Origin of the sequence: Pseudomonas cedrina subsp. cedrina, from assembly GCF_001983175.1 — a bacterium.
In the GTDB taxonomy this organism is placed as follows: domain Bacteria; phylum Pseudomonadota; class Gammaproteobacteria; order Pseudomonadales; family Pseudomonadaceae; genus Aquipseudomonas; species Aquipseudomonas cedrina.
Genome location: NZ_MNPW01000009.1, coordinates 229,736 through 287,406, shown reverse-complemented (window position 1 = coordinate 287,406; position 57,671 = coordinate 229,736). Strand labels below are relative to the sequence as shown.

The window sequence follows — 57,671 nt, the reverse complement described above, 5'->3', positions numbered from 1 at the left end:
GCGACCTGGTGGCGCTCGCCATGCGCGAATCCACGTTGGCGCCCGGCAAGCGCATGCGCCCTATCCTGCTGATCCTGATTGCCGACGGGCTTGGGCATAGAAGCAACTGCGCCCTGGACCTGGGTTGCGCGGTCGAGCTGATCCACGCCGCGTCGTTGGTGCTCGACGACATGCCGTGCATGGACAACGCGTCACTCAGGCGCGGCCGGCCAACCGTGCATTTGAAATTCGGCGAAGACGTGGCGATCCTCACCGCAGTCGCGTTGCTGAGCCGCGCGTTTGGTGTGATTGCGTCCATCAGCGAATTGGCGCCCTCGATCAGGACCCAACTCGTCGAGTTGGCCGCCAACGCGGTGGGCATGAAGGGGCTGGTCAGTGGACAGTTTCAGGACCTGCGCGACGGCCAGCGATCCCGAAGCCCCGAACAGATCGCCTTGACCAATAATCTCAAAACCGGGGTCTTGTTCGGCGCCATCGTGGACATGGCCTGGCTGATCAGCAACAGCGACGAACGCGTACGCGCGGTCTTGCAGAACTTTGCCCTCGAGTTGGGGCAGGCTTTCCAGATGTATGACGATCTGTGTGACAACTGCCCGGACAGCGGCAAGGACCAGGGCAAGGATGTGGGCAAGTCCACCTTCGTTTCCATCTACGGCGTGGACAAGGTCAGGGAGCAACTCTATACGCACCTGGCCAACGCCGAGCGCAACCTGCGCCAGGTCTTCGACGATGCCGACATGATTGCCGGCTTCATGGCGATGGTCTTCAAAAAAGCAACGATCACGCGCTGATCAAGGCTGTGGTCGCTGCGCAATGGCTTGCTTGAGCGCAGTGCCGTCGGTGAACCGTTGCTCCTGCACGACGGCGCCGCCCTTGAGCGTCAGCCATTGAACCGAATCACGGTCGCCCTTGTACTCACTGGCGACCCGGCCATCACGGTCCAGCAGGATCCGGTATTTGGCAGAACGCATCGCCGGCACGGCCACCATCTTGACCAGGGAAGGCATCTTTTCGATATCTGCGACATAAATCATGTGGCGCGCTTCGAGATAGCCGGCGGGTGAGTCTTCGATGGCGGCGTTCACCAGTTTCGCCGCCGACATGCTACGGGCCACCAGCAGCACCTGGGCATCGTCGTCGAGGGTATAGGCTTTGTCATTCTGGTCGAGCAACGTCCACTTTTTGACCGGCACAATCGCGTCGTCCGCCAACGCGCTGAAGCACTGAAGCAATAGGGCCACGAGAACAAGACGTCGCATCGTAGAAAACCTCGTTAACGAAAGGGATCCTTATACTAAGTCAGTGGTGCTCAATTCGTCTGGTCATTATCGCGATGGGCGTTGCGGCCTTTGTGCAAATGACGAAAGGAACTCCGGCACTTGGGTCAATTCTGCATTGGCGTTAACAGGCCAAGCCTCAAAAGGTGCTGCGCGCCGGTTTGTTGTAGAAGCTGAGCAAGACGTCGTAGCGATGGGTGACGAGGGCAAAGTCGTCACTCAGTTGCTGTGGCGTCGCATGCTCGTGCCAGTGCTTCTGCAGGGCCTGCAACGCTTGCAGGTACGCGTCCGCCGACGGCGCGATGGTGTGCCAGAGGTAGTTGGCAAACTCGTCCCGTGGCTTGCCGGGGTGAAGACGCACGTAGTCCTTACCCTGCATGCTCGCCAGTTGCACCGCATCGATCAACGGCGCGAGGGTCTCGGGAGTCAGGGTTGCGAGGTACGCCCCTTGCTCCAGCTCATCCACCGCCGCGCGTGCGGCAACCATATAGTTAAGCAAGTGCCAGTGAATATCCTGGCCAAAGCGCGCCTGCAGCAGCGTCAGTTGTGCAGGGCGCAGACGCACGTCCTCACGCGCCAGGCGCTTGCGCAGTTCGGTGGAGGCAGACATATAAGCATCGCCCTTGAGGACCATGGCTTGTGCTGCCTGGCCCTGCGGTGGTTGAAAGCGCGACTGGCCCAGCCGCTGGTAGAAGTCAAACGAGTTGGTCAGCGGCGTGACGTCCTGCAAGGCCAGCACGTATCGCCCGGCCGCATTGATCAACGGGCTATCGGGTTCCAGGCGTTCCAGCTTGCCGGTGATGCGTTGGGCGCAGATATCGTTTTGCAGCTCACGGCCCTGGGCTTCGTCGTGGTCGCCGAACTCCTTGAGGACCCGGTCCATCTGCACAAGGGACTCGTAGGTCTGCTCGTCGAAGATGGAGGGCCTGTACCACTGTTGATGGGTGTAGCCGTAATAGAACAGGCGCCAGTCCCGATCGACGCGGTTCATGCAGTCGATGATCGGCGCCAGGGCGCTGGCCTTGGCGGTTTCGGAGCCGTCACGCTTGTCGAGCCACAGTTGCACTTGCGCCACCTGCTTGCTGGCGCCGGCCAGGCCCAGCAAGGCCAGGCCCAATGTCAGGGCGATGGGGATCAACCATTTCGGATTCATCGCCTGGCCTCCTGGCCGTACCATTGCGCCTCGGTGGCAGGGGCTTGGCATTCCTGTGCGGTGGCCGGCAGGCGGCTGCACAGGCGCTCGGTCCATTGCTGCAGCCCCTGGTTGCGGTTGACCTGGTACTGGCTGTCGAGCATTTTCAATCCGCCGTACAGCACCACACACGCGGCGATGCCCAGGGCAATCATTGAGGTTGGCCATTGGACGTTACCGGCTACCCACGGGGTGTGGGTTTTCAGGGTGCGCCGCTTGAACAGGCCAATGGCCGCCAGCACCAGCAGCAGCGCCACACTGGCCGCCGGGCCGATTTTATAGCCGACTGCTGCCATCATCGCAGCACCTGGCAGCAGGTCGCGCAGCGGCAGCAGCGGCAAGCGCGTCGGGCTCAGCCACCGCGGAAGCAAGCTGCTCAAGCGCTCATCCAGCACACGGTATTGGTGGGCCAACGGGCGCCACACATGCCACCCCACGAAGCCACCTAGCACAATGGGTATCGACCACAACAGGCCGATGCCGAGGGTTCGCAGCAGGTTGCCAGCCAGGGATTCGGCGTGTACCAGAGCGCCAACCATGCAGCCCAGCACAGTCGCCAGCACCAGTGGCCAACTGTCGAATGCACGTTCCCAACCTTGCCAGAAGTAAGGCGTACCGCCTGGCATCGAGGCCGCCACTGTTGGGTGGTCGGCATAAATATCGGCACTGAGCCGTTGGCAGGCTGCCCAGTCGTCCTCGTTCAAACGCTGGGCGAAGGCACGGCGTTGGCCCAGGGTCATGGGAGCCAGCAGCAGGCGCGCGGCGCGTTGCTGCGGAGTGCCGGGAGGTTCGGCCGCCAGCTCGCGTTGTCGGGCGATAAACTGCGGGCTTTGCTGGCGCCGCAACAGCAAGGGCCAATCGCCGGACGGGCAGGTATGGTCGCTGCCGCCATGCCAGCCCTGGCCGGCGCACACCACGTCAAACACCGTCGGTGACCAATAGCGGCTTTCCAGCAGCAGCTTGGCCAACCAGCTGTTGAACCACTGCGTATGGGGGTTCTTGTCGATCCAGGGCTGACGCCTGCGCGCCTCATAGGCTGCCAGGAACCCGGCTTCGTCCTGTTGTTCCAGGGCCAGGCGCAAGGGTTTTTGCAGCGCGGCCTTGCTCTGCGTTTCCAGGGCCTCAATCAGCACGTGAGGCAGGTCCAAGCGTTGCCAGGCGCTCAGCCACTGGAAGGTTTCGAAGGCCCATTGACGGTCATCGAGGTCGACCTCGTGGGTATCAACGATGCGTTGCAGCAGCGTAACTTCAAACATCAGCCCGGCGCCGCTTGCCAGCGCCTGCTGATACTGCTGTTGCAGGGTCTGCGCAACAACGACAGGGGGTGCATGCTCCACAGTCGTCAGCGGATCATCCTCCCGCTGCCATTCGCACCAGTTCAACGCTTCTTCGTAGGCTTCACGCAGGCGTTGAAACCCCTCGGGGTCGTCATCCGGGCGGGTTTTCTTCAGCAGGGTGGCGTATTGGCGTTTGATTGTGCGGGCGTCGGCATCAGGGGACAGGCCGAGGACATTCCAGCAACTCATGTGCGGTGCAACTCCATGAACAACGGCATCGCCCTCCTGGCGGGCGACGCAATGGAGCGCACATTACCTGTTTGCCGCGACGCTGTCCCCGGTACAGTGCTGGCTGCAGCGACTTTCATGGGATCACCTCTGAATCCTGGGATTAGAGACGGTTGCAGGTTTCTCTTTTTGTTGCGATCTGGCTCCACGACCTGGATTCGAACCAGAGGCCCAGTGATTCACAGTCATTTGCTAGCTGTCAGGCTCACAAGGACATGACGAATGTGGCGCACGGATAGCATATTTAAAACAACGGTGATCAGATTACTACTCTCTCAATAATGGTCATTTTCCCGACGGTACTGTCACGCCTAAGTTCTTGGCGATACGCGCAGAGTCTTCTCGACACCCGTGGGCGAAAGCCGCTCTTAGAAACCCCGCCTTGATTTCCCTGGGCTGTTCGTCCAAGCCTGTCATGGCCAATGTGTAATAGCCCTCTGCGCGAAAATCCTCGGCGCTCAATGCTTGAGGACGCGCATTGTCTACAACCCAGGCAATAGCATCTTCACCCGGCTGCAACGCTGTTTTGTGCTTGGGGAAGCAATACGGGAACGACGTCAGCAAGGGGTACTCCGCCACGTACGGATCCTGGCCCTCGAGAGCCAATTTGAGTATCTCCAACCGCCTGCCGTACTCCGCTGTCGACGGGTAGAAGTCCAGGCACTTGGCATATTCCAGAGCACCCGCCATAAGCCCAAGCTCGGCGGCCTGACCATAAAGGTCACACACCGCCTTATTACCTTTGCCAATCGTTTTTACCGCCAGCATCTTGGCCTTCTGGTACATCGCGACGGCATGCCCGGCAGCAACGGCATTGTCCAGGTGTGCATACATTCGAGTACTGAGTGCGGATAGCTCATTGATGAGTGCCCGCCCTTTCGCTCGATCTGCATCTGTCTCGGCCGGCAAGTCCTGAAGTTGTGCATAACCGCGTTGCATTTGCTCCATGGCCTGGTTAGCCGATTCATACTCGGCAATCGCATCGGGTGTCGGTGCAGCAGCGAATGAAAGCGTTGAAATCAAGCAAAGCCCGACGATGGGCAGGTGGTGGAGGGTCATGCGAAGCACCTTGTGAGCGAGCGGGAGAACGCTGTAGGAATTGGGGTCAGGCCCTGGGGAATCCCCCTGCCGGGGGTCGCACGGTAGACGGTTTTTCAACTGAATCGGCCCTGTTTGGACGGCCAACTGTACGGAGGTCTCGCTATGACTGCGCTAGAGCGCCGGTAGGCGGTCTAACGCACAATTGCGGTCTATTTTCGGCTCATCGGCCATGGGAACGCGGGCGCCCGAATCGACATTGAATATGTCAATGTAACAACGGCTCAGCGAGCCCGGAATGTCGACAATCCCTCCTTTGATTACGTAACGTGCGCCCGGCGAAAATTCGCTGACAAAGGCTACGCTGCACGAACGATTGGCGTTGGCCACGCCACGCATCACCAAATGCAGCGGCTTTGCGGCTTCAATCGGAAAAAAACCCTCCGGCGTCGATACATTCTTATAAACGGAAACCAGCTGCCTCCCCGCCCCCGGCTCAATCGCCACGGTCCTGCCGTATTTGCAGCCGATGGCAGGTGCCTCGACCAGAGAGACACCGTTTCGATGATTCTCCATCGACACCAATTCGCTACGGATAAGTGCTTGAGGCGCCCCCGCAGGCACAAGGTATTTCGGCACTGGGGTGCAGCCTGCAAGCAGCAGAACTGAATACAGGTAAAGAGGCTTCATAATTTCCTTATTAATGTCGGTAGCAGCCGGAATTAACCAGCGGATGAATCAGAATAGTCAAGCCAGAAGCGAGAAGAATAGGTATGCGCTTTGATCCCCCTCGGAAAATCCAAGGCAAAAAAAAGCCCGCATCGCTGCAGGCTTCTCTTTGTCTTGCTATCTGGCTCCACGACCTGGACTCGAACCAGGGACCCAATGATTAACAGTCATTTGCTCTACCAACTGAGCTATCGCGGAATGCGCCGTATGTTACTGATTGAAAAGGAGAAGTCAAGCATTCTCTGGCCCTGGCCGCGATTAAACCGGAGGGTCGGTTGAAATCGCCTGTTCCTTGGCCAGCTCCAGCCAGGCCAGGGCGGCAGGCGGCAGGTGGGCGCTGGCGCGCCAGGCCAGGGCGATGTGCCAGTCGGTGTGGGGTTCGTCCAAGGGGATCAGGGCGATGCCAGCGTGTTGATGCTTGTGAGCCAGCATGCGTGGCAGGAACGCGACGCCCAGGCCGGCGGCGACCAGGTCGACGATAAAGTCGATCTGCCCGCTGCGCGCGGTGACTTTGGGCGTGACGCCTTTGCGCTCGCAGGCGGCGAGGATCTTGGCGTTCAGGGCAAAGCCGGCTTCAAACAGGATGAAGGCTGAATCCGCCAGGTCGGTGAAGTCGATGCGCGCGCGTCCGGCCAGGGGATGATCGATGGGCAGTACGGCCATCAGCGGTTCATTGCGCACGGGTTGGTAGTCGAAGGCTTCGTCTGTCGGCAACAGCAGCGCCGCCAGGTCGACCTCCCCTGCTTCCAGGCATTCACGCAGTTTCTTGCTGCCGTATTCGGTGAGTTCGATGTCGATGTCCGGGTAACGGCTGCGGTAGGTGGCAAACATCGCTGCGAACAGCACGCCGCAGCCCACCGGCGGCAGGCCGATGCGCAGTACGCCGCGCTTGAGGCCGCGCAAGTCGTTGATCTCGGCGACCAGGTCGTTATGCTCGGCGAGCAGCACCAGGGCGCGACGGTAGGCGATCTCGCCGGCGGCGGTGAGTTCGTTGCGGTGGCCAAGGCGATTGAGCAATGGCGTGCCCAGTTCGTCTTCGAGGGTCTTGACCGCCTTGCTCACCGTGGATTGGGTCAAGGCCACCACCTCGGCGGCCTGGGAGAAGCCACCCTGGCGCACCACTTCGACAAAGGCTCGTAAGGTTCTCAGGTTCATCAGTATTCCTTTAACGACTAGCCGCCAGCGATAAAAGTTGTTTTTATCATGCCAGATTTTTACCTATGCTGATCCGCCCTGCCTTGTGGAGACCTTTTTCATGATCATCTCGTCCGCCTCCGACTACCGCGCAGCGGCCAAGCGCAAGCTGCCGCGCTTTCTGTTCGACTACATCGACGGCGGCGCCTATGCCGAACACACGATGCGGGCGAACAGTTCGGATTTGGCCGAGATCAGCCTGCGCCAGCGCATCCTGCGCAACGTGGACAGCCTGAGCCTGAAGACCACGGTGTTCGGCCAGACGCTGGACATGCCGGTAATCCTCAGCCCCGTGGGCCTGACCGGCATGTACGCGCGGCGCGGCGAAGTGCAGGCGGCGAAGGCGGCGGCGAATAAAGGCATCCCGTTCTGCTTGTCGACGGTGTCGGTGTGCCCGATTGAAGAGGTGGCTTCACAAAGCCCGCAAGCCATCTGGTTCCAGCTGTACGTGCTCAAGGACCGCGGTTTCATGCGCAACGCGCTGGAGCGAGCCCAGGCGGCGGGCATAACGACATTGGTGTTTACGGTGGATATGCCCACGCCCGGCGCGCGCTACCGCGACGCTCACTCGGGCATGTCGGGGCCGTTCGCGGCGAAGCGGCGCATGTTGCAGGCCGTCACCAAGCCACAATGGGCGTTTGATGTGGGCTTGATGGGCCGTCCCCACGACCTGGGCAATATTTCCAGGTATCTGGGCAAGCCCACTCACCTGGAAGACTACATCGGCTGGCTGGCGAACAATTTCGATCCGTCGATCAGCTGGAAAGATCTGGAGTGGATCCGCGAATTCTGGAAAGGCCCGATGATCATTAAGGGCATCCTCGACCCCCAGGACGCCAGGGACGCCGTGAGTTTCGGCGCCGATGGCATCGTGGTGTCCAACCATGGCGGCCGCCAGCTGGACGGCGTGCTGTCCACCGCCAAAGCGCTGCCCCCGATTGCCGATGCGGTGGGCGACGACCTCACGGTGCTGGTGGACTCCGGCATCCGTTCCGGGCTGGACGTGGTGCGCATGCTCGCCCTGGGTGCCAAGGCATGCCTGCTGGGCCGCGCCACCGCCTATGCACTGGCCGCCGATGGCCAGCACGGCGTGGAAAACCTGCTGGACATCTTCGCCAAGGAAATGCGCGTGGCCATGACCCTGACCGGCGTCACCTCCATCGCGCAGATCGACCGCTCCACCCTGGTTTACCCCTGACCTTGTAGTGAGCGGGCTCGCCCCGCGCTGGGCTGCGAAGCCGCCCCAAACCAGGCGACCGGGTTCTACCTGGAACTCGGCGGTGTATTTATTGGGGCCGCTTCGCAGCCCAGCGCGGGGCGAGCCCGCTCACTACAGATGTGCCGGCAAGAATTTGTAGATATGCGTACTTTTATGAGTGGGGGCAATCAGGCCCTTACTTGCCAAATAACTGGCGTCATAGTTCGGTTGCTGTTTTTCCTGCGATAAAGCAGCTGATTGATTTATAAGGCGTTTAATTTAATTAAAACGTTTGGCATGAATCTCGCTCTAACCCTTTTCAAGCAGGTCAAGCGATGACAAGACGTGCGGCGGTGCCCAGGGGTTATAACCCATTGCAAAGCGGTCTAGACTGTAACCAATGTTTTACGGAACTGAAGGAACAGTAAGACGCCTGGCACTCGCCACTCTCATCGAGCCTGTAAGACAGCTAAGTGCGTAGAGGCCGATCGCTTATGAAAACACCTACCCAGACCAACGCAATTGACTTTGACAGTGCCAAATTGCAACGCCTGGGATTTGGTCAGCCATCCCTCCTGCCGCGCCGCCCCACCACGGTCACTCAACTGCGCCAGCAACTGGGCCTGCAGTTGCAAACCAGCCTGGAGCCGGAGCGCATCCTCGCGGTGTTCTTCCGTGAGATCCAGCGCCTGGTGCCCCTGGACGCCCTGCAATACCGCCATCAGGCCAGCGACCTGCGCCTGGAGCTGGGCCATCGCGGCCACCATGCAGTGAACTACAGCCTGAGCCATGAAGGCGAGCACCTGGGCGAGTTGATCTTCCGTCGCAACCAGCGTTTGTCGGAAGAAGAACTCGGCCAGCTTGAATCGCTGCTGGCCACCCTGCTCTACCCGATGCGCAACGCCCTGCTTTACCGCGCCGCCACCCGCAGCGCCCTGCGCGACCCGTTGACCGAGACCGGCAACCGCATTGCCATGGACCAGACACTGCAACGGGAAATCGACATGGCGCGCCGGCATCTGAACCCGCTGTCCTTGCTGATGCTGGACATCGATCACTTCAAGACCATCAACGACACCCACGGCCACGGCGCCGGCGATAGCGTGCTACGCGCCGTTGCCGGGGCGATCAAGGGCCAGTTGCGCAACGTGGACATGGTGTTTCGGTTTGGCGGGGAGGAGTTCCTGGTATTGCTGTCCAACACCGGCCGGGACGCGGCGGCGATGATCGGTGAGCGCCTGCGCCAGGCGACACAGGCCCAGGATTATTGGGCGGATGGAACGCGGATCGAATTGACGGTGAGCCTGGGCTGCTCGACCTTGCTGGCCGCTGAGTCCGCCGAAAGCCTGCTGCGCCGCGCCGACAGCGCCTTGTACGTGGCCAAGCGCGCAGGCCGCAACCGCTTGGCGATGGCGGGGTAGAAACCCCGCCATCGTTTTGCGTCACGCTTCGCTGGCGACCCGAGCCTGGCGCTCACGCACAACCGCGGGCGCCTTTTCTTTCTCCAGGCGCATGCAGCTTTCCAGGAACAGGTACATGTAGTCGTAGCTCTTGCACACGGCCTGGCGCAGTTCTACCTGCAATGCCCGGGTCGGGTTCGTCCCTGCCAGGGTGCAGATGATTTCCAGCGCCTCCCATGGATGGGCGTCATCATACTGGGCGTGCATTTTCAGCCACTTCATCGCACGCTTGCGTTCTTCCTCAGGGAAGGCCGCCGCGTAGACGCCGGTGGAACACACCACGGCGGACCATTCCCCCGTCGCCCCTTCGATTGCATAGTTGGTCGCGGCAATCGCCACGATCAGCGAATCGGCGGAACTTGTGTGCCAGCACCAATGGCTCAGTGCGTGCAACTCCGGCGGCACGTCCTGGGCCTGCAACTCTTCCAGGCTCACACCGTGGGCACGGGCCCAATGCACCCAATAATCGGCGTGGTTGAGTTCCACGCGGATATTGCGCATCAGCCAGCGGCGCGCCATGTCTTCACCGGGATGGCGGGCAAATTTGGTCTTGGTGAGGTTCTGTGCCATGTACAAGGCAAACTGTTCCACCACAGGCCAGCCACCGATCAGGTAGTGGCGCATGGTCTTGGCGCTGAGCGTGTTATCGCGCATGCGCTGGTACAGTTCGTGCTCAACAACTCGACGCTTGCTCTCGCTACAGTCCTGGATCAATTGCTGAGCCCAGGCGGGGTAACTGGAGGCTTCCATAAGCGGGCCGGTTCTGTTGAAGGTGTCGATCACTGTTAAGGCTCCTTTTTAAGTGTGATTGTACAGACCAGCAAATGTTTCAGCGGAACGTGCCGGGCGCCTTGAATAACAGAGGCTGTGGCCGCACAGGTCGACACTGCAAGCTATCAAAGGTAAACAATTGCGGTCGTTCGATCAGGTAGCCCTGAGCGTAATCCACACCGATTTCGAGCAGGGCCTGCTCGATCTGCGGTGTCTCGACAAATTCTGCAATTGTGCGCTTACCCATGACGTGGCCGATGTGGTTGATCACTTCGACCATCGCGCGGTTAATCGGGTCGTCCAGCATATCCTTTACGAAACTTCCATCGATCTTCAGGAAGTCTACAGGTAAATGTTTGAGATAGGCGAATGAGGACATTCCGGCACAAAAGTCATCCAGCGAAAAATGACAGCCTAAGGCCTTGAGTTCATTGATAAAGCGAATCGCGCTGCCCAGATTGGCGATCGCGGCGGTTTCGGTAATTTCAAAACAGATCATGTTGGGCGGAATGCTGTAGGTCTTAAACTTTTCGTGCAAAAACCCGAGGAAGTCATCATCACCAATGGTGATACCGGATAGATTGATCGCGCACATGGCCATGGGTCGACCCGGCCGCTCCTGCAGGCAACGGGCGATGATCTGGAACACATTCTCCACCACCCAACGGTCCAGCGACGTCATCAAGCCGTAGCGCTCGGCGGCCGGGATAAAGCTGTCGGGCAAGATGATGCGGCCGGCTTCGTCATGCAGGCGCAGCAGGATCTCGATATGCCCATCGCCCCCGTCGACGTGCCCCAGGGGCGAGATTTCCTGGGCGTACAGGCAGAACCGATTCTCTTCCAGGGCCATGTGCAAACGCTGCACCCAGGCCATTTCGCCAAAGCGCACGGACAGTTCCGAGTCGTCGGCGTGGTACACCTGCACCCGGTTGCGGCCTTTTTCCTTGGCCATGTAGCACGCCATGTCGGCGGCGCGCAGGGAGGTTTCCAGCGTGGTCGGAGTCTGGCCCAGGTGCACCAGGCCGATGCTGACGGTGGTCATGAATGGCCGGCCCTTCCACACAAAGTGCAGGCTTTGCACGGTGTGGCGCAGGCTCTCGGCGATTTTCTCCGCCACCGCGGCCGGGCAATTCTCCAGCAGGATGCCGAATTCATCGCCGCCCAGCCGCGCCAGGGTGTCGCCTTCGCGCAGGTCCGACTGCAGCAGTGCGCAGATATGTCGCAACAGTTCGTCACCCGCCGCGTGGCCACAGGTGTCGTTGACCAATTTGAACTGGTCGAGGTCGAGGAACATCAATGCATGCCGCCCGCCCTGCTGCTGCGCGGCGGGATGCAGCACCTGTTCCAGGCGGAACTCGAATTCACGGCGGTTGGCCAGGCCGGTCAGGGCGTCGTGAGTCGCCTGCCAGGACAAGTTGGCGATGTACTGCCGCTCCTGGGTCATGTCATGCAACACCAGCACCGCGCCGGTAACCTTGCCGGCGCTGCGGATCGGCGCGCCCACCAGCGTTACCGACACCGTACTGCCATCCAGGCGCTGGATGGTTTTGGAGTGCTCGCTGCCGCCACTGAGCCGGCCCTTGACGATATGGTCGATCAGGGTAAACCCGTCGGGCTGGGCATTGTCGTCCAGCAGGTTGAACAGCGCGGCCAACGGCAGCCCTTGGGCCTGGGCGGACTTCCAGTGCGTCAACGCCTCGGCCGCCGGGTTCATGTAGGCGATGGCGCCGTCGACGTCGGTGGTGATCACCCCGTCGCCAATCGACTCCAGGGTGATCTGCGCGCGTTCCTTCTCTTGTTGCAGGGCGTCGGCAAAGGCGTGGCGCTGGGTCAGCAGCTTATGCGTGCGCAACAGCGCCAGCACAATCAGGCCCAGGGCCGTGGCCAGGTTGGTGATCAGCAGCAACCGCAGGATCATCCGCGAGCCTTCGCCCAGGGCATCGCTGAACGCCTTGGCCGCCGGGGTTACGCCTTCATTGATCGCGATGATATGCGCCTTCCACTGCCGCACATCGTTGGCGCTGACCTGGTCGCGGCGGATCGCGCCGTGCATCTCGCGGGCCAGATCATCGAGCTGCACCAGATAGCCGTCGCCCACGGTCCACAGCTCGATGGCCTTTTCCAGGTAGCTGAAATGGCGAAAATTGAGGTACAGCCAGATCACGCTGGAGACGTCATCCGGGTGGTTGCCACCCTTGAGAATGCCCAGGCGAGCAGCCGCAAGATCCGGCGTGGGACGATCGAGCGCGACGCGCAGCTCATGGCCGCCCTGGGGCACCGCGATAGCCTGCAGGTATTTGAGATAGGTGGCTTCATCGCGGTTATCGGCGTAAAGCGTCAGGTAATAGATGGCGTCTTTCTGGCCTTTGGACCACAGGCTCTCGCCGGCCACATAGCCACGCACCGCCGAGAGCATGAAGAGACTGACACAGCCCAACAATGCCTGGAACAGCACCACTGCGATGAAAGGCCATACGATGCCCAACAGCCTTGGCGTTCCGAGAGTCCGCTTTTGCTTCATGAAGTCCCTTACACATGCACTGCTGGATACGCACGCGAAAATCCGCTTCCGATAGCTGAGCCCAGGCTAAATCAACGTACTTGTTGCAAGTGCCCGTAGAGCTTGGCGTACAAGCCGCCATCGGCAATCAATTGCTGATGATCTCCATCCTCAGCAATGTGACCACCGTCGAACACTAAAACTCGATCGGCCTGCTTAACCGCCGACAGGCGGTGAGCGATGATCAGTGTAGTACGCCCGCTGAGGAAGCGCGCGAGCGCCTGGTGCAGGTTGTACTCAGTGGCGGCGTCGAGGGCGGACGTCGCTTCGTCAAGGATGACCACTTTCGGTTCGGCCAGCACCATGCGCGCAATCGCCAGGCGTTGACGCTGCCCTCCGGAGAACCGCACCCCGGAACGCCCCACCACACTGTCCAGGCCCATCGGCAATGCCTTGACGGTAGCATCGAGCTGGGCGATTTCCAGTGCCTGCCAGCACGCCTGGTCAGTGCGCTCGCGGCCCATGGTCAGGTTGGCGCGCACGGTATCGTTGAACAGCGCAGGGTGTTGCAGCACCACGGCAACGTTTTCGCGGATGGTCTCCAGGCCGATTGCCTGCTGGGTGGCACCGCCAAAGCGGATACTGCCGGCCTGCGGCGTATAGAGCCCGAGCAACAGCTGCACCAGGGTGCTTTTGCCGCCGCCGCTGGCGCCGACAATCGCCACCTTCTCACCGGGTGCGATGGCCAGGTTCAACTGGTTCAGTACCAGATCTTCGCCATAGCCAAAATTGAGCCCGCGCACTTCGATGCCGACGGTCTCACGCCCGGTAAACGGGTCTTCGCCGCCGGCGTACTGCGGCTCGTCGGCGCGGGCCAGCAGTTCGTTGATCCGCGTCAGCGCTCCGCCCGCCGCGTAATAGGCGTATTGCAGGTTCAACAGTTGCTCCACCGGGCCGATCATGAACCACAGGTAGCTGAACACCGCGAGCATCTGGCCGATGGACAGGTCGGAAAACAGCACCGTGAGCATCGCCGCCGCGCGGAAGATGTCGATACCGAACTGGAACAGCAGGCCACTGGCGCGGCTGGATGCGTCGGTTTTCCACTGGGAATGGATGGCGAAATCACGCACTTCCTGGGCGCGCTGGCCCAGGCGCCCGAGGAAAAACCCCTGGCGGTTGCCGGCGCGCACTTCCTGAATGGCATCCAGGGTTTCGGTCAGGGCCTGGGTGAAGCGCGAGGTGCTGTCGTTTTCCAGTTTCTTCAGGTGTTTGACGCGCTTGCCCAACTGCACCGTGGCATAGATCACCAGCGGGTTGAACAGCAGGATCAGCAAGGCCAGTTGCCAGTGCATCCACACCAGGATCGCCGAGGTGCCCACCAGCGTGAGCATGGCCACCAGGAAGCGACTGAGGGTTTCGCCGACGAATCTGTCCAAGGTGTCCAGGTCGGTCACCAGGTGCGTGGTCACCGTGCCACTGCCCAGGCTTTCGTATTCGCCCAGGGAAATACGCTTGAGCCGCTCGATCAGGCGCACGCGGATGCGGTACACGATGTCCTTGGCCAGCCGCGCAAACAGCCGCGCCTGCACCACGTTGAACACCAACGCGCCGCAACGCAGGCACAGGGTCACCAGCAACATCAGGCCGATGTAACCGGCCGCCTTCTGCCAGCCCAGCGGCAGCGCGTGGTTCATCACCTTGAGGGCTGCATCGCCATGGCCCAGCAGCACCTCGTCCACCAGCAACGGCAGGAGCAGCGGGATGGGCACGCTGCACAGGGTCGCCAGCACGGCGACGCCGTTGGCGACCCACAGGGATTTTTTGTGACGCAGGGCCAGGCGGCGAATTTCCGCCCAGGTCAGTCGGTCGGTGCGCTTGGGCTGGTCATGCACAGGTGGCTCGCTCCAGCCATCGGCCCAGCAAAGGCGACAGCTCGGACAACGGCTGGTAACCATTGGTCAGCAAGGCCAACTGGCCATTGCGCTCGCCGAGCAGCGTCGGGAAACCGGCGATCCCCAGATCCTGCACCCAGGTGAAATCGGCAGCGGTGGCGGCATGCTGCTCGGCGCGGTCGAAGGCGCCGGCAAACTCGATACGCGGGATACCCGCCTGCTCGGCCAGCTCCACCAGCACACTGGCGAGGGTCACGTCGCGGCCCTCGACGTAGAACGCGCGCTGGATCAGCCCCAGCAGTGTCCATGCACAATCCGGCGCCAGACTGCGTGCCGTGACGATGGCGCGGCACGCCGGTTCCGTGTCGTACACAAAGCCGTCAGGCAGAGCGCCTTCGCGCTTGAACGGCTGGCCGGTCGCATCGGTGACCGCCTGCCAGTGCTCCAGGATGTAGCGCCGAGTGGTCGGTTCCAGCGCCGCACCGCTGCCGGTGCGCAAGCCGCCCACCACCAGGTGCAATGGCACTCCGGCCGCCTGGGCCTGCTCCACCAACGCCGCGGCCACCGGGGCAAAACCCCAGCACCAGGAACACATCGGGTCCATCACATAGAGCAGGCGCGCGGACATGGCTCAGACCTCGGAAGGGGTTTGCTTATAGTTGAAGCCGATCGGGTGCGGCATATTGCGGGCCTTGGCCAGCTCGATCTGCTTTTGCCGGTCGATCGCACTGCGCCGGGTTTTCTCCGGTAGCTTATCCCAGCAATGCGGGCAGCTGATGCCAGCCACATAGTGCTCGGATGCGCGGTCTTCCACGCTGACCGGTGTACGGCAGGCATGGCATTGATCGTAGTCGCCTTCGCTCAAGTCGTGGCGCACCGTGACGCGGTTGTCGAACACAAAGCAGTCGCCCTGCCATTTGGTCTCTTCCTGTGGCACCTCTTCCAGGTACTTCAGGATGCCGCCCTTGAGGTGGTAGACCTCATCGAAGCCTTCGCTGAGCATGTAGCTCGAAGCCTTCTCGCAGCGAATGCCGCCGGTGCAGAACATCGCGACCTTCTTATGCCTGGCCGGGTCGAAATTGGCTTTGATGTAGTCGGGAAATTCGCGAAAGCTGGTGGTCTTGGGGTCGATCGCGCCTTCGAAGGTGCCGATGGACACCTCGTAGTCGTTGCGAGTATCGATCAACAGCACTTCGGGGTCGCTGATCAGCGCGTTCCAGTCCTTGGGCTCGACGTAGGTGCCGACCTTTTTGTTCGGGTCGACGCCTTCGACGCCCAGGGTCACGATCTCTTTCTTGAGCTTGACCTTGGTGCGGTAGAACGGCTGGTCGTCGCAGTAGGATTCCTTGTGGTCGATGTCGACCATGCGCGGGTCTTTCTTCAGCCAGGCCATCAGGCCGTCGATGCCCTCGCGGCTGCCGGAAACAGTGCCGTTGATGCCTTCTTCGGCGATCAGCAAGGTGCCTTTGACCCCGTTGTCGACCATCGCCTGCAGCAATGGCTCGCGCAGGGCGACGTAATCTTCGAGGGTGACGAACTTATACAGTGCCGCCACCACAATCGGTTGAGTCATGGGTGTTCTCTCCAGGTGGCTACCCTCGTAAAGGGTGAACCGGATGCAAAAAAAACGCGCCGTCTGAGCGGCGCGCTGCGGATTCTAACAAATGCCCGGTGCCAGAGACACCCGTGCCTTGAGTCAGTGCCCGCCGGCGCAGGTCGGCGAGGCCGGGGCTGCGTCGATTTTCGCCCATTCTTCAGGCGTGTAGGTATGCAGCGCCAGCGCGTGGAACTCGCCCATCAGGTCACCCAGGGTGGCGTAGACCTTCTGGTGGCGCTTGACGCGGTTGAGCCCCTCGAACTGCGGGCTGACCAGCACGGCCTTGAAGTGGGTCTGCAACCCACGGCTGTGCATATGGCTTTCGTCCAGCACGCTCAAGTGGCCGGTGCCCAGGGCGGCAAGCGCCGTTTCGATACGCTGTTGCATGGTCATTGCTGCTTACTTCTTCTTGGCCGGTGCGGCGGCTTTAGGCGACAGCTCGTTGGTCATGTCTTCCAACAGCTTGTTCACCACCGGCACGGCGCTTTCCAGCTTGGCCTGGGTCATCTGGGCCGATTGCTGGGTCAGTTGCGGCATTTTTTCCAGGACTTTCTTGCCCAGTGGCGACTGGTAGAAGGCAACCAGGTCCTTGAGTTCCGATTCGCTGAAGTTGGTGGTGTAGAGCTTGACCATGTCCGGCTTCAACTTCGGCCAGCCGATGGCCTGGTCCAGGGCGGCGTTGGCCTTGGCCTGGTAGCTGTCCAGCACGGACTGCTTGGCGGCAGGCGCCTTGGTCTGTTCGAAACGCTGGGCAAACATTTGCTGCACTTGCATGTACACCGGGGTGCCCAGCTTGTCGGCATGGGCCAGGGTAAGGAAGGCTTCGGCACTGGCGTTGTGGCTGGCGGTATCGGCAAAAACCTGGCCGCTGGCGCAAACCAGAGCAACCGCGGTACAGATGGCACGAAGACGAGTCATCGAGTTTCCTTTTCTAGCAGGCGAGGTAAGACCCCAAGGGCGCCCATTCTGCGCCTAAAAAACGCCATGGCTCAACCCCACCCCTTGTCGGCCCTGGTTTTGTGGAGGATGAATCCGATGAAAAGTCTTTTTTGGAACCCGATGGGTCGATCAGGGCCTAAACTGCGCAAACTGACCTGAAGGAGTGTGCCCGATGAGCCGTATCGAAACCGACAGCCTGGGAGAAGTCCAAGTCCCGGATGATGCTTACTGGGGCGCCCAGACCCAACGTTCGCTGGTGAATTTTGCCATCGGCGAGCAGCGCATGCCGCTGCCGGTGCTGCACGCGTTGGCCTTGATCAAGAAGGCCGCGGCACGGGTCAACGACCGCAATGGCGACCTGCCCGCCGACATCGCCCGCCTGATCGAACAGGCCGCCGACGAAGTGCTGGCCGGGCAGCATGACGACCAGTTCCCGTTGGTGGTGTGGCAGACCGGCAGCGGTACCCAGAGCAACATGAACGCCAACGAAGTGATCGCCGGCCGTGCCAACGAACTGGCGGGCAACCCGCGCGGCGGCAAGAGCCCGGTGCACCCCAACGATCACGTCAACCGTTCCCAGAGCTCCAATGACTGCTTCCCTACCGCCATGAGCATCGCCGCCGTGCAGGCGGTGCACGAGCGCTTGTTGCCGTCCATCGCGACATTGTCCGGTGGCTTGGCCGAACTGGCGGCGCGGCATATGAACCTGGTGAAAACCGGCCGCACCCATATGATGGACGCCACCCCAATTACCTTTGGCCAGGAACTTTCGGCGTTTATCGCCCAACTCGATTACGCCGAACGCGCGATCCGCAGCGCGCTGCCCGCCGTGTGCGAGCTGGCCCAGGGCGGCACCGCCGTCGGCACCGGGCTCAACGCGCCCCATGGCTTTGGCGAAGCGATCGCCTCGGAGCTGGCGGCGCTGTCGGGCTTGCCGTTCGTCACGGCGCCGAACAAGTTCGCCGCCCTCTCCGGCCACGAGCCGCTGGTCACCCTTCACGGCGCGCTGAAAACCCTGGCCGTGGCCCTGATGAAAATCGCCAACGACCTGCGCCTGCTGGGCTCGGGCCCGCGCACCGGGTTGGCCGAGGTTAAATTGCCGGCCAACGAACCGGGCAGTTCGATCATGCCGGGCAAGGTCAACCCTACCCAGTGCGAAGCACTGTCGATGCTGGCATGCCAGGTGCTGGGCAATGACGTGACCATCGGCATGGCCGCCAGCCAAGGGCACTTGCAGTTGAACGTGTACAAGCCGGTGATCATCCACAACCTGCTGGAATCGATCCGCCTGCTGGCCGATGGCTGCAACAACTTCCAGGAGCATTGCATTGCCGGTCTCGAACCTGACGCCGAGCAAATGGCCGCACACCTGGAACGGGGCCTGATGCTGGTGACGGCGCTCAACCCGCATATCGGCTATGACAAATCCGCCGAGATCGCCAAGAAAGCCTACGCCGAAGGCCTCACGCTGCGCGAAGCCGCCTTGCAACTGGGCTACCTGACTGACGCAGAGTTCGACCAGTGGGTTCGCCCGCAAGACATGCTCGGCGCCTAGGACGCCATGCGTAGACGCCGGGCCTTGAGCCCGGCGAGCAACGACGGTGCCAACGCGACCATCGCCGATCCCAGCACCACGATCAGCGCCCCGAAGTACCCCAGGGCGTTGATCTCTTCGGCTTGTACATAGGCGGGCCAGAGCCACGCTGCCAAGGCCACCGCGACAAACGTCACCAGCGGCGTAAGCGCCAACGTCGCACTGACACGCGAGGCTTCCCAGTGGGCGAGCGCTTCGGCGAAGGCGCCATAGGCCACCAGGGTATTCATGCAGCACGCCAGCAGCAGCCAGCCTTGCAGCGGGCTCAAGTCCAGGGCCTCCAGGGGATGGGCCCAAGGCGTGAGCAATACCGCGCAGGACAGGTAGATCACCATCATCACTTGCAGCGAATTCCACACCGTCAGCAATTGTTTCTGGCCCAGGGCGTAGAACACCCAGATCGACGTGGCCAACAAAACGGTGAGCACGCCGGCGGTATAGGTGCCCAGTGAGGTGAGCAATTCCAGCAGGCGTTGGTTGAAGAACAGGCCGAACCCGACCATCAGCACCAGCAACCCCAGCACCTGCCCCCGGCTGAAACGCTCCTTGAACACAAACACACTGGCCACCATCAGAAAGATCGGCCCCATCTGCACCACCAGTTGTGCGGTGCCGGGGCTGAGCATTTTCAGGCCCACCAGGTACAACACATAATTGCCCACCAGGCCGCACACGGCCATGCCCACCAGCCAACCGCCCTTGGGGCCCAGTACCTTGCGGCTGGGCAGGCGCCGGGTGAGCGCCAGGTAGACGAACAGGCATCCCCCGGCCACCGTCAGGCGAAACCAGGTGACGGTGATCGGGTCCATCACTTGCAGGACCTGCTTGAGCTTGATCGGCAGAATGCCCCAGAGCAGCGCGGTCAGCAGGGTCAGGAGAAAACCATAGACCCAACGGCCGGAAGAGATGTGCATGAATGCCCCAAGTGCCAGAGGAAGTGGAACCGGCATTCTAGGGGCATGCGGTGTGCTTTGGGTATAACGCTGTGTTCATGGCACGCCCATCACCAGTACCCCGCTCCCGCTTACGGCCCCCGCGCTCGGTAGCGCCCCGTTGCGCCGAACGAGGGCAAACGTCACATCGTCCCCGCCTGTGCTGTTGGTGATATGGGTCAGGAACGAACCATTCACAGACACCGCTGAACCCGCGCGGACAAGCCCCGTGCCCACGTCCGGATTATTCATCAGCAACAAACGTGAATCGAACGACGATGGGCTGCCTTTGTAAGTAATGGTGATCGGTGTAGTGATCCCGCCGGCCGGACATGAGTAGTTGAGCCTGCGGTGGCTGACAATCGATGTTGTCAGCGGGTCAGTGCCTATGGCCCGTTGATTCACGGTGCCGAAGTTGACCTCGATGGGATTGTTGTTGTTGATCGTGCAGGTCGATGGAGAGATGCCGAAGTTATTCGCGGCGGTGTACGTCAGTACGAGCTTCGTACTTCCCGGACTGTAATTGTTGGTCTGGTGGAGATTCAACGCGCCCAGGGTATCCCCTATTCGAACGTCGATAGGGTTGCTCGGGTCGTTTCGCAGCAGGATATAAGGGGTTACGTTGATGGGGTACGCCAAAAAGTTATTAGGCATGGTCGCAATCCGGATATTAAACGGCACAGGGGTGTTATAAAACGCGCCATTGATACGTAAGCCGGTACCTTGACTGGAAAACTTCGGGCCGGGCACCCAGGGGGGGCCGGCTTGTGCGGAGGTTCCCCAATAGTCTATGCGCGTAGGATGGGCAGGCGAGGGAGTAAACCGGCACTCCAGCCGTGCGCCTTCAAGGATCAGACGGGTATTGTCTGACCCCACGCTGACAGTGACGGGAACCTGCAGGTTCAAAATCCCACCGTCGCCAACATATTGCCATGCTCCGTTATTAATGCGGCAATCAGCGGCTCGCACGGCCGTGGTAACACCCAATAGGACGAGAAGCACTATAGCGCCATGGCGTCGTTTCATTTTGTTCTCTCATTGTTCCTCTGAACGTCGCCGCAGGTGTCCAACCCCATGCTGAAACGGTCCGAAAGATAGTTAATGTTTTCAGCCCATCCAGGGCTACGGATAGTCCAACGTAAACGTTGAGGTCACCGTGTAAGCACCGTGCCCGATGGTTTGATCCTTGATGGCTGTCGGCTCGCCCTGCACATAAGCCTTGAGCTCGATGGCATTGCTGCCGTCGCTCAGCGCCTGTTTGTCGCTGACGGTATTCAAGGGCAAGGGTTGATCGCTCAGCGTCTCTATGCCGACGCCAATACCAGAGGCGCCGCTGCCGCCATCCAGCGCGAGCAAGCCGGGAAGCTCTGCGTTCTCTACCCCCCCGAATGTGATGGTCACCGAGTTGCCGATCGTGGTATCGCAGTCTTCCAGATGCAGCTTGAAACGCTTACCCACCGAGCGCGTGTTGATATAGAGGTACTTGCTGGTGAGGTCCCAGAGTTCCAGCGTGATGGCCTCGTCGCCGGGGCGCAGGGTGCAGGCTTCTTCAACCAGGTTGCCTTTGAAACGCAAGTTGTCCGCCGCCTGCCCCAAGGGGACCAGGCCGACCATGAGCAGGAGTGCAATGCCATTGTTTTGAATCCGTGGATATCGCATCGATGCAGCTCCTACTGGTATTCGGCCAACAACGTGGCCACCGCCGTAAATCTGGCGGGAGGCAGCGTTGCACCGGGCTGTTGCACGGGCACTACCTCCAGGGTCGGCGGTGCCGACAGGGTGATGTCCAGCGGCGTATTGAGTGGAAACGGCAGGTTGTTCTGAAAAACCCGAATGCCCAGTGCAGGCACGCTGGTCTGCACCGCTGAGCCGTCAAACGCCGTGGGGGTGCCGTTAACGCTCAGCTTCAATACCCAAGGCAGGGTGTCGGTGCCGCAATTAATGGCGTAGCCAACCCCTCTGCGATACCTCACACCATCGACGCGTTTTACCCCGACATCGCCGAAGTCAATCTCGATGGTGTTGCCCGCATCGATCGTGCAGGGAGGCGGTTCGTTCAGCGTTCCGCTGAACGTCAAGTTGGCCGACGCGCCACTGCACAGTCCGATAGCACACAGGGCGAGCAAGGCTCGCGGCTGCCAAGCTGTCATGGGTCGTTCCTCGTATTATCAGTAGCCGTTCTATCGGTGACCATCATTGGTAATCGACCACCAGGGTCGCGGTGGCATCGAAGGCTCCGCCGGTCAGCGTGCTGCCCGCACGCTTGACCGGCACCGCCTGCACCACGGGAAAATTGGGATAGGTGAAATTCACGGCCGTATTCAGTGGCCAGTCGGCACCATTCACAAACAGCCTTACGCCGAGGTCCGCTTTGCGCGTGGCAAGCACGCGGTTATCAAACGACGCCGCCGTACCCTTGAGTTCCAGGGTCAACGCATTGCTGAAGGGAGAATTACAGGTGACGGTATACGGCACCCCGCGACGGTAATTGACCCCATCGACCCGTGACGTCAGAAGGCCATTGCCGAACGGCACATCAAGCGTGCTGCCGCTATTGATGACGCATGGCGGAGGCGCAATGATCACCGCGCGAATGGTCAAACTGGTTTCGGCCTGCAGGCCCTGGCTGATCGCCAGTAACACGCCGCCGGCAATCACGCCGATTGATTTAGCCATCATCGCCCCCTTACTCATAATCGAGCCTGAAATCCACCACGGCCCTGAATGCCCCACTGGTCAACGGCGCAGCGGTGCGCGTAGGCCGTACATTCCAAGTCTGGGTATTGCGGCCCACAGGCAAAAACAGCGGCTGGCCCCTTGAGCCCAATTGCACGTCCCGGCCGAGGGCATCGGTCAACTGCAGGCCCATTCCGGTGATGCCCTGCACTTTGACCAACCGCGGATCGTCGGCGTCCGCTGGCGCCTGGAACGTGACCGACAGCAACGGTTGATAAGCGCTCCAGGTCAGGTTGCCCGTACGCTCATTGCGTATACGGCCGGCGGTGCGCAGGCAATCGGTGAACCGCAGCTGAAAGGCCTTGGGCGTCGCCTGGTCGCCGGGCCGTTGCAACTGGCTGGTCGACACGGCGTCCAGATCGACGGTCTGGTGCAGCGAAGTCATTTCCAGGCTGCACGGCGACTCATGCATGGACCCAAGCACATTCAGCATGCCGCTCATGCCTTCGATGTCGTCCTCATCCGCGGCATATGCGCCCGCCGCCACGGCCCATAACAGGCCGCCCAGGACCTTCATTTTTTGCCATTTCATGACGTTCTCCAGCACCATTACTCCTTCGCCGGCACGGCCTGCGGGTTCACTTTGCAGGTATCGCCCGTGCAGGTGAAGGCAAGGAGCGGGCGGCCGCCGTAATCGTTCACATAGGCCAGATAAGGGGTCGTACCCAGCGCCTTGGCGGAAGGTCCCAAGGCCAGGGTGCCTTTGGGAGGAACCATCAATGGCACGAAACCCGGCACGGTTTTGCCGTCCTTGCTGTTACGCGCATCCACCAGCGTCACGTAATACGGCGTGGGGTTATGGACCCGGTATTGATCGCCTTCACGGGTCAGGGTCAGCTTTTCCTGCCATGGGTTGGACAGGTCCTGCTGACTCGGCTCGATGGCTTGCGGGCGGTAGAACAGCTTGATGCGGGTTTGCAGCGCGATCTGCAGGGTGTTGGCCTTGTCGCTGCGCGGCGGAATCTCTCTCAAATTGAAGTAGTAGACCGTCTCCCGATCCTGCGGCAGCAGCTTGGCCGCCGGCAACGCCTGGACTTTCACCTGGCTTTGTTTACCCGGCTCCAAGCGTTGAACCGGTGGGAGCACAATCAATGGCGTGGTGATTTTTTGACCGGTTTCATCTTCGATCCAGCCCTGGGCCAGATAGGGCAACTGGGTATTGTTGTTGGTAATGCTCACGCTGGTGGCTTCTTTGCCACCGTCGAAAATCACGCGGGTACGGTCCAGAGCCACCGCCGCGTTGGCGCTCTGGCTCAAGGCCAGGACCCACAGCGCGAAGGTCGGGAATATGAGACGTGTGCTGGGCATCATGATGCTGTGTTCTCCATATCTGTAGGCGTGCCGGACAGCCCGGCGGGCTCCGGCAGGGATGAGTCAGCGGCTACCGCCTCGCAGCGCAACTGCAGGGCGTCGGTCAAACCATCGGCGGGCAACGTGGCAGGCAGCGTGAGCAGGCATCGCGCGTCGCCGCCCCAACTGACGGTCATCTGCTCGCCGGCCTGGATGCCGCTCAGGTAGACCTGGCCGCCGTCATTCACAATGCCGGTGTCCTGTTGCTTGAGGTTTTGCACCGTCGCGCCAAAGGGTGGTGGGTTGCCATCCGCCAGCCGCAGTACCGCCATGGCCTTTTCACCGGCAATCACATCCAGCGAGCGATAACCGATCGCTCCTTCGGTGAGCGTCAATTGCGTGACTGATTGAGTGGCTTCGACGTTGCTCGGCAAACGCTCCAGATCAACACTGGCGGCGGTACGCTGATAGCTGCTGATATCCGAAATCACGGCCTTGCCAAACACATTGCTGCGGGTCGGCGCGCCATAACCGCGCACCGGCACATCGGGCACTCCGGCGGTATCGACCATCAGGCGGGTGCCGCCCGTGCTGGTGGTTCGATGGAGCGCCGCACCATAGGCCGTGAGCGTGGCGCCGCCGCGGGCAGAGACACCGAGGCTGCTGGAGCCGCCCTGCTGCCTGCTGGCGCTCACGTCGATGTCGGCGTGGTTGCCCATATGGTTCAGGTAACCGCTGGCGGACGTGTCGCTCGCACTGAGCTGGTAGCTGTTACGCTCATCGAAGCGATCGCTGTAGCGCGATGCAAAGCTGTTTTTGCCGGCGAGTCGATTGGCATCCAGCGCGAGTGTGCCGGTACGCCCCAACGGCAGGCTGACCGTCAATGACATGCCGTTATCCTTGTAGTTATATTCCTGGGTGCGGTGCATGTTCAGGGAAAGGCTCATGTTCTTGACGGTGCCCATGTTGAAGTAGCGCGACAGCGACAAGTTCCAGCGATGCGTGTCAGGCCGGTCCCAGTAGGTTTGCTTGTTGTAACTGGCGTAGACGGTGGCCCCCAGGTCACGAAACTGCTTGTTGACCGTCACCGTATACAGCGCCTTGCTGCCACCGATAGGCTTCCACCCTTCGTTGTGGTCGCGATAATCCCCACGTCCGCCGAGTTCGCCGTTCAATCCGTAATGCCTGGCATCCAGATATTCACTCATGCTCAGGAAGTTCTTTTCGGAAAACCGGTAACCGGCGAAGGTCACTTGGCTGTCGTACTCTTCGAAGTTCTTCGAATATTGAAGACGGTAGGATTTACCCGAGAGGGTTTCATTCCATACGTTGGCACGAGACTGTGTGACATCCAGCGAGACGGCGCCGAACGCCAGTAAGTCCCGCCCGGCGCCCACGGATAACGCCCGATAGTTGTTATCGGTGATACCGCCACCGAACAACGACCAGCCATTGCTCACGCCCCAGGAAAACTCTCCGGTACCGAAGAAGGCGCCATCGGATCCATTCTGAAGGTTGGACGGTCGCCCGCTCGCCAGCTTGTAACGAACTTGGCCTGGGCGCGTCAGGTAAGGCACACCGGCCGTATTGAGTTGGAAGGTATGGACCGAACCGTCCTGCTCTTCCACCCGCACATCCAGCTTGCCGGTCACCGCATCATTGAGGTCCTGAATGCGAAAGGGACCCGCAGCAACCAGGGTTTCGTAGAGCACACGGCCCTGCTGGCTGATGATGACTTTGGCGTTGGTTTTGGCCACCCCGACCACTTCCGGCGCATAACCACGCAAGTTGGGCGGCAACTGGCTTTGATCCGAGTTGAGCGCGGCACCGGTAAAGCGGAAGCTGTCGAACAGGTCCGAATACAGGTAGCTTTCACCCACGACCAGGCGCGCCTTCAACGCCGGAATAGCGCGATACGCGTAATAGCGACTCCACTCCAGCTTTTGCGGGCCGGCCGCCTCTTGCCGATCGCTCTCCACGCGCCCCTGCCAATCCGCCCTGAAACGCCAGGCACCGGCATTGGCTCCCACGGTTCCGTTACCGCTGAGGTTTTGGCGCTGGCCGTCGTCGCGCTGGTAATTGGACTGCGCCGTCAGGCTGTAGTCCACCAACAACCCCGCCACCCCCTCATCCCATCGGGAAGGCGGGTCCCAATTGACAGCGTTGTATTCAAGGTAGGCCTGGGGCACGTTGATGCTCAGGGTGGAAGTGGCCAAATCACCACTGACCTCCATGCCAGGCAAGCCTTGGATATCCAGGCACGCCCCATCCTTCCACCATGTAAGTCTGCCGACTTCGGAGACTTTCAGGCCCAGCTGCTCAACAAGATTGCGCGACAGACACGCTTGGCTGCCTTTGGGATCGTTATCGGGGGGATAGAACGCCACCGATTGCTCAGCAATGGGCTGGGCGTTCAGGTGCACAGCCATCGGGTAAGTGCCGGGCAGAATGAATCCGCTGCGCGCGAATTGAGACAGGTCAATATTAGTACGATCACTCAGATCGAGAACGTCGGTATTGAACTCAATATCCCCAGCGCCCAATGCAGTGCCTGCCAGCGACATCAACCCGCCAAACAGCCCGGGGCGGAGCGTATTTTTGATCTTCGACGTATTCAACATGCAAGCCTGTCCATCTTGTTCAAAAGTATTCCAACTTGAACCGCACCGCGGCACTGTGAGCCCCGACCACCAATGGCAAGCCGTTGCCGACCAGGAAAAACCGGTAGTTGAGTGTCATGTCACCTTCCCTCAGCGGGACCGGGGCCATGCGTTGCCCCGGCAGACTTTCCTGGCCGGCGGCGTCGACGATGTGCAGGGCGACCCCCTGCGAGTCGCCAAATACAGCGAAGGAGAGCCCTGCCCTATCGGTGGGGCCTTCGAACGTCACGCGCATATGTTCCCAATCAGGCAGGCTTGCGCCTGGGCGCAACGGGTCCGGGCGGCTCAACGAGCAATTGACCAGACGTAACTGAAAGGGGTGATCTTCTCCCCGCGTGTTGCGCAATAGCCGACCAACCGGTTCGGGCGGCATCTCGATGGTTTGATCGATACTGGTCAGTTCCAGCCCGCAGGCGGAATCCACCACTTCACCTCCCAGCAACACGACCCCATCGCCTTGCGCAGACGCCTGGGCGACCACACAAGGACTGATGAACGTCGTCAATGAAGAAGCGATAGCCAGACGTATGAGTGTTTTCACCTGGATCTCCCATCAGCCTCCCCCGCCACACCGGGTGGCGGGGGCAACCTTTACTGATACGCCAGGGTGAAATTGGTGACCGCGCTGAAGTCGCCGGGAACGATGTCCCCAGTGGCGGCGCCTTGTACGTAGGCACCAAATTCCAGCGTGTTATCGCCCGCGCCGATGATTTGCGGAGTGGTAGGAACGCCCAACTGAACGAGGGCACCGCCATGGGTCATCATGATGCCCAAATTGCCTGCACCGCCGACCGTACCGATAGCACCGGGCACCACCGTGGACGGCGCGCCAGTGAAAGTCGTGGTGACGGTATTGTCAGTGAGGCCGGCCAGGTCGCAGCCTTCCAGCTCAATCAGCACACGTCGAGCCTCCGATTTGCCACCCGCTTGCAGCTGGTGCTTTGCAATCGCGCCCAGGCGAACGGTTTGGTCGACGGAGTCAGGCTTGATAGAGCAGGCACCTGAGTGGACCGACCCGATGAATGTCACCGTTCCATCCGCCGCATGTGCCATTGACATCGAACCCGCCAGCAGACCGACAGACAACAGCACAGTTTTCATTTTGGTTTTCATCTACACATTCCCACTTAACAAGTGTCATTAAGGAGCCTTTCCACCGACAGGCGCAGGGCTGATTAAAAGAGCGGTTTGACCTATACATCGAGGGGGACTTCCTGAAGCGCATTACAACTTTTTGTATTGCATTTCAGGGCCACGCTCAACGCCGGACAAAGTATCCACCTAACACTTTAAGAAGTAAGCCAGATATGTCACTCAATGGCGTAGCCTTTGCGTATCGAGGTCTGCATGAAATTTATGGCTATTTGCCAAAACTTTAAAAACAGCTGAAGGAAGGGGACTACATGAGCATTAGATGCGAATTATTTAGCGCCGGAGACGTCCGTAAGAATAAGGCTACATACCCTTTAAAACAACAAAACTTACAGGAACTTAGCAACTAACTATGTGGCCCGCGAGCCAGTGGCATCCCCGAACGGCAAATGCAAAAAGGGGAGCAAAGCTCCCCCGTAATAGCGCGCTGCAACTGCCAACCAATGCCTAGCGCACGGCTTCAAACAACCCGGTTGCGCCCATCCCACCGCCCACGCACATGGTGACGATGCCATACCGCAGGTTGCGTCGCTGCAACTCACGCACCAGGTGCCCCACCTGCCGCGAGCCGGTCATGCCGAACGGGTGGCCGATGGAGATCGAGCCCCCATTGACGTTGTACCTGGCGTTATCAATCTCCAGGCGATTGCGCGCATACAGGCACTGGGATGCAAACGCCTCGTTGAGTTCCCACAGGTCAATGTCCGCCACCTGCAAGCCCTTGGCCTTGAGCAGCTTGGGCACCGAGAACACCGGGCCGATACCCATTTCGTCCGGTTCGCAGCCGGCCACGGTAAACCCACGGAAGAACGCCTTGGGCTGCAGGCCCAGTTCCAGGGCTTTTTCCAGGCTCATCACCAGGGTCATCGAGGCGCCGTCGGACAATTGAGACGAGTTACCCGCGGTCACCGAGCCGTCTTCGGCGAACACCGGTTTCAAGCCTTGCAGGCTGGCCAGTGTAGTGTCCGGACGGTTGCAGTCATCACGGTCGACCACCCCGTCGAGCACCTGCACTTCGCCGGTGTTCTTGTCCTCGACCCTGTACTTGACCGCCATCGGCACGATTTCATCGCTGAACAGACCGTCAGCCTGCGCCTGGGCCGTTCGCTGCTGGCTTTGCAGTGCATAGAGGTCCTGATCTTCCCGGCTGACATGGTAGCGGCGCGCGACGATCTCGGCCGTCTGCCCCATGGGGAAGTAAATGCCCGGCACCTGCTCTTTGAGCAACGGGTTGATCAGGTGGTCCGTGTTGACGCTTTTCATGGTCAGACTGATGGACTCGACGCCGCCCGCCACAATGATGTCGCTGCAACCCGAGGCAATCTGATTGGCCGCAATCGCAATCGCCTGCAAGCCCGACGAGCAGAAGCGGTTAAGGGTCATGCCTGCCGTGCCCGTGCCCAGTCGCGACAACACGGCCACATTGCGCCCGATGTTGTAGCCCTGGGCGCCTTCGTTGGAACCGGCACCGACGATGCAATCTTCCACCGTCGCCGGGTCGATGCCGTTGCGGCTGAGCAACGCATTGACGCAATGGGCCGCCATGTCATCCGGGCGGGTCTGGTTGAACTTGCCGCGAAAGGACTTGGCCAGGCCGGTTCGCACGCTGTCGACGATCACTACTTCACGCATGGGCTACCTCGATCTTGTTGTAGTTGGGAGATGGATCGAGGATAGATCCAGCTCTGTCCAACCGCGACGATCATTCACCCCGTCTATACAAAAGCATGGCTGCGAACAAAAGCCTGTTCGGCAGGGATTATTTCTTTTTCTTCTTATCGGACTTGGCGAATGCCTCCTCCAGCGCAACGTTGATCGTGCGCAGCACCTTGACCCGCGCCCAGCGTTTGTCATTGGCTTCCACCAAGGTCCAGGGCGCCACTTCGGTGCTGGTGCGGTCAACCATATCGCCCACCGCCGTGCGGTAAACATCCCATTTATCGCGGTTGCGCCAGTCGTCTTCGGTGATCTTGAAGCGCTTGAACGGGATTTCCTCGCGGGCCTGGAAGCGTTCCAGTTGGGTCTGCTTGTCGATGGCCAGCCAGAACTTGACCACGATCACGCCCGCGTCGCGCAGTTGCTCTTCGAAGTCGTTGATCTCACCGTAGGCGCGCATCCAATCGGCCGTCGTGCAAAACCCTTCAATGCGCTCCACCAGCACGCGGCCGTACCATGAACGATCAAATACGGTGAATTTGCCCCGCGCCGGGATTTTCTGCCAGAACCGCCACAGGTAGGGCTGGGCACGCTCGTCTTCGGTGGGCGCGGCAATCGGCACGATATGGTACTGGCGCGGGTCCAGCGCGGCGGCGACGCGCCGGATCGCCCCGCCTTTACCCGCCGCATCGTTGCCTTCAAACACCGTGACCAGCGCGTGCTTGCGCATGCGCTTGTCGCGCATCAGGCCGGAGAAACGGGCCTGTTCGGTAATCAGCTGTTCTTCGTAATCGTCCTTGTCCAAGCGCAGCGTCATGTCGAGGCTGTCGAGCAGGCTCATCTGGTCCACCGCCGAGGGCAAGGGCGCCGGGTTCATGCCACTGGCCTTGAGCTTGGGCTGCTTCAAGGCGCTCTGCAGGCCCTCCAGCAGGATCTTGCCCACGGTCAGCCCGCGGTAATGCGCATCGACGCCCTCGATCACATGCCACGGCGCATAGTCGCGGCTGGTACGGCGCAACACGCGCTCGCCGAAATGCACGAACTTGTCGTAGGTCGCGGACTGCTGCCAGTCCAGCGGGCTGATGCGCCAGCTGTGCAACGGGTCGTCGGCCAGCGCCTTGAGCCGCGCCTTCATCTGCTTCTTGGACAGGTGGAACCAGAACTTGAAGATCAGCGCGCCTTCATCGCAGAGCATCTTTTCCAGGCGCTCGGCGCCGGCAATGGCCTGGTCCAGGCGCGCATCCTTGATCTGCCCGTGCACCCGGCCTTGCAGCATCTGGCTGTACCAGTTGCCGAAGAAAATCCCCATGCGCCCCTTGGCGGGCAGTTGGCGCCAGTAGCGCCAGGCCGGTGGCCGCGCCAGCTCTTCGTCGGTCTGCTGGTCGAAGGTGCGCACCTCGATCAGACGCGGGTCCATCCATTCATTGAGCAGCTTGACCGTCTCGCCCTTGCCGGCGCCTTCGATGCCATTGATCAGGATGATCACCGGGAAGCGCTTCTGCTGCTGCAGCTCGTACTGCACTTCCAGAAGCGCTTCACGCAGGGCCGGCACTTCGGCGTCGTAGGTGTCTTTGTCGATGGCGTGACCGATTTCGGCGGATTCGAACATGGGCAGCTCCGTGTGTGGGTGGACCAAGACTAGCGGATCGAGGCGTGCGTTGCGCTTGATCCACGACATTAGGTTAACACTGCGTTCACACGCTCTAATATTTCCCGCTGGAAAGCGACGGAACTCACGACACACGTCTCCACACTCAACGGGAGGCGTGCGATACGCGCCACCAAGGAAGAAGACTTTTCCGTCACCTCAGTCCAGGTAGGTCATCATGCTCTCCGTCAATACGCAGCGAACTGCTACCTTCGATTTCCAGGTTCCAACCCAGCCAGACAGCCAGCCGCCACACCCGACCACCCACGCGGTCGAGCCCCACGTCCCGCTGGCGGCAAGCTCGCTGCGGCGAACCCGCGAGGCCTCCGGGCCACGCACGGAGGCTGCCACGGCAGACGCGCCCGCACTCGGCAACTTCAGTGGGGCATTGTCCTGGCCACTGCCCTTGACGGTTGAAAGCCAGCGCGAAATTGCCGACGTCGTCGCGTGTAACAGTGCGCATCTGCCGGGCCTGCCGCTGGCCGACAGCCGCCAAGGCGCCCTGGGCTATCTGCTGGGTGATCCGTCAATGTCGGATATTGACCTGCATAACCCCGCCACTGTTCTGCAGCAACTTGCGCGAACGCCCAGGTGGACGGCATTGGGCAATGCCCTACAAACGCAACTCAACGGTATTCCCACCCAGACCAGCGTCAATGACTACGTGTTGGCAGCCATCGGTATTGGCCTGGACCTGGAGTCGCTCGATCACCCTGCAAGAAACACCGTCGCCGGTTTCGACCTGGCGGGCCAGGCGCACTGGGGCCAGTCCCCCTCCACCGTCGTCGCCGCCCTGGAGCGCCACTTGATCGCTCAAGGCAAAACCACCGCCGACAGCGCAAAGCTGGGCGCCCATCTGTTGCTGGCACGGGTAGCCCCGGAGTATCTGGTCAAGGCTATTCCTGCGACGGTGGTCTATGGCAGCGCCGCGTGGGCGACCTTTACCCTCGCGGTGGCCCAGCTTGAAAGCGATGCACCCGGCAGCACAGCAAGCATGAGCTTTGCGCAAGTCATGGCGAAAACGGAAGGTCGTTCCCAGGCGCCTTACGCAGATGCGCTGGGAGCGGCACTGGTCGATTGGGCAGTGGTCAATGGGGTGGTTGAAAAGCACGCAGACGATACCTATGCACCCGCTCAGATCGAAACCATCAGGCAAGCGTTCAACCAGCAACGCGATGAACGCCTGCAAGCCTCAAGGGCACTGGACAGCCCCCTGCCCAGTCGCAAGGAAATAGCGCTGGCGGCACTCAAAGAGCGTTTTGGGGACCAGCCCTACTTTGAGGAAAAATGCCTGAAGGCCAAGCCGACCCCAAGGAAGAGCCGTTTATATACCGGAACCTATTCAATGCTGGATCTGGTCATGGCCGGCATTGAAAAGCTCGAAACCTGGACAACCAAAGACCCACGCATTCCCATCCAGGGTTTTAACACCGGCGCTGGATTCACCGCCAAGGCAGCATTTGAGAGTAAGTTCGACAGCGTCATCGGCGAACACAAAAAAGCTCACCACACCCTGGTCAAGCACCTGATTGCCCAACTGCCGCTGGAAGACCGGAAAAACCTTGAGCAGGGAAAGCTCACGTTCTTCCGGCAAAACACCTACAAGATCGGCATGGATATTATTCCGTCGACCACGCTTGTCGACAAAGGCAACACACTGACGCTGAAACTTGAGCGATCGATCGACAACACCTCTAAAGTCGAGCTGTATGAAATCGACATCACCCACGGCGTTATTCGCAAACGCAACGATTATCCCCACCTGGCAACGCCTTCCACCAAGTCGGTGGCCAATAAAGATTACGTCATCGAAACGTTCAAGCCGAATGAAGACAAACAGTCGCATTTGCGCGACGAACGCCCCTCGCCCCAGTCCATACCCCAAAGCTTTACCAGCCCCCGAACCGACTACATCGCCAACGCCGTCGTTGAAGCCATGGATCTTGACTCGGCAAACGTCGTGAACGCTGCGCGCGGTAGCACGACCATTGACCAGGAACGCGCTTCACGGGAGGCCGTACATGACTTTCTGCTCAACCTTGTGCCGCTGCGGTCCGCGATTGTCAATTTCCGCGAGGGCAATACTGGCCAGGGCGTTTACGACCTGGTGGTGGATGTGTTTGGCTTTCTGACGGCAGGGCTGGGCGTTGCCGGAAAGCTCGGCAAGGTGGTGAGCGCAACGACCACTGCAGGCACCAAAGCGCTACAGGCCGCAAAGATCCTCGGGGCCACAGCCATCGGCACGATCAACCCGTTGGGAGGCGTAGGTGACCTGGCCGTAGGTGTCGGGAAGCTGATCACCAAAGGCGCGCGCGCCGCACTACACGGAGTTCGCAAGCTTGCGGGCCAGGCCGGGCAGTATGATTTGCTCCAGGCCAATGCAAAACAATCGCTTGCAACGGGCATCTTTACGGTTGCCGGTCAACCCGTCGAAGGTGCCGCCGTGCTGCACAAAGGCAGGTGGCATGCCTTCGATACCGTCACCCAATCGGCTTATGGCCCGCCCCGGGATAACTTCCGCGCCAGTGCCCGTTCCTTGCAGCACAGCGCATTTGGCGGAACCGATTTCAAGGTCCTGGAAACCACCCTTGGCGAACGACCGCTGGTACTGCACCGCAACGGTTTAAGCGACGTGCTCATTGGCGACCAAGTCTTTCGGCATGACCGCAAACACCCAAGCCTTCTATACGACCTCGCGACTCACCCGCAACGTAATGGCGAGGATCTGGTCGCTGTCTGCAGCCCTCCCACGGGCGGGGCTAGAGTAAAGCGCGGCCTGTCCAACCTCTGTTTTGCCAAAGACATCGCCCAGACCGGAACGCGTGAATTCAAGCGCGCCCAAGCCATTGAACACAAACGTTTCCAGCCCTACCCCAACCGCGACGGCGCCACGCTGCTCAGTCACAACCGGCGCTATTATCGGGCCGATAACCCACCGGCAGGTCAAGCGCTGCGACTTGAAACGGCGGGCACCCCCATCGCCTATAAAACTCAGGTAAACGGTCAATTGCTTGACGACCCCTCTTTCGGCTTGCCCAATAAAGAAGTGGATCCGGTACTCGACGCCCACACCCGTGTAATCAGGCTTGAAGCCATCGATGACCAGGCCAACGTTCAACGCGATGTGCGAGCGATAGTGATCGAGCCCAAGCACAACAACCCGGGCCATAAAAAGTACCTGGTGGCCGAAGCCGATACCGGGGTTTTCTACAAGGCTGAACTGGGCCAGGCCAAGGATCTGACGTTTAGTAAAATCGATTCGCTGGGCCAGGATGGGCTGGGGCTCGAACTCATTCTCACGCACAACCTGCACGTCGAAGACGCCTTGAGGGCCGCGCAGTTGCCGATCGATAAGGATCTGGTGGCGCTACCTCCCCTGAACACGATATTTACCAACCTGCGCGAAAAATATCAGTACCGGGCCAAACACATGGCGGCGCTGCAGGAAAAGATGGACAAGCTGCCAGACGAGAAAAAACGCGAGTTCGCGCTGGGCGTCTGGAACAAAGGTGAGGGCCGCCCCGTAGAGATAGCGGCGCAGGAGGTCAAGATCAGACCCTTGGTCAAACCCGCCGATTTCGATCAGTTCCTGAAGCAAAACAAAAATCGGTTTTATGCGCAAGCGGCGAAAAAGGAAGTGGATAAACAGTTCCAGGCCACCGGGATCGGCCCGGCGAACCAGCGCGTGCCCGACAACCCTGGGGACGTAACCCGACAAAAAATCGCTCGCGAGGTCGTGATCTGGGAATACGACAAGATTGGCGCGCCCAATTATGCCGACATCGTTCTCAAGACCGGCGCAGGCAACTGCGATCAGATGGCGAGGGCGGCTGCGGAGATCATCAAGGAAAGCGGCGGCGATGCAAGCGTTTGGGCGATGTCAGGGCATGTGTTCACATTGGTCGGGGCACCAACCGGGGTCAACGCCAGAACGGTCGACTTCCGCGAGCCGAAATGGGCAAATGCCTGGATCGTCGATCCATGGGCGCAAATCGAATGCAAGGCCAGTGAGTACGTAAGTCGACTCAAGCAGAAAATGGACGAGTGGAGTCGGGCCGGCAAAGAGCTGCTCGTCGTCAATCCCGCAGTCGCCGGCGCGGGCCCCGAGTGGACCCGTCCCAACGAACCCTTCTGGCTCGACATGCTGGTCAAGGAGGAAAAGGAGTGGTTGTATAAAGCCTAGGGTCAAAGCGTGCCGCAGGTCAGGCAACGGCGGACCAATAGGCTAGAATGGCCGCCTTGCCTTTGCCTGCTTTTGATGAGCCCTCCATGAACCCCATCACCCACGCCCAGCTTGACTGGGATGACCAAGGCCGCCCGCACTCGCGGGTGTTCGACGATGTGTATTTTTCCGACCAGTCGGGCCTTGAAGAAACCCGTTATGTGTTCCTTGAACAAAACCGTTTGCAGGCGCGCTTTGCCGCTTTGCCGGCGGGCGGGCGGTTGGTGATCGGCGAAACGGGGTTCGGCACCGGGTTGAATTTCCTGTGCGCCTGGCAACTGTTCGAACGGCACGCCGTGGCCGGCGCGCGGCTGCATTTTGTCAGCGTGGAAAAGTACCCGCTGAGCCACGCCGATCTGCAACGCGCCCTCGCCCTCTGGCCCGAGCTGCACCCTTTCGCCGAGCAATTGCTGGCGCAGTACATCGCCATCCACCCTGGCTTCCAGCGCCTGGTGCTGGATAACGGCCGCGTAACCTTGACCCTGATGATCGGCGACGCCCTGGAACAATTGCCGCAACTGGATGCGCAGATCGATGCGTGGTTCCTCGACGGTTTCGCCCCGGCAAAAAACCCCGACATGTGGACCGCGCAACTTTTTGCCGAACTGGCGCGCCTGGCGGCACCCGGCTCGACCATCAGCACTTTTACCAGCACCGGCTGGGTGCGGCGGCTGATCAACGCCGCCGGGTTCAAGATGAAACGCACGCCGGGGATCGGGCACAAGTGGGAAATCCTGCGCGGCGAGTTTCTCGGCTGGCCTGATCAGACACCACCACCGCCCGCCGCCAAACCCTGGTTCGCCCGGCCTCCGGCCCTTGAAGGCGAGCGCCACGCCATGGTCATCGGCGCCGGCCTGGCGGGTTGCGCCACCGCCGCCAGCCTCGCGGCCCGAGGCTGGCGCGTCAGCCTGCTGGAACGTCACGCGGCCCTGGCGCAGGAGGCGTCGGGCAACCCGCAAGGCGTGCTCTATCTCAAGCTTTCCGCCCATGGTACGGCCCTGTCCCAACTGATCCTCAGCGGCTTCGGCCACACCCGGCGCCTGCTGGAACATTTGCACCGGGGTGTCGACTGGGACGGCTGCGGCGTACTGCAACTGGCGTTCGACGCCAAGGAAGCCGAGCGCCAGGCGCAATTGACCCAGGCGTTCGCGCCGCAATTGCTGCACCTGCTAGATCGCGATCAGGCTCAACAAAGAGCCGGCATCGAACTGGCCCAGGGCGGTCTGTTTTTTCCTGAAGGCGGCTGGGTGCATCCTCCCGCGCTGTGCGCCTGGCAGGCTGCCCATCCGCTGATCGACGTGCTGCCCCACCATAATGTGCTGCAGTTGCATCGCGACGGCCACCAATGGCAGGCCCGCGACGGCGACAACGTGTTGGCCAGCGCTTCGGTGGTGGTGCTCGCCGGCGCCGCCGAGATCAAGGGTTTCCCGCTCAGCGCCGAGTTGCCCCTCAAGCGTATTCGCGGGCAAATCACCCGGCTGCCGCAAACGCCGGCCAGCCACGCGTTGGCCACCGTCGTATGCGCCGAAGGCTACGTCGCCCCCGCGCGCCTGGGTGAACACACCCTGGGGGCGAGCTTTAATTTCAGCAGCGATGACCTTGTGCCCAGCGTCACCGAACATGTCGGCAACCTGCAGATGCTGCGGGATATCTCGCAGGATCTGGCCCAGCGCCTGGCTGCCGACCAACTGCCGCCCGAGCAGCTGCAAGGCCGCGCCGCCTTTCGCTGCACCAGCCCCGATTACCTGCCCATCGTCGGGCCGCTGGCCGAGAGCGAGGCGTTCAAACGCGCCTACGCGGTCTTGAGCAAGGACGCCCGACACGTCCCGGACACGCCCTGCCCCTGGCTGGACGGGCTGTACATCAACAGCGGCCACGGCTCGCGCGGGCTGATCACCGCGCCGTTGTGCGGCGAGCTGATCGCCGCCTGGCTCGATAATGAACCCTTGCCCCTGCCCACAAATGTGGCCCAAGCCTGCCACCCGAACCGCTTTGCCGTGCGCGGTTTGATTCGGAGCAAGCCCGGCAAAGCCTGATCAGGGGATGCTGCCGGCGCACACCTGCGACTCCTCCCCCCGGATGGCTTCCAGGGTCAGGCGTTGGATCTCGGCTTTCTCCAGCGACTGCTGCTCGGCCCGAATCTCGTTGACCCGCTCAAAATAGGTCGCGTCATCCAACTCCAGGCGTTGCTCGAAGACCTCGAGCATGCGCTGCACAAACGGCTCGTTCAGCGCCTCGAAACGCTGCGCGAATGTGCGCTGCAGATAGTCCTTCCAGAACGGCAAGTCTTGTATGAACGTCATCAATTGCGACGATAACTCGGCAAGCTTGACCTCGCCCTCGGCGCTGTCCAGAGCGGCTTGCGTGACTCCGCCCAGGCGGGCAAAACGCATGTGTTGCGGCTGACCGGGCAAGTAGAACCGGTTCACCAGCCCGGTTCGGAACGCCAGGCTGACTTCAAGCGGATCGCTGGTCGGATGCGCACTGCTGTGCTGGCCGGCAATCCGTTCCAGGCGATCGAGGCGAAACAAGCCCCTTGCCAGCTTCAACAAGGGGCGCGCGGTAATACGCCCGTTTGCCAGCAAGCGCCTGGCCTCGCTGATTTCCGTCAATATCTCCAGGCTGCTGAAATTGACGGCGGCGGCGTCGTCGCAGTTCAGTGGCGTGGCCGCCCGGTCGAAGATTTCTTCGCGCAATTCGGCGTCGCCCGCCGCCGCGTCCAACACGCGCCAGATCCGCCGCTGCAGGTCTTCGCGCACATGGTGCGCATCGGCGGTTGCGCCCATGTCGGCAAGCAGCTTGAAAAAGCCGTCGGAACGTGGCGCGTTTTTCAGCCCGGTCCACACCAGGTCCTTTTCGGCAAAATCGGCCATGCGCTCCTCCACCATCCACAGTTCGCGGGCTTTCTGTTCGGTCAGACGGGCAATATCGTCCTGCACGAAGCCAAGGCCCAGGCCCGTGCGTCGGCGCAGGCCGCGCACGTCCGCTTCGCTGGTGGGCGACAACGGGTTATGACGCAGATTGAACGCCTGGGCGAGGCTGCGGGGCAGCTCCGGCAGCCAAGCCGGCAATGTGGTGATGTCGTTCTGGCGCAGGTCCACATGTTCCAGGTACGGCAAGCGATGCACCCCGGCGGGGAACTCCTTGAGCTGACAGTTACGCAGGACCAAGACACGCAACTCGAATTGGTGGCTGACATCCGGTGCGATGAGCAGCGGGTTACTCGCCATGCTCAGGGTTTTCAACCCGCGCAGGCCGGCCAGTTTTTTGCGCGTCTGTTCGGTCAGCAATACGCGGTTGCCCGCCAGGTACAGATGCTCGAGCTGAGGCATCATTGACAGGACTTCGGGCACGCGGGAGAGCCGGTTACCGGTGAGCTCAAGGATGTGCAGCCCCTTGAAGTGCTTGAGAAAGTACGCCACGTCGTCGTTCAGGTCCATGTCGCGCAAGGACAGGTGCCGCACGTGGTCAAAGCGCACCTCGGGCGGCAAGGTGGGCAAGGCGCCCAGGAGGATGCCGTCCAGCGCCAGGCCTGGTGCTTCCATGAGTTGCGCGCTCCTGATGGCATCGAGCCCACGCCAACTGCGCTCAATGGCCTGCGCCGCCTGATGCCGGCTCAACCGGAAATCCCACAACGGCTCAGCCTGTGCGTTGTGTCCAGAGGTGTCGCTGCGCCAGCGCTTGAGCGTGCCTTGCAGGATCTTGAATTGCTGCTCCAGCGCTTCGACGGCATGGGCCCGGCTCAGGTGATCGTCACCGCAGCCGCGCAGCAGGTCGGCAACCTGATGCTCGGAGAGCGCGGGGTAGAGTTTTTTTATTTTGCGCACCAGGGCTGGGGCGAACTCGGACGGCGGGCGCACCTGCGCGAGAGCACAGGCCTCAGGGGCTTGTTCGGCGAAGGCGCGCTCGGGCCACAGGTAGCCAGAGGCGTGCGAGCGCTCAGTCTTGGCGCGGAAGGCCAATTGACCGCGCAAGCGTTCCGCCGGTTCTTCACCCACCAAATTCAAGGTGCGGCGTTGCGCCTGCGGGAGGCTGTCCACCACAGCCTGGTACAACCCCATCGGCCCTGGCACGGGCGTATTCAGGCCCTTGCCCTGCTCATCGAAAGCTTGAAAACCCGTGCCGCTGCGCACGAGGGTGCGACGTACCGGCGCCGAGGCCGGCCCGGTCTGATACAGCAACTCGCCCTCCACGCCGCCCTGGCGCACTTGCAGCAACAGGTCTTGCGGCCAGCCCTCCAAGCGCTCAAGCATGCCGATCGCTACGCGGTGGGTTGCAGCGTCTGCCAGTGGCGGCCAATGCAAACCCATCAAGGCTCGATCGCCAGCCCGCAGGTCCATGGCTTCGCGCGAGCGCTCGGCGAGCGGCAACGGCACCCGACCGGTCTTGCGCATATACCGTCGTTCCACGGTGGGCGTGCCGACCAGCAGTTCCTGGGCGATTCGCCTCGGCATTCCGGGAAAACGCGCGCACAACGTCACAAGATCGCCGCTTGGCGCGCCGTTGTAGCGCTCATACAGCGCGTGCGAGACTTCGCGGTGGTTGGCCCTGAGCGCCGTCAGCAACCGCTGCCTGAGCAACGGTTGCGCCTGTTCAAGTTCGACGGCTTGCCCGAGCAGGGTTTCACGCTGCCCAGCCGTCAAGGCCTGGAGCAAGGTCGGCATCACTTGCCCGTTCATCAGTTGCTGCTGGCTGATGTGGATACTCAGGTCGGAATAATCGAAAGGCGCCAGCTCGGGATAGGTTTCAAGCCGTTTACCTTCGCTGTCGAGCAATTCAAAAAAACGGCCCGAGGGCCAGCCCTCGATCAAAGGCAAGGCCAGCATCTGGGCACGGGCCGTCCGCGCGGCTGGAACCTCCCCGCGCTCAAGCACGCCGACCAGTTCATCGACCTTGCGATAGTGGCGGTAGAGCGCTACGCAATCCTGCAAGCGCTCCGCCAGGCGCTGATGTTCTTGCGCCAACCGCTGCAGGTGGTCCACCGACTGTTCAGTGATCGCCGCCAGGCTGTCCAAGGCTTCGCCGGGCAGTTCCCGCAGTTCGGGGTTAATGCGCAACAGGTTGTAACGCGCCTCCCGCCATTCTCCCCGGCGCTCGAAGACGTGCTGCCACCCGCCCTGGAAGTTGTGCCGCAGCGGTGGGCGGTAGGCCCCCGAGCGTTTGGGATGGTGAACCCGCCAGTGGCCAGAATCGGCGTGGTACTCAACGTGGTAGACCTCATCGTCGATCTTCACATATGACTCGCCTTCAGCCTGATGCATGCCACTGGCATCGGCCAGCCACGGTGCCGGCAATGCGTCAGTGTGGCGATACGCAGCCAGGCGCGGGCGCCACAAGCGCGGCCGGTGATCGGGCAGCGCAACGCTCTCGACGTTGTCAAAAAAGGGCGCCGAGCTTGCCAGCGTGCGCTGGATCGAGCCCGCCACGCGCGCTCCGGCGCTGAACAACAGCATGCCTGCGATGTTTTCTGCGACGCCGACCAAGTGTTTGAGCGCCTCGGCGTGGTCATGGTGGGTCCAATCCTCGACGCCCTCAAAGACTTCGCCGAGCAGCTGTCCAACGGCCACGCCGAGCATCAGCTCCCCCAGTACGGGCACCACGAGCGCGGCGATGTTGAGCACGTCGAGCCCGGCGTTGAGGTAATCGAACAGCCGTTGCTCGCGCGCTTCTTCGTCCACGTCCGCGACCGGCACGGCCAGGACCTGCGCGTCCAGCTGGATTTTGCCAACGCACGCCCTGAAAAAAAAATCACCGAAATTACTGGCCACCGGCTGTGGCTTGATAACCCACACGGTGTGGTCTTGATCAAAACGCCGAAAAAAATCGAGCCGCTCGGCTTCATCGAGATAACTCGTGAAAAACTCCCGATAGGACGGCACCTGCAATTTCAGCGTCAGGTAGTGCTTGAAGTCGTCTATCGAGGGGTACTCATACCACGCCCGCACGGGCTCGTTGGGCATATAGACCGTGACCGCGCCGCTCGGCAGCTCGCCAGGTTCAGCGTCGCCGAACATCAGCACGCTCCATAGGCACGCGCTGTCGATATTTACGCCTTGCCAGATCAGGCGTTGCCCCTCTGGCGCCATGGCGCGCACTTGATCAGCAGGCTTGTCGGCCTTGATCAAGCGCAGCAGCCAGTCGTGGTTTGCCTCGCTGATATGCCGCTTGGCCAAGGCAATGTGCAGCTCGATCTGCATGGCGCTGATTTTGCCCAGCCCAACCCCCAGCGCCGCCTCGTTGTAGTCCAGCGACAGAGGCGTCTCGCCCGGCTCCGGCAGGTCGAACACCTCGCGGAGGTGTGCCTGGTAGGCGCTGCCCAGGTCCAATGCGCGGCAATGGCGCACGAACTCGGCGGCGCTCAGCCCAGGGATCACGCGTTGTTCAACGGCAGTGCGCAGCACCGAGCCTTCGGGCAGGCCGTCCACCTCGGCCTCGGCAGCGGAAAAATTCAGCATGGCCGCCCTGACCAGGCTGCGGCGTTCAAATGCGGCGGTCTCAATTAACACGCCGGTGAGATAGGGGGCGAAATTGACCGTTTCGCGCCTTGGCATTTCCAGATAGTCACATTCCACGTCCAACGTGGTGTGGCCCTGTCCTGCAAGGTAACGGGTCAACGCCTCGGTGCAGAACTGATCCAGTGGCTGCAAGCTGTTCATATAGTATTCAAGGTGTTCGCGGGCGCTGAGGCTTTCGGCGTGCGCCTGCAGCAGGTAACTCAAGGCCGGGGGTTTGGCCTCGATCAGCCAGTGCGGCAGCGTGGCATGCAGGGTCCGGGCCTTTTCCAGATCACCGGTCATCTCCAGCATCGCCGCGTCCAGCTCAGTTTCCGTCACGGGCGTGAAGAGGTCATATAAATTGCGCTCATTGCTCATCGCAGCAGTCCTTGGTGCAGTCAGTGGGGACTGACCACGATAGGCCTGCGCGGCGCAAAAACAGATTCAAATAGCCGCTCGTTCCAGGGGCTGAAACCCACGAATTTCGCCGCTGAAAAACACCTGGATACCGCCGCTTCGCTGCACGCCGCGCCGCGTCGGTGGCCGCGCAACACCGCAAATGGCTATGCGCCTTATAACTTATCGATCTAAAACTCCGCGAATAGGCGTGGGTCAGTTTCTGGGTACGCGCCCTTTTGGCGCATTAAGTCACCACTCTCCCCAACGGAAAAACCGGTAAGGAATTTATGTGCGGATTAGCTGGAGAATTACGTTTCGATGCCCAACCTGCCGACCTGGCGGCCATTGAGCGCATCACCCATCACCTGGCCCCTCGTGGGCCCGACGCCTGGGGCTTCCACGCCCAAGGGCCGATTGCCCTGGGCCATCGACGCCTGAAAATCATGGACCTGTCGGATGGCTCGGCCCAGCCGATGATCGATGCGCAGCTGGGCCTTTCCCTGGCCTTCAACGGCGCGATCTACAACTTCCCGGAATTGCGCCAAGAGCTGGAAGCCCTGGGCTACGCTTTCTATTCCGGCGGCGACACCGAAGTGCTGCTCAAGGGCTACCACGCCTGGGGCGAAGCGCTGCTGCCCAAGCTTAACGGCATGTTTGCCTTTGCCATCTGGGAGCGTGACGCCCAGCGCCTGTTCATCGCGCGTGACCGCCTGGGCGTGAAACCGCTGTACCTGTCGCGCACCGGCCAGCGTCTGCGCTTCGCCTCGGCGCTGCCGGCGCTGCTCAAAGGTGGCGATATCAACCCGATCCTCGACCCGGTGGCGCTCAACCACTACCTGAACTTCCATGCGGTGGTGCCCGCGCCGCGCACCTTGCTGGCAGGCATCGAAAAGCTGCCGCCGGCGAGCTGGATGCGCATTGAGGCCAACGGCAAGACCGAGCAGAAAACCTGGTGGACCCTGCCTTACGGTCCCCATGAAGATGAAAAAAACCTGAGCCTGGAAGACTGGACCGACCGCGTCCTCGACAGCACCCGCGAAGCCGTGGCCATCCGCCAACGCGCCGCCGTGGACGTCGGTGTGCTGCTGTCCGGCGGTGTCGATTCGAGCATGCTCGTCGGCCTGCTGCGCGAAGTCGGCGTGGAGGATCTGTCGACCTTTTCCATCGGTTTTGAAGACGCTGGCGGCGAACGTGGCGACGAATTCCAGTACTCCGACCTGATCGCCAAGCACTACGGCACCCGTCACCATCAACTGCGCATCGCCGAAAGCGAGATCATCGAGCAACTGCCGGCCGCGTTCCGTGCCATGAGCGAGCCGATGGTCAGCCACGACTGCATCGCCTTCTACCTGCTGTCGCGGGAAGTGGCCAAGCATTGCAAGGTGGTACAGAGCGGCCAGGGCGCCGACGAACTGTTCGCCGGCTACCACTGGTACCCGCAGGTGGACGGCGCGAGCGATCCCTACGCCGCCTACCGCGATGCGTTCTTTGATCGCAGCTATGACGACTACGCCGCCACGGTCGCGCCGAAATGGCTGACGGCCAACGACGCCGCCGGTGACTTCGTGCGCGAGCATTTCGCCATGCCGGGCGCGGAGGCCGCGGTAGACAAGGCCTTGCGCCTGGACAGCACGGTGATGCTGGTGGACGACCCGGTCAAGCGCGTCGACAACATGACCATGGCCTGGGGCCTGGAAGCGCGTACGCCGTTCCTGGACTACCGCCTGGTGGAGCTGTCGGCCCGTGTGCCGGGCAAGTTCAAGCTGCCCGACGGTGGCAAGCAGGTGTTTAAAGAGGCCGCGCGCCGGGTGATTCCGAGTGAAGTCATCGACCGCAAGAAAGGCTATTTCCCGGTGCCCGGCCTCAAGCATCTGCAAGGCGACACCTTGAGTTGGGTACGTGAGCTGTTGCTGGACCCGAGCCAGGATCGCGGCCTGTTCAATGCCAGCGCGCTCGACCGCCTGCTCACCGACCCACATGGCCAACTGACCCCATTGCGCGGCTCCAAGCTCTGGCAGTTGGCAGCGCTGAACCTGTGGCTCAGCGAACAAGGAATCTGATTGATGAAACCCCACTCAGCGGCCTACAGCCAACGCTTGCTCAAGGGCCAGGCGCCCACCTACGAACGCCTGCAAGCGCGACTGGCCGAAGATGGCAGCCCACTGGCCGCCGACCCGATCGCGGTGCATTGCGGCTGGGGCCGCCTGTTGATCGGCCATACCTTTCCCGAGCCCGCGAGCCTGGCCCAGGAGTTACTCAACGAGCGCCCCGGCGAACGTGATATCGCGCTGTACGTGGCCGCGCCCCAGCAGATCCTCGGGATCGATCCCCAGCAGTTGTTTCTCGACCCCTCGGACACCTTGCGCCTGTGGTTCAGCGACTACCGCCCGGCGACCCGGGTGTTTCGCGGTTTCCGTATTCGCCGCGTACAGTCCGAAGCCGACTGGGCAGCGGTGAACCGCCTCTATCAGGGGCGCGGCATGTTGCCGGTTGACCCTGAGCGCCTCACTCCCCGGCATCAAGGTGGCCCGGTGTACTGGCTGGCCGAAGACGAAGACAGCGGCGCGGTGATTGGCAGCGTCATGGGCCTCAATCACCAAAAGGCGTTTCACGACCCGGAGCACGGTTGCAGCCTGTGGTGCCTGGCGGTCGACCCGCAGTGCACCCGCCCCGGTGTCGGCGAAGTGCTGGTGCGCCATCTGGTGGAACACTTCATGAGCCGTGGTCTGAGTTACCTGGACTTGTCGGTGCTGCACGATAACCGCCAGGCCAAGAACCTCTATGCCAAGCTGGGTTTTCGCGCGCTGACCACCTTTGCGATCAAGCGCAAGAACGGCATCAACCAGCCGCTGTTCCTCGGGCCCGGGCCCCAGGCGGGGCTCAACCCGTATGCACGGATCATTGTCGAGGAAGCCCATCGACGCGGGATTGACGTGCACGTGGACGACGCCGACGCGGGCCTGTTCACCCTCAGCCATGGCGGGCGTCGCGTGCGTTGCCGCGAATCCTTGAGCGACCTGACCAGCGCCATCAGCATGACCTTGTGCCAGGACAAGAGCCTGACGCATAAGGTATTGAAGGCGGCCGGCTTGAAACTGCCGTCGCAGCAATTGGCGGGTAGCCCCGATGACAACCTGGAGTTCCTCGACGAGCACCAGCGCATCGTGGTCAAGCCGCTGGATGGCGAGCAAGGCCAGGGCGTCGCGGTGGATTTGCAGAGCATCGAAGAGGTGCAACAGGCAATTGATATGGCACGGCAGTTCGACAGCCGCGTGCTGCTGGAAAGTTTTCACGAAGGCCTGGACCTGCGCATCCTGGTGATCGGTTTTGAAGTGGTCGCCGCCGCGATTCGCCGCCCCGCCGAAGTGACGGGCGACGGTCAGCATTCCATCGGTGCCTTGATCGAGGCCCAGAGCCGCCGGCGTCAGGCCGCCACCGACGGTGAGAGCAAAATCCCCCTGGATGGCGAGACCGAACGCACCCTCAAAGCCGCCGGTTACGACTACAGCAGCATCCTCCCGCGTGGCCAGACCCTGGCCGTGCGCCGCACCGCCAACCTGCACACCGGTGGTTGCCTGGAGGACGTCACTGCGATCCTGCACCCGACGCTGGTGGACGCCGCCGTCCGCGCTGCCCGCGCCCTGGACATCCCCATGGTGGGCCTGGACCTGCTGGTGCCGGCCGCCGACCAACCCAAGTACGTGTTCATCGAAGCCAACGAACGGGCCGGCCTGGCCAACCATGAACCGCAGCCCACTGCGGAGCGGTTCGTGGATTTGTTGTTTCCCCACAGTCAACCGACGGCTTGAGAAATAGGCTGCCCGCGCCGCCGCCATCGCGGGCAAGCCCGGCTCCCACAGTTTGAACGCATTCCAATGTGGGAGTCGGGCTTGCCCGCGATGGGGCCCTTGAGGGCGCCATATCCTTACAAGCAATCAGGAGTCTTTATGAACCGAACCATCCCCGAACCCGATCTTAATTACCTGCAAAAAGTACTGCTGGAAATGCTCGCCATTCCCAGCCCCACCGGGTTCACCGACACCATCGTCCGCTACGTCGCCGAGCGCCTGGAAGAGCTGGGCATTCCCTTTGAAATGACCCGGCGCGGCACCATCCGCGCCACCCTCAAGGGCCAGAAGAACAGCCCCGACCGCGCGGTGTCCGCGCACTTGGACACCATCGGCGCCGCCGTGCGGGCGATCAAGGACAACGGTCGCCTGACACTGGCGCCGGTGGGCTGCTGGTCGAGCCGGTTTGCCGAAGGCAGCCGCGTCAGCCTGTTCACCGATAACGGCGTGATCCGCGGCAGCGTGTTGCCGTTGATGGCTTCCGGGCATGCGTTCAACACCGCCGTGGATGAAATGCCGGTGAGCTGGGACCACGTGGAGTTGCGCCTGGACGCCTATTGCGCGACCCGCGCCGATTGCGATGCCCTGGGGGTCGGCATCGGTGACTATGTAGCGTTCGACCCGTTGCCGGAGTTCACCGAGAGCGGGCACATCAGCGCGCGCCACCTGGACGACAAAGCCGGCGTCGCCGCCCTGCTCGCCGCGCTCAAGGCGATTATCGACAGTGGCGAACCCTTGCTGATCGACTGCCACCCGTTGTTCACCATCACCGAGGAAACCGGCAGTGGCGCAGCGGGCGCCCTGCCTTGGGACGTCAGCGAGTTTGTCGGTATCGATATTGCGCCGGTCGCCCCTGGCCAGCATTCCAGCGAGCACGCGGTGAGCGTCGCGATGCAGGACTCCGGCGGGCCGTATGACTATCACCTGTCGCGGCACTTGCTGCGCCTGGCGGCGGATAACGAGTTGCCGGTGCGCCGCGACATGTTCCGCTACTACTTCAGTGACGCCCACTCGGCCATCACCGCCGGCCACGATATCCGCACCGCCCTGCTGGCGTTCGGGTGCGACGCGACCCACGGCTACGAGCGCACGCACATCGACAGCCTGGCGGCGCTGAGTCGTCTATTGGGCGCCTACATACTCAGCCCCCCCGTGTTCGCCAGCGATGCGCAACCTGCCCAGGGTTCCCTGGATCGGTTCAGTCATCAGATCGAGCATGAGACGCAGATGGAGAGCGACACACGGGTACCGTCGGTGGACAGCCTGGTCGGCAACAAGTCCTGATACTGGCAACTGCGGTCTCGGCGCAGTAGCATCGCCGGGATCCATCACCCGAGGCTTGTATGCTGATTCCCTACGACGCACTTGAAGTCGACACCCTGACCCGCCTCATCGAAGACTTCGTGACCCGTGACGGCACCGACAACGGCGACGACACGCCCCTGGAAACCCGCGTGCTGCGCGTGCGCCAGGCGCTGACCAAGGGCCAGGCGCTGATCGTGTTCGACCCGGAGAGCGAGCAATGCCAGTTGATGCTCAAGCACGACGTGCCCAAGCATCTGTTTGACTGAGGGGTTCACATAACTGTGTAGTGAGCGGGCTTGCCCCGCGCTGGGTGGCGAAGCCGCCCCAAAACCAAGCGCCCCGATTTTTACCTGACACACCGCGGCGGTCCGATTGGGGCGGCTTCGCCACCCAGCGCGGGGCAAGCCCGCTCACTACAGAGATTTGCGTGGAGGCCTGTTATGGGGTGGGCGCCGCGTGGAGTTCCACGGCTTGGCGTTCGAGGATTTTCTGGTACACCTCGGCGCGATGAACCTGAACCCCGGCCGGCGCTTCAACGCCTATTTTCACCTGGGTACCGTTCAACTCGAGGATGTGTACGGCAATGTCATCGCCGATGGCGATGGCTTCGCCTACAGTGCGGCTTAAGACCAGCATGGCGGTTGTCCTTTTGGAATAACAGAACCTGGACCATGCGCGCTGGCTGTGGAGTCATCAATGGCTTGCAGCAAAATCAGGCACCACCTACATACCCAGGTAACTTGCCTGACAGACTACTACCTGATCAGCCCTTGACCGCCTGCGCCTTGGCGCGCATCTTGTCGGCCATGGTGGTCATCTCGTCATACAGCAACTGCGGGTTCTTCTGTTTCAGGGCCCAGGCCATGCGCCCTTGCTCGTGAGGCAGGATCATGAACTCGCCCGCTGCGACGCGCTGGTAAATGTAATCGGCAATCTGCGCCGCCGTGATCGGCGAACTCTCCAGCAACTTACCCACCTGAGCCTTCATCGCCGGGGTCGGCCCACGGAAGGAGTCCAGCAAGTTGGTCTGGAAGAACGATGGGCAGACCACGTGCACACCGACTTCCTGCTGCTTGAGTTCCACCAGCAGGCTTTCCGAGAGCGCCACCACACCGGCCTTGGCCACGTTGTAGTTGCTCATGGCGGGCCCCTGCATCAGCGCGGCCATGGACGCGATGTTGATGATGCGTCCCTTGCTCTTTTCCAGCAGCGGCAGGAATGCCTTGCACCCTTTGACGACACCCATCAAGTTGATTGCAATTTGCCAGTCCCAGTCTTCCAGGGACAGTTCGGCGAAAAACCCACCCGAGGCCACCCCGGCATTGTTGACGATCACATCAATGCCACCCAGTTTCTCCTCGCAGGCCTGGGCAAACGCCGTGAGCTGGCTGTAGTCACGCACATCGCAGCGTTGGGTAAAACCATCGCCGCCCGCCTCGCGCACCTGCTTGAGGGTTTCCTGCAGGCCAGGCTCGCTGACGTCCGACAAGGCCAGCTGCCAGCCTTCGCGGGCCCAGCGCAGAGCGATTTCGCGACCCAGGCCGGACCCGGCGCCAGTGATCATCATGCGATTTTGCATAGGAAGTAGCCTTGTGGTTCACGGAGGAAGTGAACGCCAGTGTAGCGAAGGTTGTTACTGACCCCATCCACCATCAGAGTGATGAATGCCCCTGGCAAACCGTCGGCCGGGTTGCAGCGTTGCGTATAGCCTAAGTTCACTTTTTTTCAACTAACGAGGCGTATTTGCGAACGTATTAAAAGAAATAGGCAAGTGCGCGAAATGCTTTAAAAAAATACTGAATTTTTCGTGAAGCGCATGAGTCGGAGTTGTTAAGGCGTCCGTTCAAGCTGTCGGGCCTATTGCTGAATAAACCGGTCTTTGCAGAAAGCCAATAAGGAAGAAAAACCATGAGCCTCATCCTGATCATTATCTTGATCCTCCTGCTGGTCGGTGGTCTGCCAGTATTCCCACACTCGCGTAACTGGGGTTATGGCCCGTCGGGTATTCTGGGTGTCGTGTTGGTGGTACTGCTGGTGTTGTTGTTGCTCGGCAAGATATAAACGCCGCCCTCTGTAGGAGCGAGCTTGCTCGCGAAAAACGTCAACGATAACGCGTTCAGGCTGGATAAATGCGGTGCCGGCGAGTTCTTCGCGAGCAAGCTCGCTCCTACAGTAAAAAGAGCAAAAAAAAGAGGCCTTGAAAAAGGCCTCTTTTTTATTGCCGGTCAATTAGTCCGGCTTGCCGTCAACCACGCCGGCGGTGTTATCCAACAAGCTCTTGGTCGCTGTTTGCAGGAACGACTCAAGCTTCTGTCTTAGTGCACCTTCGTCCGGCGACTCCGCAATCACCTTGCCGCTCGGATTGGCACCCAGCTCGTATTGCCAAAGCTTGGGCGGCATTTCCTTGGGCAATACCAGGATGCGATCGCCGGTGACCAACGCCACCGTCTGATCGCTGCCCGACGGCTTGATCACACCAAAACCCTTGTCGCCTTCCGGCAGGTTCAGCAGGTCGCGGCCCCAGCACTGGTGCAGGGTTTCGCCACCCAGGCGGCCCATGATGGTCGGTACGATGTCGATCTGGGTGCCGACGGTGTGGTCACGCTCGCCGAACTTCTCTTGCATGCCTGGTGCGATCATCAACATCGGTACGTTGAAGCGGCCCAGGTCCATCTCGGTGATCTGCTGCTCGTTGCCAAAGCCGTGGTCGCCGACGATCACGAACAGGGTTTCCTTGAAATACGGCTCCTTGCGGGCCTTTTCAAAGAACTGGCCCAGGGCCCAGTCGGAATAGCGCATCGCGGTCAAATGCTCGTCCAGGCTGCCACGGCCCGTGACCTTCTCTACCGGCAATGGCGTCGGCAAGGCATACGGCGTGTGGTTGGACAGGGTTTGCAGCAAGGCGTAGAACGGTTTGCCGCCTTCACGGGCCTTGAGCTCCTGCAGGCCACGGTTGAACATGTCCTGGTCCGAAACGCCCCACGTCGGGTCGGAGAACACCGGGTCGACGAAGTCGTTGCGACCGATGAAGTTGGTCATGCCCTGGTTGCTGAAGAACCCGGACTGGTTGTCCCAGGCGAAGTCGCCGTTGTAGACATACACATCGTCAAACTTGCGTGCGCTGAGCAACTGCGGCAGGCCCGACAGCTTGTGGCTGCCTTCCGGCGTCTGCATCAGGTATTCGAACGCCGGCAGGTTCGGGAAACACGCCATGGTGGCGAACATCCCTTGGTGCGTGTGGGTGCCGTTGGAAAAGAAACGGTCGAACAGCAGGCCTTCCTTGGACAGTTTGTCGAAGTACGGCGTGATGTTTCCCGGGCGACCGAGGGCGCCCACCGAGTGCCCGGCAAAGCTTTCCATCAGGATCACGACGACGTTTTTGATCGGCAGGGTTTTCTCTGCCGGTGGCGTGAACTCGCGGCGCACGGCGGCGGTGTCGGTATCGACCAGTTTTTCCGTCGGCAATACCAGCATGTCACGCACGGTCTGGGTCGCCAGCGGTTGTTCCAGCGTGGCTTTCCAGGTGTTGTCGCGGTGCTCGGAGAAACGTGCCTTGGCCGCGCCGACCAACGACAAGGTGCCGTTGAGGCCCAGCTGGTTGGCGAAGTTCGAATCGGTGGTGTAGACATCACCCCAACGCAGCGGCGGGCCCTGGCGCAGGGTGCCACGCGCGGCGACCACGGCGATCAACAGGCACACCACGAACACCGCGCTACGCATGTACCACGGTGCCACCGGGCGCGTGCCGATGCTGCCACCGCTGAACGGGCCGCGTGGGCGCGTCGCACGGTCGGCGCCCTTGAACGCGATGCTCAGGAGCAGCGTGCCCACGGCCCAGGCCAGCAGATAGCGCACCACCGGGAAACCGTACCAGAGCATGCTCATCACGGTTTTCGGGTCTTCCTTCACGTACTGGAATACCAGGCCGTTGAGGCGCTGGTGGAATTCGCGGTAGAAGTCCATTTCCATCAAGCCCAGGAACAGCGCGATGCTGGACACAACGGTCAACCACAAACGGAAGAACCCGCGGGCGGCCATCGCCCGTACGCTGAACAGTGCCAGCAGCAACGGAATGACCAGGTACACCACCAGGCGCAAGTCCAGGCGCAGGCCGTTGCCGAACGCTTCAAGGAAGGTCGAGGCCGGCGTATCGAGGATCATTTCGCGGTTGTAGACCAGCAGCGCCAGGCGCAGCAGGGAAAACATCACCATCATGACCAGCGCGCAAAGCAGCGTGTACGCCAGATGGGATTTGACGGTCGGTTGCAGCAGGCGATTTGAAGCACGCTGCTGATTCAGGGCATCCGGGTTTGCCATGTCGTTTTAGGACCCATTGGAAGTTTAAGTTGCGAAATATTGCAGCGGCATCCTGCCCACGCCCAAGCGTGTAGGAACGGGGGGCTAGCGCGTTGGCGCAAATGGTGCCCGATCAATGCCATCAACGCTATTGATTACTGAGGAAAAACCGTGCTTTTCACGCTTTTCCCCGGCAAGTGACAGAGGCGTCCTACAGGGAAGCGAAGCGAAGGGAATTGTCCGAAATGCTGTGTGAAAATTCCGTGCAGCGAATATTTCGATACAAATTTCAAACCGCACCTAAAACAAATGTGGGAGCAAGCCCGCTCCCACATTTATTCAGCGCACTTCAAAGTGAAGTGCAATCAGATCCGCACGTTGCCCCGCGGCCCGGCAATCGCCCAGATGATCAAGCCCAGCACCGGCAGCAGCAGGATCAGCAGGATCCAGAGCACCTTGGCGCCTGTGCTCGCGCCGCTTTTGAAGACGTTGATGATCGCCCAGATATCCAGCGCCAGGATGATCAGCCCGACCAAGCCATTAAAAGTGGAACCCATGGTGTCGCTCCTAAGTGAGGGCATGCACTTGTAGGATAGTCAGCCCTGGCAGGGGTTCCGTATTATTTCAGACGTGGACGGCGATCTTCAGCGCTTCCAGGGACGGCTCGCCCTTGATGCCGACTTCGGCGCACAACGCCAGCACGCGCGGCACGTCGTTGCCATAGACCAGCACAGCCTGGATCTCGTCATCCAGCGGTTGGCTGAAGTCGAGCAGCACGTAGCCGCCGTCTTGCGCGCTGAGGGCGCTCATCTGGATCTGGATGCGGTTCAGTGCGGTGAGGGGGTCGGTCTTGGCCAATTGCTTGGGCTTGAGGTTGAACGCGACACCCGGCCCGAACGACGCGACGATCTGCGCGAACAGATCGCCGTAGGTGTCGGCCTGGAACAGCACGGTGTCCGGCAGGCTGCCAACCACGATCCATTCGCCCAGCGCAATCGGGAAGGTGTCGTCGTAGTTGATGTCCGGGTTGGCCGCCAGGAACGCCGCAGGATCCGCATAGGCCTGCGCCGCTTCATCGGCGATACGCGCCACTTCGTCATCGCCCATGACGCCGGCGCTGATTTTGCTGATGAGTTCGACGAGGGCGGTTTTCATGGGCGTGGTCCTGTGGCGGGCGGGTTTTTAAGGGCGCGTAGCCTACACCAGTTTCTGCAACCGCGCCGCCGTATCCACTGCGCCCATGGTCTGCGCCGCCGCCAATGCAGTGGCGCCCTGGGCATCGGTAGCCTTGGGGTTGGCGCCCTGGCCGAGCAGGTAATCGACCATCTCCACGCGGTTGAACATCGCCGCCATCATCAATGCGGTGCGGCCATCGGAGGACGCGGCTTCGATCGGCGTGCCGCCTTCGATCAGCGCCTTGACCACCGGCAGGTTGCCCTTGAACGCCGCGCCGGCGATGGGCAACTGGTTCTTGTCGTTGGCAATCAGCGGGTCGGCCTTGAACTCCAGCAGCACTTTCACCGCCTCGACATGGCCGTGGTAGGCCGCGAGCATCAGCAGGGTGTCGCCGTTATGGTTGCGAAAATTGGCCGGCAAACCCTTCGCCAGCAGTGCGGCAAGCATGGCAGCGTCGCCTTTGCGGGCCACGTCGAAGACCTGCTCGGCAAATTCGGCGGCTTCGTCATCGGTCATTTGTTTGGCTTGGTCTGACATGTGAGGCTCCTTGTGCAAGTACTGGATAGGCGCCAGTGTCGCGAGGGAGTTCCCACCTGTCATGGTTTTTTTGTGAAAAACCGCCATAGGCAGAATCAATAGCGCAACTGCCCGCCTTGAATCTGCGCGAGCAATTGCCCCGTCACGGGCACATAGCAGTCCGAACCCGGCAGCCAGGCGTAGACCGGATCATCGCCCGCCTTGTCCGGGTCGAACGCCTCTTCCTTGAGCCGCACCTTCTGGTATTTGAAGGTGCCAGTGGTTTCCATCTTCACTTTGATCCGCAGGAACAACGGCACCGCATAGTGAGGCAGCTGGCCATGGGCGAACTGCAGCAGCTCGCGCATGTCCAGGGCGGCCAGGGACTCGCTCGGGGTGATGGCGACCATGCCGGCACGGCCGTTGGTGTTGTCGATTTCCACGCCATAGGCCACGACTTCGGCAATTTGCGGATGTTGCAGCAGGACGTTCTCTACTTCGGTAGTGGAGACGTTTTCGCCCTTCCAGCGGTAGGTATCGCCCAGGCGGTCGACAAATTGCGCATGGCCGAAGCCGATGCTGCGCACCAGATCGCCGGTATTGAAGTAGCGATCGCCCTTCTCGAACACGTCGGCGAGGATCACCTGGCGGTTCTTTTCGGGGTCGGTGTAGCCATCAAAGGGTGATTTTTCATCGATCCGGGCCAACAACAAACCCTGCCCGCCGGTGTGCACCTTGTGCATGAAGCCATCGTTGCCACGCAGCGGTTCGCCGCTGTCATGGGCGTAGTCGACCAGCGCCCAACGCTGCAGGCAAAAGCCGATGGTGTTGTCGAAATTGAGTACGTTGGTAAAACCGATATTGCCGTCGCTGGCGGCGTACAGCTCGCAGACATGATCCACGCCATAGCGTTGCTTGAACTGCGCCCACACGCCAGGACGCAGGCCATTACCGACCATCTTGGTCACGCGGTTGTCACGGTCGTTCGTACTGGTGGGCTGGTCGAGCAGGTAACGGCACAACTCACCGACGTAGCCGAGGGTGGTCGCCTTGAACCTGCGGGCATCGTCCCAGAACTGGCTGGCACTGAATTTTCGGCGGATGGCAAACCCCGACGCCCCGACAATTGCCGAGCCCCAGCACACACACAGGCCGGTGGCGTGGTACAGCGGCAGCGTGCAATAGAGGACGTCATCCGGGCCCATGTCCAGGGCGATGTTGCCGAAGCTGACAGCGGTCTTGGTCCAGCGACCGTGTTTCATGACGCCGGCCTTGGGCAAGCCCGTGGTGCCGGAGGTGTAGATATAGAAGCAAGGGTCGTTGAAGAACACCTGCGCGGTGCTGGCCGGGTTGTCCGCCGGGCTTTCGACGCTGGCGGCCATCAGGTCGATGTAACCTTCGGGCAACGCACTGCCCTGTTGCTCGGCGACAAACCAGGTGCGTTGCGCCTCGAGCGCCACCTGGCTACGCACCGCTTCATAGGCGGCCACCAATTCCTCCCCTACCACAATCGCCACCGGGCTCACCAGCTTCAAGCTGTGCACCAGTGCCGCCTGGGTTTGGGCCGTATTGAGCATGGCGCAGACGCCGCCCAGCTTGGCCACGGCCAGCACGTTCAGCAGCAATTCGGGACGGTTCTCGACAAACATCGCCACCACGTCACCCTTGCAAATGCCCTGGGCCTGCAGGTGATGGGCGATACGGTTGGCGTGTTGGTTCACTTCGTTGTAGCTGAGCACGCGGTCGGCGTACAACAACGCCGTGCCATCCGGGTTACGCAAGGCCGCCTGCTCGAAATGCCAGCCCAGGCCGCAGGGCTGCCGGGGATCGGTGACAGTGGCGGCACGCATGCCGCGCACGACGCGCGGCAGGGCGCGCACAATGGCAGGCACCTTACGCAGCATCTTGCTCCAGGTGATCATGTCGTTTGGCGAGCGGTTCATGGGAACGTCCTTTTTCTTATTCTTCTTAAAACCTTGCAGGAAAGTACGTCAGCCCCTCTTCAGCTGTACACGCGGGATTTGAAAAGTTTTGTATCCCGATGAGCGACCGCCGCCGGAGGGAATTTAGCGACGAAAAGACAGTCTTTAGCAGTAAGCGCGCGACCGTCCAGCCAGGACGAACAACGCAAAATGCAGGATGCATGATGGCCCTTCATGCAAATTGCACGAAATCGAAAATCCGATAATTTTTTAAACTCTTGATTTATAAGGTAATTTTTATAAATCACAAGCTGGCACAATCACTGCACCTATCACTCCATGCTTGCCAACTTGAGCCAATGGAGCTGATAGACATGAGCCTGATCCAAGATAAATTCGCCTCAGTATTCTCCAACTACGACGTCACTACCCAGCCACGCCCTGACGGCGGCATCCTGTTGACCCTGCGTAACAGCGAGGGCAAACAGGTTAAGCGCTCGATCTCTTACCAGCAGTTGCACACTGCCGATCAGCTGACTTGGGTTATCAGCGCCATTCGCCGCGACCTGGCTGAACAAGCCAGCGATCTGCCGCAAATTTCGATGCTGCAAAGCCAGAACCGCTTTGCCCTGCCGACATACCATTCGGCTTAACACCTGCAACACCGAAAAGGGCCGCGACACCGTTGAGTGTCGCGGCCCTTTTTCGTGCTTTCAATAAAGGCCCTGACGCGCCGCTTCGTTCATTGCCTGCACGCGATTGGTGACCTCCAATTTGCAGTAGATATTGCGCAGGTGGAATTTTACCGTGGCTTCGGACGTGGCGCGTATCTGGCTGATCTCCCAGACCGTCTTGCCTTCCGAGGCCCAGCGCAGGATCTCAAGCTCTGCCGGTGTCAGCGGCCTGCCCGACAAGCTCAAGCGTCGTCTGACCGCATTGGGCACTGAATACGATGGTAGAAACGCGTCCTCTGGACCTCGCATCAATTCTCTCCTTTTCAATGGCTGACGCTCCATCACCTTTCGGATTGCTCCTATTGACAGGCGATATAAACGTTAAGGCCGCAGAGAGTTACATAACGGACGGTATTCCAGCGTAAGCCCTGCGATAAACAGCAAGGCCTTACAGAGGTTTAGGTTTCTTCCCACAGCAACTTCCAACATAGGGGGATTGACGCTCCCGATAGCGCGCGATTAATCGTCCAAACCCGGAAAGCGCCGGGCAATATCGTCACCTGTGAAGGCAGGCACCCACCCTTGCGCTGAATCAAACAGCCGCAACGCCACGAAGTGCGGGTGCTCTCCCATATCGAACCAATGCGCCGTACCGGCCGGAATCACCAGCAGGTCGTTTTTCTCACAACGCACGGCATACACGTAGTCGTCGATGTGCAGGGCGAACAATCCTTGGCCTGCAATGAACAATCGCACGTCGTCTTCACTGTAGCGGCGCTCATTCAGGAAACTGGCGCGTAGCTCAGCTTGCTGGGCGGGGTCGCCGGTCACGCGCAGCACTTCAACGCAGCTGTAGCCAAGCGCGTCGATCTGCGCCTGGCATGCCGCGATCAATTCGGCATCGCTGGCGCCCTGCTCAATCGGGCCGGGCTGCCAGCGCTCAAAGCGCACACCATGCTCGGCCAAGGTGGCGGCGATGTCATCGAAATGGGTCAAGACCTTGTTGGGCGTGTCCGGTGCAGCGGCGGAGTAGACAGCGACATAACTCATTGAAGGGTTCCTTGGTTCTGCTCGTGCAATCGAAAACCGATGATAACGGCGGCCGCCAGGGCGGCGACGCTGGCAATGCTGAAGGTCAGGGTCGGCCCCAACAGGTTCCAACTGTAGCCTGAATACAGCGCGCCCAGCGCACCGCCAGTGCCCGCCAGCGCCGCATACAGCGCCTGGCCCTGACCTTGTTGTTTGTCGCCGAAACTGCGCTGCACAAAGGCAATCGCTGCGGCATGGAAGCTACCGAACGTGGCGGCGTGCATCACCTGCGCCAGCAACAGCACCCAGAAAAACTCGGCAAACGCCCCCAGCAGCAACCAGCGCAGCGCCGCCAGCAGGAAACTGGCCAGCAGCACGCGGCGCACCGAAAAGCGCACGAGAATGCGGCTCATCGCCAGGAACATCAGCACCTCGGCCACCACCCCCAGCGCCCACAGCAAGCCGATCACGCCACGGCTGTAGCCCAGTTGCTCAAGGTGCAGGGTGAGAAAGGTGTAGTACGGGCCGTGGCTCATTTGCATCAGCGCCACGCAGGCGTAGAACGCCAGCACGCCGGGGCTGCGCAATTGTTTGAGAAAGCCTTCGCCCGCCAGGCGATTGCCCTGGACGGCCGGCTGCGCGTTCGGTACCCACAGGCTGGCGCCGATGATGCCGGCCATGATCACCACGACCACCACCGGGTAGATATCCAGGCTCAGCCAGTCGAACAGGCGCCCCATGATCACCACGGTGAGGATGAAACCAAT

Annotated in this window: 48 protein-coding genes and 1 tRNA gene (2 of these 49 running past the window's edge); 12 read left to right on the top strand and 37 right to left on the bottom strand. The window is 61.1% G+C overall.

Annotated features, from left to right (window positions below; translation table 11 throughout):
* Positions 1-791, top strand: partial view of a polyprenyl synthetase family protein gene (locus BLL36_RS20330; protein ID WP_076953102.1) — the 3' portion only. It extends 115 nt beyond the left edge of the window; only the last 791 of its 906 coding nucleotides appear in the window; the start codon falls outside the window, past its left edge; the stop codon is at positions 789-791.
* Here BLL36_RS20330 and BLL36_RS20325 read toward each other — a convergent pair whose 3' ends face one another.
* The 7 genes from BLL36_RS20325 to BLL36_RS20295 form a co-directional block, all read right to left on the bottom strand.
* On the bottom strand, positions 792-1,259 hold the full coding sequence (locus BLL36_RS20325; protein ID WP_076953101.1) for a hypothetical protein: 468 nt from the start codon (positions 1,257-1,259) through the stop codon (positions 792-794). It abuts the gene before it with no gap.
* A 157-nt stretch (positions 1,260-1,416) separates the two neighbouring features.
* Positions 1,417-2,430 (bottom strand): DUF3829 domain-containing protein, encoded by a 1,014-nt coding sequence (locus BLL36_RS20320; RefSeq protein ID WP_076953100.1) that lies wholly within the window; start codon positions 2,428-2,430, stop codon positions 1,417-1,419.
* On the bottom strand, positions 2,427-3,995 hold the full coding sequence (locus BLL36_RS20315; protein WP_076953099.1) for a J domain-containing protein: 1,569 nt from the start codon (positions 3,993-3,995) through the stop codon (positions 2,427-2,429). Before BLL36_RS20315 ends, BLL36_RS20320 begins: the two co-directional genes overlap by 4 nt.
* Before the next feature lie 324 nt (positions 3,996-4,319).
* On the bottom strand, positions 4,320-5,093 hold the full coding sequence (locus BLL36_RS20310; protein ID WP_076953098.1) for a hypothetical protein: 774 nt from the start codon (positions 5,091-5,093) through the stop codon (positions 4,320-4,322).
* A 153-nt stretch (positions 5,094-5,246) separates the two neighbouring features.
* Positions 5,247-5,762, bottom strand: coding sequence for a hypothetical protein (locus tag BLL36_RS20305; protein WP_076953097.1), 516 nt, complete (start codon positions 5,760-5,762; stop codon positions 5,247-5,249).
* A gap of 161 nt (positions 5,763-5,923) precedes the next feature.
* A tRNA-Asn gene (locus tag BLL36_RS20300) sits at positions 5,924-5,999 on the bottom strand.
* Positions 6,000-6,059: 60 nt separating this feature from the next.
* Positions 6,060-6,956, bottom strand: a complete 897-nt coding sequence (locus BLL36_RS20295; protein ID WP_076953096.1) for a LysR family transcriptional regulator — start codon at positions 6,954-6,956, stop codon at positions 6,060-6,062.
* A 100-nt stretch (positions 6,957-7,056) separates the two neighbouring features.
* On the opposite strand from BLL36_RS20295, the gene lldD reads away from it, so the two are divergent.
* Positions 7,057-8,193, top strand: a complete 1,137-nt coding sequence (gene lldD / locus BLL36_RS20290; protein WP_076953095.1) for an FMN-dependent L-lactate dehydrogenase LldD — start codon at positions 7,057-7,059, stop codon at positions 8,191-8,193.
* Positions 8,194-8,687: 494 nt separating this feature from the next.
* The gene (locus BLL36_RS20285; RefSeq protein ID WP_076953094.1) at positions 8,688-9,614 is read left to right on the top strand and encodes a GGDEF domain-containing protein; all 927 of its coding nucleotides are present in this window, start codon (positions 8,688-8,690) and stop codon (positions 9,612-9,614) included.
* 21 nt (positions 9,615-9,635) lie between these two features.
* Here the strand turns inward: BLL36_RS20285 and BLL36_RS20280 are convergent, their stop codons facing one another.
* The 7 genes from BLL36_RS20280 to BLL36_RS20250 form a co-directional block, all read right to left on the bottom strand.
* On the bottom strand, positions 9,636-10,403 hold the full coding sequence (locus tag BLL36_RS20280) for a TenA family transcriptional regulator (protein WP_394329497.1): 768 nt from the start codon (positions 10,401-10,403) through the stop codon (positions 9,636-9,638).
* A gap of 79 nt (positions 10,404-10,482) precedes the next feature.
* Positions 10,483-12,945, bottom strand: a complete 2,463-nt coding sequence (locus BLL36_RS20275; protein ID WP_076953092.1) for an EAL domain-containing protein — start codon at positions 12,943-12,945, stop codon at positions 10,483-10,485.
* Between the two features lie 71 nt (positions 12,946-13,016).
* Entirely contained in the window at positions 13,017-14,819 is a 1,803-nt protein-coding gene (locus BLL36_RS20270) for an ABC transporter ATP-binding protein (protein ID WP_076953091.1), read from the bottom strand.
* Entirely contained in the window at positions 14,812-15,414 is a 603-nt protein-coding gene (locus tag BLL36_RS20265) for a DsbA family protein (protein ID WP_197678486.1), read from the bottom strand. The genes BLL36_RS20270 and BLL36_RS20265 overlap by 8 nt, the downstream gene beginning before the upstream one ends.
* A gap of 36 nt (positions 15,415-15,450) precedes the next feature.
* Positions 15,451-16,392, bottom strand: coding sequence for an oxygen-dependent tRNA uridine(34) hydroxylase TrhO (trhO, locus tag BLL36_RS20260; RefSeq protein WP_076953089.1), 942 nt, complete (start codon positions 16,390-16,392; stop codon positions 15,451-15,453).
* 123 nt (positions 16,393-16,515) lie between these two features.
* The gene (locus BLL36_RS20255) at positions 16,516-16,809 is read right to left on the bottom strand and encodes a BolA family protein (RefSeq protein WP_076953088.1); all 294 of its coding nucleotides are present in this window, start codon (positions 16,807-16,809) and stop codon (positions 16,516-16,518) included.
* 6 nt (positions 16,810-16,815) lie between these two features.
* Positions 16,816-17,334 (bottom strand): DUF2059 domain-containing protein, encoded by a 519-nt coding sequence (locus tag BLL36_RS20250; RefSeq protein WP_017527734.1) that lies wholly within the window; start codon positions 17,332-17,334, stop codon positions 16,816-16,818.
* A gap of 193 nt (positions 17,335-17,527) precedes the next feature.
* Between BLL36_RS20250 and BLL36_RS20245 the strand changes: the two genes are divergently transcribed.
* Positions 17,528-18,910, top strand: coding sequence for a class II fumarate hydratase (locus BLL36_RS20245; RefSeq protein WP_076953087.1), 1,383 nt, complete (start codon positions 17,528-17,530; stop codon positions 18,908-18,910).
* Here the strand turns inward: BLL36_RS20245 and BLL36_RS20240 are convergent.
* The 12 genes from BLL36_RS20240 to pap form a co-directional block, all read right to left on the bottom strand.
* Positions 18,907-19,863 carry a DMT family transporter gene (locus BLL36_RS20240; RefSeq protein ID WP_076953086.1) on the bottom strand — a complete coding sequence of 319 codons (957 nt, stop codon included), beginning with the start codon at positions 19,861-19,863 and terminating at the stop codon, positions 18,907-18,909. The genes BLL36_RS20245 and BLL36_RS20240 overlap by 4 nt on opposite strands.
* 75 nt (positions 19,864-19,938) lie before the next feature.
* Positions 19,939-20,907 (bottom strand): fimbrial protein, encoded by a 969-nt coding sequence (locus BLL36_RS20235; RefSeq protein WP_076953085.1) that lies wholly within the window; start codon positions 20,905-20,907, stop codon positions 19,939-19,941.
* A gap of 96 nt (positions 20,908-21,003) precedes the next feature.
* On the bottom strand, positions 21,004-21,540 hold the full coding sequence (locus BLL36_RS20230; RefSeq protein ID WP_076953084.1) for a fimbrial protein: 537 nt from the start codon (positions 21,538-21,540) through the stop codon (positions 21,004-21,006).
* Positions 21,541-21,551: 11 nt separating this feature from the next.
* The gene (locus BLL36_RS20225; RefSeq protein ID WP_076953083.1) at positions 21,552-22,031 is read right to left on the bottom strand and encodes a fimbrial protein; all 480 of its coding nucleotides are present in this window, start codon (positions 22,029-22,031) and stop codon (positions 21,552-21,554) included.
* Positions 22,032-22,074: 43 nt separating this feature from the next.
* Positions 22,075-22,557 (bottom strand): fimbrial protein, encoded by a 483-nt coding sequence (locus BLL36_RS20220; protein ID WP_076953118.1) that lies wholly within the window; start codon positions 22,555-22,557, stop codon positions 22,075-22,077.
* A 10-nt stretch (positions 22,558-22,567) separates the two neighbouring features.
* Positions 22,568-23,149 (bottom strand): fimbrial protein, encoded by a 582-nt coding sequence (locus tag BLL36_RS20215; protein WP_076953119.1) that lies wholly within the window; start codon positions 23,147-23,149, stop codon positions 22,568-22,570.
* A gap of 17 nt (positions 23,150-23,166) precedes the next feature.
* On the bottom strand, positions 23,167-23,928 hold the full coding sequence (locus BLL36_RS20210; RefSeq protein ID WP_076953082.1) for a fimbria/pilus periplasmic chaperone: 762 nt from the start codon (positions 23,926-23,928) through the stop codon (positions 23,167-23,169).
* Complete coding sequence (locus BLL36_RS20205) at positions 23,925-26,528, bottom strand: outer membrane usher protein (RefSeq protein ID WP_157697316.1); 2,604 nt, start codon at positions 26,526-26,528, stop codon at positions 23,925-23,927. The genes BLL36_RS20210 and BLL36_RS20205 overlap by 4 nt, the downstream gene beginning before the upstream one ends.
* Positions 26,529-26,547: 19 nt before the next feature.
* Entirely contained in the window at positions 26,548-27,108 is a 561-nt protein-coding gene (locus BLL36_RS20200; RefSeq protein ID WP_076953081.1) for a fimbrial protein, read from the bottom strand.
* A gap of 50 nt (positions 27,109-27,158) precedes the next feature.
* A complete protein-coding gene (locus BLL36_RS20195) occupies positions 27,159-27,668 on the bottom strand; it encodes a fimbrial protein (RefSeq protein ID WP_076953116.1) in 510 nt (169 codons plus the stop codon).
* Positions 27,669-28,166: 498 nt separating this feature from the next.
* Positions 28,167-29,351, bottom strand: a complete 1,185-nt coding sequence (locus tag BLL36_RS20190) for a thiolase family protein (protein WP_076953080.1) — start codon at positions 29,349-29,351, stop codon at positions 28,167-28,169.
* Positions 29,352-29,478: 127 nt separating this feature from the next.
* Complete coding sequence (gene pap, locus BLL36_RS20185) at positions 29,479-30,984, bottom strand: polyphosphate:AMP phosphotransferase (RefSeq protein WP_076953079.1); 1,506 nt, start codon at positions 30,982-30,984, stop codon at positions 29,479-29,481.
* Positions 30,985-31,201: 217 nt separating this feature from the next.
* On the opposite strand from pap, the gene BLL36_RS20180 reads away from it, so the two are divergent.
* Positions 31,202-35,206, top strand: coding sequence for a hypothetical protein (locus BLL36_RS20180; RefSeq protein ID WP_076953078.1), 4,005 nt, complete (start codon positions 31,202-31,204; stop codon positions 35,204-35,206).
* A gap of 86 nt (positions 35,207-35,292) precedes the next feature.
* Positions 35,293-37,281, top strand: coding sequence for a bifunctional tRNA (5-methylaminomethyl-2-thiouridine)(34)-methyltransferase MnmD/FAD-dependent 5-carboxymethylaminomethyl-2-thiouridine(34) oxidoreductase MnmC (gene mnmC / locus BLL36_RS20175; protein ID WP_076953077.1), 1,989 nt, complete (start codon positions 35,293-35,295; stop codon positions 37,279-37,281).
* On the opposite strand, the gene BLL36_RS20170 is transcribed toward mnmC, so the two are convergent.
* The gene (locus tag BLL36_RS20170) at positions 37,282-42,117 is read right to left on the bottom strand and encodes an NEL-type E3 ubiquitin ligase domain-containing protein (protein WP_076953076.1); all 4,836 of its coding nucleotides are present in this window, start codon (positions 42,115-42,117) and stop codon (positions 37,282-37,284) included.
* 308 nt (positions 42,118-42,425) lie between these two features.
* On the opposite strand from BLL36_RS20170, the gene BLL36_RS20165 reads away from it, so the two are divergent.
* The 4 genes from BLL36_RS20165 to BLL36_RS20150 all read left to right on the top strand — a co-directional run bounded on the left by BLL36_RS20165 (position 42,426) and on the right by BLL36_RS20150 (position 47,557).
* Positions 42,426-44,198, top strand: a complete 1,773-nt coding sequence (locus BLL36_RS20165; RefSeq protein WP_076953075.1) for an N-acetylglutaminylglutamine amidotransferase — start codon at positions 42,426-42,428, stop codon at positions 44,196-44,198.
* A gap of 3 nt (positions 44,199-44,201) precedes the next feature.
* Entirely contained in the window at positions 44,202-45,947 is a 1,746-nt protein-coding gene (gene ngg / locus BLL36_RS20160) for an N-acetylglutaminylglutamine synthetase (protein WP_076953074.1), read from the top strand.
* Between the two features lie 138 nt (positions 45,948-46,085).
* Positions 46,086-47,270, top strand: coding sequence for an osmoprotectant NAGGN system M42 family peptidase (locus BLL36_RS20155; RefSeq protein WP_076953073.1), 1,185 nt, complete (start codon positions 46,086-46,088; stop codon positions 47,268-47,270).
* Between the two features lie 59 nt (positions 47,271-47,329).
* Entirely contained in the window at positions 47,330-47,557 is a 228-nt protein-coding gene (locus BLL36_RS20150; protein WP_003192759.1) for a YheU family protein, read from the top strand.
* A gap of 172 nt (positions 47,558-47,729) precedes the next feature.
* Here the strand turns inward: BLL36_RS20150 and csrA are convergent, their stop codons facing one another.
* A complete protein-coding gene (csrA, locus tag BLL36_RS20145) occupies positions 47,730-47,927 on the bottom strand; it encodes a carbon storage regulator CsrA (protein WP_076953072.1) in 198 nt (65 codons plus the stop codon).
* A 127-nt stretch (positions 47,928-48,054) separates the two neighbouring features.
* On the bottom strand, positions 48,055-48,870 hold the full coding sequence (locus tag BLL36_RS20140) for an SDR family oxidoreductase (RefSeq protein ID WP_076953071.1): 816 nt from the start codon (positions 48,868-48,870) through the stop codon (positions 48,055-48,057).
* A 329-nt stretch (positions 48,871-49,199) separates the two neighbouring features.
* On the opposite strand from BLL36_RS20140, the gene BLL36_RS20135 reads away from it, so the two are divergent.
* The gene (locus tag BLL36_RS20135) at positions 49,200-49,352 is read left to right on the top strand and encodes a DUF3309 family protein (RefSeq protein WP_003192767.1); all 153 of its coding nucleotides are present in this window, start codon (positions 49,200-49,202) and stop codon (positions 49,350-49,352) included.
* A gap of 168 nt (positions 49,353-49,520) precedes the next feature.
* Here BLL36_RS20135 and BLL36_RS20130 read toward each other — a convergent pair whose 3' ends face one another.
* The 5 genes from BLL36_RS20130 to BLL36_RS20110 all read right to left on the bottom strand — a co-directional run bounded on the left by BLL36_RS20130 (position 49,521) and on the right by BLL36_RS20110 (position 55,222).
* Positions 49,521-51,608: an LTA synthase family protein gene (locus BLL36_RS20130; RefSeq protein WP_076953070.1), complete on the bottom strand. Its 2,088-nt coding sequence runs from the start codon at positions 51,606-51,608 to the stop codon at positions 49,521-49,523.
* A 344-nt stretch (positions 51,609-51,952) separates the two neighbouring features.
* On the bottom strand, positions 51,953-52,144 hold the full coding sequence (locus BLL36_RS20125; RefSeq protein ID WP_076953069.1) for a PLDc N-terminal domain-containing protein: 192 nt from the start codon (positions 52,142-52,144) through the stop codon (positions 51,953-51,955).
* A 67-nt stretch (positions 52,145-52,211) separates the two neighbouring features.
* Positions 52,212-52,742 carry a hypothetical protein gene (locus BLL36_RS20120; protein WP_076953068.1) on the bottom strand — a complete coding sequence of 177 codons (531 nt, stop codon included), beginning with the start codon at positions 52,740-52,742 and terminating at the stop codon, positions 52,212-52,214.
* Positions 52,743-52,784: 42 nt separating this feature from the next.
* A complete protein-coding gene (locus tag BLL36_RS20115; protein ID WP_076953067.1) occupies positions 52,785-53,300 on the bottom strand; it encodes an ankyrin repeat domain-containing protein in 516 nt (171 codons plus the stop codon).
* A gap of 95 nt (positions 53,301-53,395) precedes the next feature.
* Entirely contained in the window at positions 53,396-55,222 is a 1,827-nt protein-coding gene (locus tag BLL36_RS20110) for a long-chain-acyl-CoA synthetase (RefSeq protein WP_076953066.1), read from the bottom strand.
* 353 nt (positions 55,223-55,575) lie between these two features.
* On the opposite strand from BLL36_RS20110, the gene BLL36_RS20105 reads away from it, so the two are divergent.
* Positions 55,576-55,854, top strand: a complete 279-nt coding sequence (locus BLL36_RS20105; protein ID WP_010208870.1) for a DUF3509 domain-containing protein — start codon at positions 55,576-55,578, stop codon at positions 55,852-55,854.
* A 60-nt stretch (positions 55,855-55,914) separates the two neighbouring features.
* Here BLL36_RS20105 and BLL36_RS20100 read toward each other — a convergent pair whose 3' ends face one another.
* From BLL36_RS20100 to BLL36_RS20090, 3 genes are all read right to left on the bottom strand, one after another.
* The gene (locus tag BLL36_RS20100; RefSeq protein WP_076953065.1) at positions 55,915-56,184 is read right to left on the bottom strand and encodes a response regulator transcription factor; all 270 of its coding nucleotides are present in this window, start codon (positions 56,182-56,184) and stop codon (positions 55,915-55,917) included.
* Between the two features lie 210 nt (positions 56,185-56,394).
* A complete protein-coding gene (locus BLL36_RS20095) occupies positions 56,395-56,925 on the bottom strand; it encodes a 1,2-dihydroxy-3-keto-5-methylthiopentene dioxygenase (protein ID WP_076953064.1) in 531 nt (176 codons plus the stop codon).
* Positions 56,922-57,671 carry the 3' portion of an MFS transporter gene (locus BLL36_RS20090; protein WP_076953063.1) on the bottom strand. It continues 411 nt past the right edge of the window, so only the last 750 of its 1,161 coding nucleotides appear in the window; its start codon lies beyond the right edge, outside the window — the gene reads right to left on this strand; it ends in the stop codon at positions 56,922-56,924. Before BLL36_RS20090 ends, BLL36_RS20095 begins: the two co-directional genes overlap by 4 nt.

Coding starts and splice junctions, on each gene's coding strand:
- BLL36_RS20180 (WP_076953078.1), top strand. CDS start 31,202: ATGCTCTCCGTCAATACGCAGCGAACTGCTACCTTCGATTTCCAGGTT.
- BLL36_RS20130 (WP_076953070.1), bottom strand. CDS start 51,608: ATGGCAAACCCGGATGCCCTGAATCAGCAGCGTGCTTCAAATCGCCTG.
- BLL36_RS20315 (WP_076953099.1), bottom strand. CDS start 3,995: ATGAGTTGCTGGAATGTCCTCGGCCTGTCCCCTGATGCCGACGCCCGC.
- BLL36_RS20275 (WP_076953092.1), bottom strand. CDS start 12,945: ATGAAGCAAAAGCGGACTCTCGGAACGCCAAGGCTGTTGGGCATCGTA.
- BLL36_RS20215 (WP_076953119.1), bottom strand. CDS start 23,149: ATGAAATGGCAAAAAATGAAGGTCCTGGGCGGCCTGTTATGGGCCGTG.
- BLL36_RS20195 (WP_076953116.1), bottom strand. CDS start 27,668: ATGAAAACTGTGCTGTTGTCTGTCGGTCTGCTGGCGGGTTCGATGTCA.
- pap (WP_076953079.1), bottom strand. CDS start 30,984: ATGTTCGAATCCGCCGAAATCGGTCACGCCATCGACAAAGACACCTAC.
- BLL36_RS20150 (WP_003192759.1), top strand. CDS start 47,330: ATGCTGATTCCCTACGACGCACTTGAAGTCGACACCCTGACCCGCCTC.
- BLL36_RS20305 (WP_076953097.1), bottom strand. CDS start 5,762: ATGAAGCCTCTTTACCTGTATTCAGTTCTGCTGCTTGCAGGCTGCACC.
- BLL36_RS20230 (WP_076953084.1), bottom strand. CDS start 21,540: ATGCGATATCCACGGATTCAAAACAATGGCATTGCACTCCTGCTCATG.
- lldD (WP_076953095.1), top strand. CDS start 7,057: ATGATCATCTCGTCCGCCTCCGACTACCGCGCAGCGGCCAAGCGCAAG.
- BLL36_RS20325 (WP_076953101.1), bottom strand. CDS start 1,259: ATGCGACGTCTTGTTCTCGTGGCCCTATTGCTTCAGTGCTTCAGCGCG.
- BLL36_RS20225 (WP_076953083.1), bottom strand. CDS start 22,031: ATGACAGCTTGGCAGCCGCGAGCCTTGCTCGCCCTGTGTGCTATCGGA.
- trhO (WP_076953089.1), bottom strand. CDS start 16,392: ATGACTCAACCGATTGTGGTGGCGGCACTGTATAAGTTCGTCACCCTC.
- BLL36_RS20255 (WP_076953088.1), bottom strand. CDS start 16,809: ATGACCATGCAACAGCGTATCGAAACGGCGCTTGCCGCCCTGGGCACC.
- csrA (WP_076953072.1), bottom strand. CDS start 47,927: ATGCTGGTCTTAAGCCGCACTGTAGGCGAAGCCATCGCCATCGGCGAT.
- BLL36_RS20220 (WP_076953118.1), bottom strand. CDS start 22,557: ATGGCTAAATCAATCGGCGTGATTGCCGGCGGCGTGTTACTGGCGATC.
- BLL36_RS20240 (WP_076953086.1), bottom strand. CDS start 19,863: ATGCACATCTCTTCCGGCCGTTGGGTCTATGGTTTTCTCCTGACCCTG.
- BLL36_RS20295 (WP_076953096.1), bottom strand. CDS start 6,956: ATGAACCTGAGAACCTTACGAGCCTTTGTCGAAGTGGTGCGCCAGGGT.
- BLL36_RS20165 (WP_076953075.1), top strand. CDS start 42,426: ATGTGCGGATTAGCTGGAGAATTACGTTTCGATGCCCAACCTGCCGAC.
- BLL36_RS20120 (WP_076953068.1), bottom strand. CDS start 52,742: ATGAAAACCGCCCTCGTCGAACTCATCAGCAAAATCAGCGCCGGCGTC.
- BLL36_RS20245 (WP_076953087.1), top strand. CDS start 17,528: ATGAGCCGTATCGAAACCGACAGCCTGGGAGAAGTCCAAGTCCCGGAT.
- mnmC (WP_076953077.1), top strand. CDS start 35,293: ATGAACCCCATCACCCACGCCCAGCTTGACTGGGATGACCAAGGCCGC.
- BLL36_RS20110 (WP_076953066.1), bottom strand. CDS start 55,222: ATGAACCGCTCGCCAAACGACATGATCACCTGGAGCAAGATGCTGCGT.
- BLL36_RS20205 (WP_157697316.1), bottom strand. CDS start 26,528: ATGTTGAATACGTCGAAGATCAAAAATACGCTCCGCCCCGGGCTGTTT.
- BLL36_RS20135 (WP_003192767.1), top strand. CDS start 49,200: ATGAGCCTCATCCTGATCATTATCTTGATCCTCCTGCTGGTCGGTGGT.
- BLL36_RS20190 (WP_076953080.1), bottom strand. CDS start 29,351: ATGCGTGAAGTAGTGATCGTCGACAGCGTGCGAACCGGCCTGGCCAAG.
- BLL36_RS20155 (WP_076953073.1), top strand. CDS start 46,086: ATGAACCGAACCATCCCCGAACCCGATCTTAATTACCTGCAAAAAGTA.
- BLL36_RS20140 (WP_076953071.1), bottom strand. CDS start 48,870: ATGCAAAATCGCATGATGATCACTGGCGCCGGGTCCGGCCTGGGTCGC.
- BLL36_RS20250 (WP_017527734.1), bottom strand. CDS start 17,334: ATGACTCGTCTTCGTGCCATCTGTACCGCGGTTGCTCTGGTTTGCGCC.
- BLL36_RS20280 (WP_394329497.1), bottom strand. CDS start 10,403: ATGGAAGCCTCCAGTTACCCCGCCTGGGCTCAGCAATTGATCCAGGAC.
- BLL36_RS20170 (WP_076953076.1), bottom strand. CDS start 42,117: ATGAGCAATGAGCGCAATTTATATGACCTCTTCACGCCCGTGACGGAA.
- BLL36_RS20100 (WP_076953065.1), bottom strand. CDS start 56,184: ATGCGAGGTCCAGAGGACGCGTTTCTACCATCGTATTCAGTGCCCAAT.
- BLL36_RS20310 (WP_076953098.1), bottom strand. CDS start 5,093: ATGACCCTCCACCACCTGCCCATCGTCGGGCTTTGCTTGATTTCAACG.
- BLL36_RS20320 (WP_076953100.1), bottom strand. CDS start 2,430: ATGAATCCGAAATGGTTGATCCCCATCGCCCTGACATTGGGCCTGGCC.
- BLL36_RS20235 (WP_076953085.1), bottom strand. CDS start 20,907: ATGAAACGACGCCATGGCGCTATAGTGCTTCTCGTCCTATTGGGTGTT.
- BLL36_RS20105 (WP_010208870.1), top strand. CDS start 55,576: ATGAGCCTGATCCAAGATAAATTCGCCTCAGTATTCTCCAACTACGAC.
- BLL36_RS20210 (WP_076953082.1), bottom strand. CDS start 23,928: ATGATGCCCAGCACACGTCTCATATTCCCGACCTTCGCGCTGTGGGTC.
- BLL36_RS20125 (WP_076953069.1), bottom strand. CDS start 52,144: ATGGGTTCCACTTTTAATGGCTTGGTCGGGCTGATCATCCTGGCGCTG.
- ngg (WP_076953074.1), top strand. CDS start 44,202: ATGAAACCCCACTCAGCGGCCTACAGCCAACGCTTGCTCAAGGGCCAG.
- BLL36_RS20095 (WP_076953064.1), bottom strand. CDS start 56,925: ATGAGTTATGTCGCTGTCTACTCCGCCGCTGCACCGGACACGCCCAAC.
- BLL36_RS20285 (WP_076953094.1), top strand. CDS start 8,688: ATGAAAACACCTACCCAGACCAACGCAATTGACTTTGACAGTGCCAAA.
- BLL36_RS20115 (WP_076953067.1), bottom strand. CDS start 53,300: ATGTCAGACCAAGCCAAACAAATGACCGATGACGAAGCCGCCGAATTT.
- BLL36_RS20265 (WP_197678486.1), bottom strand. CDS start 15,414: ATGTGTTCCTGGTGCTGGGGTTTTGCCCCGGTGGCCGCGGCGTTGGTG.